The 57,671-nt window shown below is 39.2% G+C and carries 54 protein-coding genes (2 of these 54 only partly in view); 31 read left to right on the top strand and 23 right to left on the bottom strand.

Annotated features, from left to right (window positions below):
- Both SOI76_RS10690 and SOI76_RS10685 read right to left on the bottom strand, forming a co-directional pair.
- Positions 1–845, bottom strand: partial view of an MFS transporter gene (locus tag SOI76_RS10690; protein ID WP_104080516.1) — the 5' portion only. Its footprint begins 343 nt before the window's first position; the window shows 845 of its 1,188 coding nt (coding positions 1–845); it begins with the start codon at positions 843–845; its stop codon lies beyond the left edge, outside the window.
- A gap of 9 nt (positions 846–854) precedes the next feature.
- A complete protein-coding gene (locus tag SOI76_RS10685) occupies positions 855–1,529 on the bottom strand; it encodes a cupin domain-containing protein (RefSeq protein ID WP_104080515.1) in 675 nt (224 codons plus the stop codon).
- A 185-nt stretch (positions 1,530–1,714) separates the two neighbouring features.
- Between SOI76_RS10685 and gcvA the strand changes: the two genes are divergently transcribed.
- From gcvA to madM, 10 genes are all read left to right on the top strand, one after another.
- A complete protein-coding gene (gene gcvA / locus SOI76_RS10680; protein ID WP_001087996.1) occupies positions 1,715–2,629 on the top strand; it encodes a transcriptional regulator GcvA in 915 nt (304 codons plus the stop codon).
- A gap of 109 nt (positions 2,630–2,738) precedes the next feature.
- On the top strand, positions 2,739–4,418 hold the full coding sequence (gene mdcA / locus SOI76_RS10675) for a malonate decarboxylase subunit alpha (protein ID WP_104080514.1): 1,680 nt from the start codon (positions 2,739–2,741) through the stop codon (positions 4,416–4,418).
- Positions 4,418–5,302, top strand: a complete 885-nt coding sequence (mdcB, locus tag SOI76_RS10670) for a triphosphoribosyl-dephospho-CoA synthase (RefSeq protein ID WP_104080513.1) — start codon at positions 4,418–4,420, stop codon at positions 5,300–5,302. The genes mdcA and mdcB overlap by 1 nt, the downstream gene beginning before the upstream one ends.
- Positions 5,303–5,304: 2 nt before the next feature.
- Complete coding sequence (gene mdcC / locus SOI76_RS10665; protein WP_032011867.1) at positions 5,305–5,604, top strand: malonate decarboxylase subunit delta; 300 nt, start codon at positions 5,305–5,307, stop codon at positions 5,602–5,604.
- Positions 5,597–6,448, top strand: coding sequence for a biotin-independent malonate decarboxylase subunit beta (gene mdcD, locus SOI76_RS10660; RefSeq protein ID WP_104080512.1), 852 nt, complete (start codon positions 5,597–5,599; stop codon positions 6,446–6,448). Before mdcC ends, mdcD begins: the two co-directional genes overlap by 8 nt.
- The gene (gene mdcE / locus SOI76_RS10655; RefSeq protein ID WP_104080511.1) at positions 6,445–7,272 is read left to right on the top strand and encodes a biotin-independent malonate decarboxylase subunit gamma; all 828 of its coding nucleotides are present in this window, start codon (positions 6,445–6,447) and stop codon (positions 7,270–7,272) included. Before mdcD ends, mdcE begins: the two co-directional genes overlap by 4 nt.
- Positions 7,263–7,871: a malonate decarboxylase holo-ACP synthase gene (gene mdcG / locus SOI76_RS10650; protein ID WP_104080510.1), complete on the top strand. Its 609-nt coding sequence runs from the start codon at positions 7,263–7,265 to the stop codon at positions 7,869–7,871. Before mdcE ends, mdcG begins: the two co-directional genes overlap by 10 nt.
- 12 nt (positions 7,872–7,883) lie before the next feature.
- Positions 7,884–8,816 (top strand): malonate decarboxylase subunit epsilon, encoded by a 933-nt coding sequence (gene mdcH, locus SOI76_RS10645; RefSeq protein ID WP_104080509.1) that lies wholly within the window; start codon positions 7,884–7,886, stop codon positions 8,814–8,816.
- A gap of 53 nt (positions 8,817–8,869) precedes the next feature.
- Positions 8,870–9,271: a malonate transporter subunit MadL gene (gene madL, locus SOI76_RS10640; protein ID WP_000587901.1), complete on the top strand. Its 402-nt coding sequence runs from the start codon at positions 8,870–8,872 to the stop codon at positions 9,269–9,271.
- Between the two features lie 44 nt (positions 9,272–9,315).
- Positions 9,316–10,077 (top strand): malonate transporter subunit MadM, encoded by a 762-nt coding sequence (madM, locus tag SOI76_RS10635; protein WP_032053681.1) that lies wholly within the window; start codon positions 9,316–9,318, stop codon positions 10,075–10,077.
- 54 nt (positions 10,078–10,131) lie between these two features.
- Here the strand turns inward: madM and mdcR are convergent, their stop codons facing one another.
- From mdcR to cioA, 5 genes are all read right to left on the bottom strand, one after another.
- Positions 10,132–11,049, bottom strand: a complete 918-nt coding sequence (gene mdcR / locus SOI76_RS10630; RefSeq protein WP_019458888.1) for a LysR family transcriptional regulator — start codon at positions 11,047–11,049, stop codon at positions 10,132–10,134.
- Positions 11,050–11,149: 100 nt separating this feature from the next.
- Entirely contained in the window at positions 11,150–12,568 is a 1,419-nt protein-coding gene (locus SOI76_RS10625) for a PLP-dependent aminotransferase family protein (protein ID WP_104080508.1), read from the bottom strand.
- 98 nt (positions 12,569–12,666) lie between these two features.
- Positions 12,667–12,801 (bottom strand): hypothetical protein, encoded by a 135-nt coding sequence (locus tag SOI76_RS10620; protein ID WP_000749813.1) that lies wholly within the window; start codon positions 12,799–12,801, stop codon positions 12,667–12,669.
- Positions 12,802–12,815: 14 nt separating this feature from the next.
- A complete protein-coding gene (cydB, locus tag SOI76_RS10615; protein ID WP_005076463.1) occupies positions 12,816–13,823 on the bottom strand; it encodes a cytochrome d ubiquinol oxidase subunit II in 1,008 nt (335 codons plus the stop codon).
- The gene (gene cioA, locus SOI76_RS10610; protein ID WP_104080507.1) at positions 13,816–15,261 is read right to left on the bottom strand and encodes a cytochrome ubiquinol oxidase subunit I; all 1,446 of its coding nucleotides are present in this window, start codon (positions 15,259–15,261) and stop codon (positions 13,816–13,818) included. The genes cydB and cioA overlap by 8 nt, the downstream gene beginning before the upstream one ends.
- Positions 15,262–15,904: 643 nt before the next feature.
- On the opposite strand from cioA, the gene SOI76_RS10605 reads away from it, so the two are divergent.
- The 4 genes from SOI76_RS10605 (at position 15,905) to yaaU (ending at position 21,382) form a co-directional block, all read left to right on the top strand.
- Positions 15,905–16,723 carry a hypothetical protein gene (locus SOI76_RS10605; RefSeq protein WP_104080505.1) on the top strand — a complete coding sequence of 273 codons (819 nt, stop codon included), beginning with the start codon at positions 15,905–15,907 and terminating at the stop codon, positions 16,721–16,723.
- A gap of 134 nt (positions 16,724–16,857) precedes the next feature.
- The gene (locus SOI76_RS10600; protein ID WP_104080504.1) at positions 16,858–18,153 is read left to right on the top strand and encodes an acyl-CoA dehydrogenase family protein; all 1,296 of its coding nucleotides are present in this window, start codon (positions 16,858–16,860) and stop codon (positions 18,151–18,153) included.
- Positions 18,154–18,329: 176 nt separating this feature from the next.
- Positions 18,330–19,721, top strand: coding sequence for an LLM class flavin-dependent oxidoreductase (locus SOI76_RS10595; RefSeq protein WP_104080503.1), 1,392 nt, complete (start codon positions 18,330–18,332; stop codon positions 19,719–19,721).
- A gap of 194 nt (positions 19,722–19,915) precedes the next feature.
- Positions 19,916–21,382, top strand: a complete 1,467-nt coding sequence (yaaU, locus tag SOI76_RS10590; RefSeq protein ID WP_104080502.1) for an MFS transporter — start codon at positions 19,916–19,918, stop codon at positions 21,380–21,382.
- 61 nt (positions 21,383–21,443) lie between these two features.
- Here the strand turns inward: yaaU and SOI76_RS10585 are convergent, their stop codons facing one another.
- Positions 21,444–22,628 carry a hypothetical protein gene (locus SOI76_RS10585; protein ID WP_104080501.1) on the bottom strand — a complete coding sequence of 395 codons (1,185 nt, stop codon included), beginning with the start codon at positions 22,626–22,628 and terminating at the stop codon, positions 21,444–21,446.
- A gap of 440 nt (positions 22,629–23,068) precedes the next feature.
- Between SOI76_RS10585 and tauA the strand changes: the two genes are divergently transcribed.
- The 4 genes from tauA to tauD are packed head-to-tail and all read left to right on the top strand — an operon-like array spanning position 23,069 to position 26,669.
- Positions 23,069–24,109 carry a taurine ABC transporter substrate-binding protein gene (gene tauA / locus SOI76_RS10580; RefSeq protein ID WP_104080500.1) on the top strand — a complete coding sequence of 347 codons (1,041 nt, stop codon included), beginning with the start codon at positions 23,069–23,071 and terminating at the stop codon, positions 24,107–24,109.
- A gap of 9 nt (positions 24,110–24,118) precedes the next feature.
- A complete protein-coding gene (tauB, locus tag SOI76_RS10575; protein ID WP_104080499.1) occupies positions 24,119–24,913 on the top strand; it encodes a taurine ABC transporter ATP-binding protein in 795 nt (264 codons plus the stop codon).
- Positions 24,910–25,779, top strand: coding sequence for a taurine ABC transporter permease TauC (gene tauC, locus SOI76_RS10570; RefSeq protein ID WP_104080498.1), 870 nt, complete (start codon positions 24,910–24,912; stop codon positions 25,777–25,779). The genes tauB and tauC overlap by 4 nt, the downstream gene beginning before the upstream one ends.
- Before the next feature lie 8 nt (positions 25,780–25,787).
- Positions 25,788–26,669: a taurine dioxygenase gene (gene tauD / locus SOI76_RS10565; RefSeq protein ID WP_104080497.1), complete on the top strand. Its 882-nt coding sequence runs from the start codon at positions 25,788–25,790 to the stop codon at positions 26,667–26,669.
- Between the two features lie 67 nt (positions 26,670–26,736).
- Here tauD and hyuR read toward each other — a convergent pair whose 3' ends face one another.
- On the bottom strand, positions 26,737–27,471 hold the full coding sequence (gene hyuR, locus SOI76_RS10560; protein ID WP_104080496.1) for an aspartate/glutamate racemase family protein: 735 nt from the start codon (positions 27,469–27,471) through the stop codon (positions 26,737–26,739).
- Positions 27,468–28,937: an NCS1 family nucleobase:cation symporter-1 gene (pucI, locus tag SOI76_RS10555; protein WP_104080495.1), complete on the bottom strand. Its 1,470-nt coding sequence runs from the start codon at positions 28,935–28,937 to the stop codon at positions 27,468–27,470. The genes hyuR and pucI overlap by 4 nt, the downstream gene beginning before the upstream one ends.
- 401 nt (positions 28,938–29,338) lie before the next feature.
- Between pucI and SOI76_RS10550 the strand changes: the two genes are divergently transcribed.
- A complete protein-coding gene (locus tag SOI76_RS10550) occupies positions 29,339–30,079 on the top strand; it encodes a GntR family transcriptional regulator (RefSeq protein ID WP_104080494.1) in 741 nt (246 codons plus the stop codon).
- A gap of 49 nt (positions 30,080–30,128) precedes the next feature.
- Here SOI76_RS10550 and ttdR read toward each other — a convergent pair whose 3' ends face one another.
- The gene (ttdR, locus tag SOI76_RS10545; RefSeq protein WP_104080493.1) at positions 30,129–31,019 is read right to left on the bottom strand and encodes a LysR family transcriptional regulator; all 891 of its coding nucleotides are present in this window, start codon (positions 31,017–31,019) and stop codon (positions 30,129–30,131) included.
- Positions 31,020–31,215: 196 nt separating this feature from the next.
- Between ttdR and SOI76_RS10540 the strand changes: the two genes are divergently transcribed.
- The 3 genes from SOI76_RS10540 to SOI76_RS10530 all read left to right on the top strand — a co-directional run bounded on the left by SOI76_RS10540 (position 31,216) and on the right by SOI76_RS10530 (position 34,104).
- On the top strand, positions 31,216–31,902 hold the full coding sequence (locus SOI76_RS10540; protein WP_104080492.1) for a hydrolase: 687 nt from the start codon (positions 31,216–31,218) through the stop codon (positions 31,900–31,902).
- Between the two features lie 109 nt (positions 31,903–32,011).
- Positions 32,012–33,886 carry an amidohydrolase gene (gene aepA, locus SOI76_RS10535; protein WP_104080491.1) on the top strand — a complete coding sequence of 625 codons (1,875 nt, stop codon included), beginning with the start codon at positions 32,012–32,014 and terminating at the stop codon, positions 33,884–33,886.
- Between the two features lie 56 nt (positions 33,887–33,942).
- The gene (locus SOI76_RS10530) at positions 33,943–34,104 is read left to right on the top strand and encodes a DUF1427 family protein (protein WP_104080490.1); all 162 of its coding nucleotides are present in this window, start codon (positions 33,943–33,945) and stop codon (positions 34,102–34,104) included.
- Positions 34,105–34,173: 69 nt separating this feature from the next.
- Here the strand turns inward: SOI76_RS10530 and arsC are convergent, their stop codons facing one another.
- Positions 34,174–34,602, bottom strand: a complete 429-nt coding sequence (gene arsC, locus SOI76_RS10525; protein ID WP_104080489.1) for an arsenate reductase (glutaredoxin) — start codon at positions 34,600–34,602, stop codon at positions 34,174–34,176.
- An 84-nt stretch (positions 34,603–34,686) separates the two neighbouring features.
- Between arsC and SOI76_RS10520 the strand changes: the two genes are divergently transcribed.
- Entirely contained in the window at positions 34,687–35,016 is a 330-nt protein-coding gene (locus SOI76_RS10520) for an ArsR/SmtB family transcription factor (RefSeq protein ID WP_104080488.1), read from the top strand.
- A 104-nt stretch (positions 35,017–35,120) separates the two neighbouring features.
- Positions 35,121–36,155: an ACR3 family arsenite efflux transporter gene (gene arsB, locus SOI76_RS10515; RefSeq protein ID WP_104080487.1), complete on the top strand. Its 1,035-nt coding sequence runs from the start codon at positions 35,121–35,123 to the stop codon at positions 36,153–36,155.
- Positions 36,156–36,235: 80 nt separating this feature from the next.
- Here the strand turns inward: arsB and alsR are convergent, their stop codons facing one another.
- Positions 36,236–37,138: a LysR family transcriptional regulator gene (alsR, locus tag SOI76_RS10510; RefSeq protein ID WP_104080486.1), complete on the bottom strand. Its 903-nt coding sequence runs from the start codon at positions 37,136–37,138 to the stop codon at positions 36,236–36,238.
- Positions 37,139–37,239: 101 nt separating this feature from the next.
- Between alsR and SOI76_RS10505 the strand changes: the two genes are divergently transcribed.
- From SOI76_RS10505 to ahpF, 3 genes are all read left to right on the top strand, one after another.
- Positions 37,240–37,800, top strand: coding sequence for a chromate transporter (locus SOI76_RS10505; RefSeq protein WP_104080597.1), 561 nt, complete (start codon positions 37,240–37,242; stop codon positions 37,798–37,800).
- Positions 37,800–38,321, top strand: a complete 522-nt coding sequence (locus SOI76_RS10500) for a chromate transporter (RefSeq protein ID WP_104080485.1) — start codon at positions 37,800–37,802, stop codon at positions 38,319–38,321. The genes SOI76_RS10505 and SOI76_RS10500 overlap by 1 nt, the downstream gene beginning before the upstream one ends.
- Before the next feature lie 175 nt (positions 38,322–38,496).
- Positions 38,497–40,062 carry an alkyl hydroperoxide reductase subunit F gene (ahpF, locus tag SOI76_RS10495; protein ID WP_320541593.1) on the top strand — a complete coding sequence of 522 codons (1,566 nt, stop codon included), beginning with the start codon at positions 38,497–38,499 and terminating at the stop codon, positions 40,060–40,062.
- A 51-nt stretch (positions 40,063–40,113) separates the two neighbouring features.
- Here ahpF and SOI76_RS10490 read toward each other — a convergent pair whose 3' ends face one another.
- The 8 genes from SOI76_RS10490 to SOI76_RS10455 all read right to left on the bottom strand — a co-directional run bounded on the left by SOI76_RS10490 (position 40,114) and on the right by SOI76_RS10455 (position 53,652).
- A complete protein-coding gene (locus SOI76_RS10490) occupies positions 40,114–42,120 on the bottom strand; it encodes an esterase/lipase family protein (RefSeq protein WP_104079481.1) in 2,007 nt (668 codons plus the stop codon).
- 115 nt (positions 42,121–42,235) lie between these two features.
- Positions 42,236–43,177, bottom strand: a complete 942-nt coding sequence (locus SOI76_RS10485; RefSeq protein WP_205668400.1) for an ABUW_2363 family tetratricopeptide repeat lipoprotein — start codon at positions 43,175–43,177, stop codon at positions 42,236–42,238.
- A 105-nt stretch (positions 43,178–43,282) separates the two neighbouring features.
- On the bottom strand, positions 43,283–44,095 hold the full coding sequence (gene cysE, locus SOI76_RS10480) for a serine O-acetyltransferase (RefSeq protein WP_017399897.1): 813 nt from the start codon (positions 44,093–44,095) through the stop codon (positions 43,283–43,285).
- Positions 44,088–44,927, bottom strand: a complete 840-nt coding sequence (gene trmJ / locus SOI76_RS10475) for an RNA methyltransferase (protein WP_016145007.1) — start codon at positions 44,925–44,927, stop codon at positions 44,088–44,090. The genes cysE and trmJ overlap by 8 nt, the downstream gene beginning before the upstream one ends.
- Before the next feature lie 14 nt (positions 44,928–44,941).
- Positions 44,942–48,505 carry a DNA polymerase III subunit alpha gene (gene dnaE, locus SOI76_RS10470; protein ID WP_104079482.1) on the bottom strand — a complete coding sequence of 1,188 codons (3,564 nt, stop codon included), beginning with the start codon at positions 48,503–48,505 and terminating at the stop codon, positions 44,942–44,944.
- A 198-nt stretch (positions 48,506–48,703) separates the two neighbouring features.
- Positions 48,704–49,771: a type II asparaginase gene (gene aspQ / locus SOI76_RS10465; protein ID WP_014206524.1), complete on the bottom strand. Its 1,068-nt coding sequence runs from the start codon at positions 49,769–49,771 to the stop codon at positions 48,704–48,706.
- A 670-nt stretch (positions 49,772–50,441) separates the two neighbouring features.
- On the bottom strand, positions 50,442–51,749 hold the full coding sequence (locus SOI76_RS10460; protein WP_057076075.1) for a dicarboxylate/amino acid:cation symporter: 1,308 nt from the start codon (positions 51,747–51,749) through the stop codon (positions 50,442–50,444).
- A gap of 472 nt (positions 51,750–52,221) precedes the next feature.
- Positions 52,222–53,652: a pyridoxal phosphate-dependent aminotransferase gene (locus SOI76_RS10455; RefSeq protein ID WP_104079483.1), complete on the bottom strand. Its 1,431-nt coding sequence runs from the start codon at positions 53,650–53,652 to the stop codon at positions 52,222–52,224.
- A 240-nt stretch (positions 53,653–53,892) separates the two neighbouring features.
- On the opposite strand from SOI76_RS10455, the gene msrB reads away from it, so the two are divergent.
- From msrB to SOI76_RS10435, 4 genes are all read left to right on the top strand, one after another.
- Positions 53,893–54,312 (top strand): peptide-methionine (R)-S-oxide reductase MsrB, encoded by a 420-nt coding sequence (gene msrB / locus SOI76_RS10450; protein WP_016141284.1) that lies wholly within the window; start codon positions 53,893–53,895, stop codon positions 54,310–54,312.
- A complete protein-coding gene (gene gpo / locus SOI76_RS10445; protein WP_104079484.1) occupies positions 54,309–54,794 on the top strand; it encodes a glutathione peroxidase in 486 nt (161 codons plus the stop codon). Before msrB ends, gpo begins: the two co-directional genes overlap by 4 nt.
- 8 nt (positions 54,795–54,802) lie before the next feature.
- Positions 54,803–55,639: an AraC family transcriptional regulator gene (locus tag SOI76_RS10440; protein WP_104079485.1), complete on the top strand. Its 837-nt coding sequence runs from the start codon at positions 54,803–54,805 to the stop codon at positions 55,637–55,639.
- Between the two features lie 64 nt (positions 55,640–55,703).
- Entirely contained in the window at positions 55,704–56,336 is a 633-nt protein-coding gene (locus SOI76_RS10435) for a LysE family translocator (RefSeq protein WP_104079486.1), read from the top strand.
- 57 nt (positions 56,337–56,393) lie between these two features.
- Here SOI76_RS10435 and dapC read toward each other — a convergent pair whose 3' ends face one another.
- Positions 56,394–57,563: a succinyldiaminopimelate transaminase gene (gene dapC, locus SOI76_RS10430; RefSeq protein ID WP_104079666.1), complete on the bottom strand. Its 1,170-nt coding sequence runs from the start codon at positions 57,561–57,563 to the stop codon at positions 56,394–56,396.
- A gap of 25 nt (positions 57,564–57,588) precedes the next feature.
- Positions 57,589–57,671: the end of a [protein-PII] uridylyltransferase gene (gene glnD / locus SOI76_RS10425; RefSeq protein WP_104079487.1), read on the bottom strand. Its footprint extends 2,581 nt past the window's final position; 83 of the gene's 2,664 nt are visible here — the last part of the coding sequence; its start codon lies off the right edge, out of view — the gene reads right to left on this strand; it ends in the stop codon at positions 57,589–57,591.

Raw genomic sequence — 57,671 nt, 5'->3', positions numbered from 1 at the left:
GCAAACATGATTTTCAGCACACCAAAGCGAGCAATTAAGTTTCCAGTAAAGAATGAAGGCAGAAACATACCAAGCACATGTAGCTGAATGACTGTCGTAATTGACCCAAGTTCATGGTGTGAATGCCGCATAGCAATTGGTGTTGCGGTCATACCTAAAATCATAATGCCATAACCTGTGACGGCACCAAACAGAGCAACTAAATAGGTCGGTTGAAAGACAATCTGTTGCCACGGACGACCAGCAGTAAAGTCAGACTTTTGCTCAACTGTATCAGCTATATGTAAGCTAGATAAAATGCCCATTGCCACAAGTGAGATGATACTAATAATTAAAAATGAACCGATATATTCTAAATGCTGGAATAAGGGTCCACCAAAACGGGCTAAAGTCGGACCAATCAGTGCTGCAACAATTCCACCTGCCATCACCCAAGAAATAGCGCGTGAGCGGAACGCATCATTTGCCACTTCACTGGCAGCAAAACGGTAAAACTGAGCAAAGGATTGATAGGCCCCGACACATAGCGTACCCAGAGCCAGAAGCATGAGTGAACTATAAAAAATACCAATTGATGCGATAATGCCGCCGAGCACACCTAAAAAAGCACCGAATAGAAAACCATTACGCCGTCCAATATGTGCCATTAATATTGAGGCAGGGAACATCATTAAAGCCGTACCCAAAAACATAGATGCGATGGGCAGCGTTGCAAGTGTTGGGGTATTTGCAATATTTGCCCCAGCCAAGCCACCAATGGTCATGACCATGACAGAAACGGTTTGGAAAAGGGATTGGGAACTCGCCAAAATTAATACTTGGCGGTGCATAGTATTTTGAAGCATAAAGAGCCTTTAATTATATTCCGCAATGGCTGAGGCTAGGTGTCCAGTTTTTACATAAAGAGAAGTGCCAGACAAACCAGCTTGAAAATATGCATGTGTTTTCGGTGGTAAGCGTATCCATGTGCCAGTTTCATAAACTATTTCTTTATCAACTAATTGACCTTGGGTAATCAAAATTTCGATTCCACCCTCAGCTTCTTCAATAAAAAGTTGCTGCGGCTTGAGTTTTTCTAAATAAGTGTGTTCATAACTTGCATCAATCAATGTGCAAATTAAACGCGAACCTTTTTCTTGCCATTTTGCTGGGTCGTTGGTATTGATCCGTAAGGTTTGCGTTTCTGACGTAGGAATTTGCATAAGTTTGACAAAAATCAATGTACCTTCTTCACTCGATGGTTGATGTCCCGACTGATGGGGACTGCGTAAATACCATCCAGCAGGGTAGTGCTGATTTTGATTTTCAGTAAATACGCCTGAAAGTACGAGGATTTCTTCACCATGATGATGTCGATGTTCAGGGAAGGTTGTATGGGGCGCATATTTCACCAAACTGGTTGCACGGGCTACTTCATCGCCAATACGATCGAGCATGACACGATCAACTTCCCCACGGGGAGATTTCACCCAGTGATAGTCTTCAGGTTTGATAATCACAGCCTGTGAAAAATCGGCATGGATCAACATGAATACTTTCCTCCTAAACGCAATTCTCTTTATTCAATAACAAAATAAATAAAGTGAGTGAGCAAGCCTACTCAAGATGTAAAAATTTAATCGTTATGAATAGATTACAGAGCATTTTAGAAATAAAGATTTATAAGTACAAATGAGATAATCTACTTATCCAATAAAGAAAATCTTTAGTGCCTATGAATTCACCAGTTTATTTGAATGCCCTTCGTGCTTTTGAAGCCAGTGCACGCCACAAAAGTTTTTCTGCTGCGGCAAAAGAGTTAAATGTGACTCCGGCCGCAGTGGGGCAATTGGTACGTACACTTGAAGATTGGTTAGGCTTTCCGTTGTTTCATCGGCAAACTAACGGTAAAAATCGACTGGTCGCTACTGAACTGGCTGAATCGGTTTTACCGGATATTCGGGCGGGTTTTGATAAGCTCACTTTGGCTTTGGAGAAATTAAAACAAGATTCTCTATCAGGTGTGCTTAATATTGCGGTAAGTCCAGCATTTGCTGAAAAATGGCTATTACCAAGAATTGATCATTTTCAAAAACAGTATCCAGATATTGATATTCGTTTAGACATTAACTTGAAAACCGTAGATTTTTTAGAACAAAAAGTCGATGTGGGGGTCAGATATGGTCAAGGACAATGGCAAGGTTTAGAAGCCGTTAAACTTATGGATGAAGAGGTTTATCCCGTATGTTCGCCCGCATTTTTAAATGAACATTCATTTCTCTTAACCCCAAATGATCTGAAAAATATCACTTTAATTCATGATCTTTCTATGGAAAAACATCAACAATTTCCGGGGTGGCAATCTTGGCTAAAAAGTGTAGGTTTGAATGACATCAATATTAGCCGTGGTATGCAAATCAACAGTTCATCTGCAGTTTTACAGGCTGCAATGGAAGGACATGGTGTTGCATTAGCGCGTAGTGTTATGGTGCAAAAAGATATACAAACCGGGCGTTTGATACGATTATTTCCTCAAATTCACTTCTCATCGCCCTTTTCTTATTATTTGGTGTACCGACCACAATACGCAAATTTGCCTAAAGTCAAAATCTGTCTAGATTGGTTTTTTGAAGAAATTCATCGAATATAAAATTAATCATTAACCTGAGGTTAATAACGACTCATCTAGGTTGATTGATCGAAAGTCCATAAAGCGTTTTTATAGATTCAGAACAAAACTGCGATCTATAGGTAAGTACATGGAAGGATCAGTTCAGAATAAAGAACGATTATGGACAAAGCGGCGTTATGCCAAACAACTAAAACTAGAGATGGCAAACCAATATACCGATGGTGTGGTCATTCCAACTCAAGACATTATTAAAGTTTTAGAAACCTTAATTACACCGGGTGACAAGGTTGTACTCGAAGGGAATAACCAAAAACAGGCAGATTTCCTTTCGCGTTCTTTGGCACAAACCAATCCAGATGTTTTGCATGATTTACATATGATCATGCCAAGTGTAGGGCGTTCAGAACATCTTGATCTGTTTGAAAAAGGCATTGCGCGTAAGCTCGATTTTTCTTTTGCTGGCCCACAAAGTTTGCGTATTAGCCAGTTAATTGAAGATGGTTTACTAGAGATTGGTGCGATTCATACCTATATCGAACTATATTCACGTTTGGTAGTCGACCTCATTCCAAATGTGGTGCTCTCAGCGGGCTTTATGGCAGACCGTCAGGGCAATATCTATACAGGCCCAAGTACCGAAGACTCTCCAGCACTCATTGAACCTGCTGCTTTTAGTGACGGTATCGTGATTGTTCAGGTCAATGAACTGGTCGATGACGTCTCAGAGTTACCCCGTGTCGATATTCCTGCTTCTTGGGTGGATTATGTGGTGGTCGCAGATCAGCCATTTTATATCGAACCGTTATTTACTCGAGACCCGAAACATATCAAGCCAGTGCATGTGCTCATGGCGATGATGGCAATTCGCGGAATTTATGAAAAGCATAATGTGCAATCATTAAACCATGGTATTGGTTTTAACACTGCGGCAATTGAACTGATTTTACCGACCTATGGTGAGTCTTTAGGTTTAAAAGGAAAAATCTGCCGAAACTGGACACTAAATCCGCATCCAACCTTAATTCCAGCGATTGAAACGGGATGGGTTGAAAGCGTGCATTGTTTTGGTACCGAACTCGGTATGGAAAAATATGTTGCAGCTCGTCCCGACGTATTCTTTACAGGTCGTGATGGTGCGCTACGTTCTAACCGCATGATGTGTCAGCTCGCAGGTCAGTACGCCGTTGATCTATTTATTGGCGCAACGTTGCAAGTTGATGGCATGGGCCATTCTTCGACTGTTACCAAAGGCCGTTTAGCTGGTTTCGGTGGTGCACCAAACATGGGGCATGATCCACGGGGACGTCGTCACGATACGCCAGCATGGCTAGATATGCGTTTACAAGGTGCCAGTGAAACCGAAACTTATTTGGCACGTGGTAAAAAGTTAGTTGTTCAAATGGTGGAAACCTTCCAAGAGGGTGGCAAGCCAACTTTTGTAGATCGTCTCGATGCGATTGATGTTGCTAAAACCGCAGGTTTGCCTTTAGCCCCGATCATGATTTATGGCGATGATGTGACCCATTTACTGACCGAAGAAGGCATTGCTTATCTATATAAAGCAAGCAGCCAAGAAGAACGTCAAGCCATGATTGCTGCGGTGGCAGGTGTGACCAGTATTGGTTTAACTCAAGACCCGAAAACAACAGCACGTTTAAGACATGAAGGTCTGGTGGTATTCCCTGAAGATTTAGGTATTCGTCGCACCGATGCAACACGTGAACTTTTAGCTGCAAAAAATATTGCCGACTTGGTGACATGGTCAGATGGTTTATATCAACCCCCTGCAAAATTCAGGAGTTGGTAATGATGGCACAAGTTAAATATCAAACACTGAGCGATAGTCAGCTTTTGGCAGATATGGCAGTCGAAGCGTTAATTGATGAAGTTAATTTAACACCAAAGCCTGCCTTGGTCGATCGCCGTGGAAGTGGTGCGCATGATGACCTGACTTTGGAGTTAATGGAACGCTCTGCGAAAAGTTTAGGACCCATGTTTGAAGCGATGGTTCAAGTTGCAAAGCATCACGGGAAAGTCTGTTTAGCTTTGCGTGAAGACATTGGAGAAATTGGCCGCCAAGGTGAAAAGGCCATGATGTTGGCGACAAATGGCGTCAATACACATCGCGGTGCAATTTGGGCATTAGGGTTAATGATTACGGCAGCAGCATTGGCGCGCAGTAATCAGCAATATTTATCGGCTGTTGAGCTATGCCAGTTAGCAGGCCAGATTGCTCAGCTTGAAGATCGTTTTATTCCAAAGCAGGCTTTAAGTCATGGTCAGCAAGTACAAAATAAATTAGGCATCCTAGGTGCCAAAGAACAGGCTCAACAAGGTTTTCCAACTATTGTGAAATTTGGCTTAAAGCAGCTTTACCAAAGTCGTAGTAAACCCATGAAAGAAGAGTTCGCTCGTTTAGATGCTTTACTTGCCATGATGACCGATCTGACCGATACCTGTGTGCTTTATCGATCTGGAACATCTGGCTTAAAGCGTATGCAACAAGGTGCTCAGCAAGTACTTGATTTGGGCGGCAGCTCAAGCTTGGAAGGTCGACGTGCTTTGCATCTTTTAGAGATTGATTTGCTTCGGATGAAAGCTTCCGCTGGTGGTGCCGCAGATTTATTGGCAGCCACATTGTTTATAGATCGTGTTGAGCAGTCATCTGCGAAAAATAAAAAGGGATTTTGATTATGGAAACACTTCATTTTGAATTTGTGGCCACAAAGCCACCTGTAAAAAAAGCACTAGTAGGATGTGTTGGCTCTGGCGATTTAGAAATTTTGATGGAACCTGGTGAAACTGGAAAAGCTTCTATTCAAGTGGTGACTTCGGTAGATGGCAGTGCAGCACGTTGGCACAATCTTTTTGAACGGATTTTTACTGCGCAAATACCGCCAGCGGTCAATATTGATATTCATGACTTTGGTGCAACTCCTGGTGTCGTTCGCTTACGTCTGGAACAAGCATTGGAGGAGATTGCTCATGACTGATATTCAGAGTTTATTAAATAAACAAGATTTTATTGAACTTAGTGCAAGAGAACGCGCCAAAGCGCTATTAGATGAAGGGACTTTTCGAGAGTTACTCGACCCATTTGCACGTGTTATGTCGCCTTGGCTCGTTAAACAGAATATTGTGCCGCAAGCCGATGATGGCGTGGTGGTTGCAAAAGGAACTATTCAAGAACAGCCAGTAGTTTTAATTTCTATTGAAGGTTTATTTCAAGGTGGCAGTTTAGGCGAGGTGGGCGGTGCCAAAATTGCGGGTGCCTTAGAACTTGCGGTTGAAGACAATCTAAAAGGTATTCCAACAGCTGCAATTTTATTGTTGGAAACGGGTGGCGTTCGTTTACAAGAAGCAAATCTGGGCTTGGCTGCAATTGCTGAGATTCAAGCTGCAATTGTGAACTTACGTCAGTATCAACCTGTGATTGCAGTTGTTGCTGGCAGTGTAGGGTGCTTCGGCGGTATGTCAATTGCAGCTGGACTATGTAGCTATATCGTAATGACACAAGAAGGACGTTTAGGTTTAAATGGCCCGCAAGTGATTGAACAAGAAGCTGGTGTACAAGAATATAACGCCAAAGATCGTCCATTTATATGGAGTATTACTGGCGGGAACCAACGGTTTGCTAGTGGTTTGGTAGATGCTTATGTTGACGATGATCGCCAGAAAATTCGTCTGCAAGTCATCGATTATTTAACTCAAGGCGTACCTCATCAGCATCGTAGTTCAAATTACACATTCTATTTAGAAAAGCTGCAACAAGTTGATACTGCTGAGCAGATTACCCCAGCACAAGTTCAAGCTTTGTATCAAGGAGAGCAAGCATGAATATCGCCGTTGATACATTAAAAGCATCTATTCGTGGTGCACATTGGTTTAAAGCACTCACGCAAGGCTTTAAGACAGTTGAAGGTTTTCTAGCTTCGGTTTGGGTGTCTGATGGTCAGATTGACCAGCAAGCGGTACGTGTGATTGCCGTTGTTCAAGACAGCAATAATCTGTTCCCTCGGGCAAAACAAGGTGAAGTTGGACTCTTGGAAGGCTGGAATTTAGCAAAAGCAGTCGATGAGGTGATTCAAGCCGATGCACAGGCTGAAACTAAACGCGGCATTTTATGTTTGGTTGACGTCCCAAGTCAGGCCTATGGGCGCCGTGAAGAATTATTAGGGATTCATCAAGCTTTAGCGGGTGCAGTAGATAGCTATGCTAGAGCCAGATTGGCAGGCCATCCTATTGTCAGTTTATTGGTAGGTAAGTCGATGTCGGGTGCTTTCTTGGCGCATGGATACCAAGCCAATCGTATTATTGCCTTAAAAGATTCAGGTGTTATGGTGCATGCGATGGGTAAGGAATCTGCTGCACGCGTTACCTTAAGATCGGTTGATGAGTTAGAGCAATTGGCCTCAAGCATTCCGCCAATGGCTTATGACATTGAAAGTTATGCAACGCTGGGTTTGTTATCTGAACTGTTATCTGTCGAAAACCCTGAACAACCGACAAATGATGATCTTTTGTTAGCGAAGCAGGTAGTTGCTCGAGCATTTAAAGAAATTAATGCTGGACAATCGAGAGGACTGGAACAAAGACTTCACGGCCAAAACCGTCAAATGTCTAAAAAGGTCCGTGAATTATTGCGTGAGCAATGGTCATGAAACTTAAGCTCGAAGCCCATGATTTGTTGTGGGGTATGACGGTCGATTGCTTGGCTGATGATGCTCCACATTGGGTGAGAGAGGTATTGCAACGAGGTGATCCTGTTGTGGTTCGACGGGAAATTACTCCTGAAAATCAGGTGGCTGTAGGTGTTAGAGGGCAATTTCGTCATCAACGATATGCAGCTCAAATGCCACGATCAGCGATTAGCAAACAGCTTAAGCCAGAAGCGCTGACTCGCGTAGATATGCAACAGTTTGAGCACTTAGCAGAACGTTTACAGAGCATTTCCAGCATTATGAAAAACTTTTCAGGATGTTGGGGATATACGGGAAGTTTCGGCTTTGAACTAGCAACGGGCATTAAAACAGTAAATCAGCAAAGTGACATAGATTTGTTGATTCGAGCTGAACAGCCTTTTGCCAAAAAGCAGGCAGTTGAGCTACTCGAAAATTTTCAGCAAGCAGGGCTGAATGTGGATATACAGCTACAACTTCCACAAGGTGGTTTGGCGTTAAAAGAATGGGCTGGGAATAGCGGAAAAGTTCTATTAAAACGTCCTGATGGTGCTGTTTTAGTAGAAAACCCATGGAATTAGGGAATAGATATCATGGCTTCAATTTGGGTATATCCGGGACAAGGTGTGCAAAGAAGCAATATGTTGAACGATTTACCTCAAACCGCACTGGTTAAAGAATACCTTGAGCGTGCATCGGATGCACTCAAAGAAGATGTCTTGATGTTAGATAGTCCGGCTGAATTGCAATCGACACGTGCAGTACAGCTTTGTTTACTGATTTCAGGTGTGGTGAGTTCAGCCTTATTAACAGCGGAAAACTTAACACCTGATTATGTAGCAGGTTTATCAATTGGTGCATGGTCGGCTGCGGTTGTAGCGGGAGTTTTAGCCTTTGAGGATGCCGTTCGATTGGTTGCCTATCGAGGTGAACTCATGCAAAACGCTTATCCCACTGGATATGGCATGACGGCCCTAATTGGTACAGACCGTGCAGCTGTTGAAACATGGGTCAAACAAATTTATGAAATAACGCCAGAGGTGTTTGTTGCAAATATTAATGCACATAACCAGATCGTTATTTCAGGAAGCTTTGAAGCCATGAATCAAGTTGTTGTTTTGGCAAAGCAACAAGGCGTGGTGGCAAAAAAATTAGATGTATCGGTGCCATCGCACTGTGAATTATTAAGTCAGCAAGCAAAGCAACTTGCAGCGTCTATGGAGGGAGTGACTTTAAAGCAGCCTAAAATACGTTATTTAAGTGGTACAACAGCTCGTACGCTTGGCAGGCCAGAACAGATTGGTGATGATTTGGCTTTTAATATGAGTCGAACTGTAGATTGGGAAAGTACTATCCAAGCTGCATGGGAGCGAGGTGTAAGGTTGCAGATAGAAGCTTTGCCGGGAACGGTACTTACTACACTTGCACGTCGAACATTTAAAGAAGGAACTGTATTGTCATTTCAGGGAACACGTTTAGACAGCATTCAATTGGCAATGCAAAACGAAAATAATGCTTCTTTGTAATTACAATACAAATTAAAAATTGAGTAATAACCCAAGGATATGAGGGATTTACAATGATTATTTATGGAACAGCAATATTAGCGATCTGCCATTTATTAGGTGACTATCTTGGTAACACCTTAGGCATGGTATTAGGCGTTAAAGCCAATGTCGGTGGAGTGGCTATTTCGATGATTCTGTTAATCTTATCTAAAGAATTATTGGCAAAAAAAGGTTACTTACCTCAAGTCACACAATTTGGCGTCTTGTATTGGTCAGGTATGTATATTCCGATCGTAGTTGCGATGTCAGCAGGTCAAAATGTCGTTGCCGCTTTATCAGGTGGCATGTTAGGGCTGATTGTCTCTATTGCATCGTTGATCGGTACGGTTTTAGTCATCCGTTATTTAAATAGAATTAGTGGTGACTATGAAACTTATGAATGGACAATAGAAACCAAAGAAAAAATAGCCTAAGCAAACATAAACTACAAAAAGTTCAATCAAAAAGGATTTAAATGATGGACGCTATAATTGCTGTGTTATCAAAAAATGCATTAGTTACTGCTCTTGCCGTAACGGGTTTAATGATGTTCGTTTCCCATCTACTCTCAAAATATTTGACCAAGGGAAAACTACAAAGTTCTGCAATCGCGATTACTTTAGGTTTGGTTGTTGCTTACTTTGCAGGAGTTTATACGCAAGGAACCAAAGGTGTTTCGGACATCGCTATTTTTTCTGGTTTTGCGTTGTTGGGCGGAGCCATGATTCGTGATTTGGCTATCGCTTCAACTGCATTTGAAGTTGATGTGAAAGAAGTGAAGAAAGCAGGCAAAATTGGTCTAATTGCATTAATGCTTGGTTGTGTTGTGCCTTTTGCAATTGGGGTTTTGGTTGCATGGAGCATGGGCTATCGAGATCCAATTTCGATGACAACGATCGGTGCAGGGGCAATGACTTATATTGTTGGCCCGATTACAGGAACCGCAATTGGTGCGAGCTCTGATGTGATCGCACTTTCTATTGCAATTGGTTTAATCAAGTCAGTTTTCTTTATGGTAGGGACGCCGCTGCTTGCTAAATTCATGTACTTAAAAAGTCCACGCTCTGCCATGGTATTTGGCGGCTTAGCAGGAACAACCAGTGGCACTGCAGCAGGCCTAGCTGGTACTGATGTACGACTTGTACCTTATGGAGCTTTGGTTGCAACCTTCTATACAGGACTTGGCTGTTTACTTGGACCTTCTTTATTTTTCTTAACGGTTAATGCAATTTTTGGATAAATTTTTGAAAATCGCACAACGGCAACTCATTATTCTTTAATAAGTTGCCGATATTTATCTTTTAAAATTAGTGGCGAACATTCGACATTCAGCAATCAGAGCAAGTAAGTTAGGGTCGCGTTCTTTACTTTTTAAAAAGACCAGTCCAATTTCTTGTTGCATGTGATATTGCTGTTTTAGCGGAATAAGTTTTACTGAACTTTCATAAACAGCAGAAATACGACCGGGTAGTAGAGCAAAACCGACGCCTGAACTGACCATACTAATTAAGGTGAAAATATCATTGACCTGTAAAGCAACTTTAGGCGAAAAGCCTGCTTTTTTAAAAATAATATCGCTGTCGTTATGGGTTGCAAAACCCTTGGTTAAAGTTAAAAAAGTTTCTTCTTTTAAAAGGCTTAAATCAATGTCTTTAAAATCGGCATATTTTGAATCTTTATTGACGGCCAAAAAAATGTCGTCTGAAAACATTGGCAAAATTTCAAAGTCATCATCTTGGGTGGTTTCATTTAAAGCTACAATGATTGCATCCAGCTCAGTGGCTTTCAGCTTTTTTACCAAATCCTGATTTGAACTCAGCAACAGCTGAATATCAAGCTCACTACGTCTGAGCTTAAGACCGCTAATCACATTTGGAATCGTATTTACCGTCAAAGAATAAAGAGAACCTAAATGTAAAACCTTAGCCGCAAAACCCGCAGCCTCTCTGGTTTTATTTACGGTAATAAAAATGTCTTGTACGATTTTTTGTGCTCGTTCTTCAAAGACATAAGCACTTTTTAAAGGAATGAGGTTACGGCCTTCATTTTTAAAAAGAGGACAACGTAAAGCGCTTTCTAAGGAGTGCAGTGCTTTGTGAACACTGACATTACTTAGCTGCATTTCTGTGGCTGTTTTAGACAAATTTCCACAGCGCATAAAAGCTAAAAAAATCTGTATTTTTTTCAGGGTGAGTTCTTCATCAATTTCCATATTAAGCCTTTGAACCTGTTTCCCTTAAAACTATAGATTTGAGCTATAAAGTTACCACAAAATAAAGGCCATAAAATTGTGCTTAGGTCGAAGCATTTCTTTAGAGACTTGCTTCAACTCTTTGTTGTATAGTTTTAATCACTTGATCTAATGCACTTTGAATTTTAGTGTTCCATTCAAAAGAACAGTTAATTCGTAAATAATGCTGTTGTGCGGGTAAAACACTAAACAAAGGGCTTGGCGCAACGCCAATGTCTTGCTGAATCAATTCTTCATAAACTTGCATACTGTCTAGCGTACTAGGAAGTTTGACCCATAGAAAATAGCCACTTGGGTAGTAATACACTTCGCAAGAGCTTGGTAAATGCTGCTTTAAATAGTGATAAAACTGCTTTTTATAACGTTCAAGTGAAAGTCTAAGTGTACGCAAGTGCTTTTCATAATGATGATGAGACAAAAACTCAACCAATGCATTTTGAATGAGTGCATTGACTGAAATGGTACTCATGAGTTGCAAGTGTTGAATATGGTCCGAAAATTTACCCGCATAAACCCAACCGACCCGAAAACCTGCACCTAATGTTTTAGAAAAAGACGAGCAGTGTAGCACCAGATTTTGTTGGTCAAAATACTTCATCGAAAGTGGTTTTTGCCCACCATAATAAAGCTCTTCATACACATCATCTTCAATCAAATAAATTTGGTGTTCATGAAGTAGTTTGGCAATTTTATATTTAATGTCATCACTAACTGTAAAACCAATCGGGTTATGGGCGTTGAGCATGAGCCAGCACACCTTGATTGGATATGTTTGAATGACCTGTTCAAAAGCCTCTAAGTCAAAACCGTGTTGTGGATGCTCAGGAATGGTAATCACTTTAAGTCCTAAACGCTCGGCGGCTTGCCAAGCCCCATAAAACACAGTTTGCTGTAATAAAATATAATCGCCGGGTTGAGCGACAGCTTGTAGCGAAAGGTTCAGTGCATCTAAACCTCCAGATGTAATGACAATGTCATCTGGATCGGTCTGTATGCCTTGCATACAGTAGCGCTGAGCAATCAGTTTTCTTAACGCTAAATTACCGGGAGGTAGGCTTGCTGTCTGGTCATAGCTTTGCCTTTGCCGTGCAAATTGCCCCATAATTTGAATAAGTTTGGGAGCAGCTAAAAGTTGACTATCAGGGAAAGCTGAACCAAAAGGCACGACAGATTCATGTTGAATCGATTTAAGATATTTAAAAACTAAAGAATTAATTTCAATTTTAGAATTAAGTGAAACAACCGAATACTGTTCTAAAGGTTTAAGAGCAATTTGCTCGGCAACGAAATAACCCGATTTTTCTTTTGAATAAATGAGCCCTTGAGATTCAAGTTCTTGGTAAGCATTCATGACAGTCATTAAGCTAAAACCAGAACGTTGTACCTGATCTCTTAAAGACGGGAGTTTCTCATGCGCATTTAAATTTCCGCTCTCAATGAGTCGGCGAATACTATGGGCAAGTTGTTCAGATTTATACATGTGTTGGCTGCCAAAAATGACAAAATAAAAGAAGCGCTTACTCAATAATAAATGCCGTTTGCAGAATCTACAAACGGCATTTATATACAACTATCGGTTTATTTTAAGTACGGGGCGGCATAAATCAATATCACTTTAAACAAACCAGCAATCACAGCTAAGGCTAAAAAACCGCCCAGCCATAACAGAATAAACCATTGAGTTTGATTGAGTTTAACGGATGACTTTTTCATAAAACCCTCCATACTTAATGATAACCTTCGTCACCTACACGCACTTTGTCACGGAATACCCAATAAGAAACAATGGTGTAAGCAATAATAATTGGAATCAAAATAAGTGCGCCGACCAAAGCAAACATCTGGCTTGAATGAGGCGCTGCTGCCTGCCAAATGGTAACTGATGGCGGAATAATATATGGCCATAAACTAATTACAAAACCAGTAAATGCAAGGAAAACGAGAGCCAATGTATATGCAAATGGTTTAAGGTCATGATCCTGCTTTTTACATGCCGATAAAATCAGGCCAACAAACAATAAGACCAAAATAGGTACAGGGCTAAAATAGAACAGATTTGGTAAAGAGAACCAGCGATCTGCAATTTCAGGATGAGTCAGAGGCGTATATAAACTTACGCCACCAAAAATAATGAGCAATGCAATAATCAGCTTTGGCATAAGCTCATACATACGTTGCTGCAAACCTTTTTCGGTTTTTAAGATCAGCCATCCACATCCTAAAGTGGCATACATCGCAACTACGCCAATACCTGTAAAGATCGTAAATGGGGAAAGCCAATCAAAAGACCCACCAGCAAAAATACCATTTTCGGTTTTAATCCCTTGGATATAGGCACCTAAAATAATCCCTTGTAGGAAACTGGTTAAAACTGAACCCCAAATAAAGGCTAAGTCCCACAGATGCTTAGTACGGTGAGCTTTAAAACGGAATTCAAACGCAACACCGCGGAAAATCAGGGCAATGACCATGAAAATAATAGGTAGGTAGAGTGCTGATAAAACTGTCGAATAAACCAGCGGAAATGCTGCATATAGACCAGCACCACCGAGAACCATCCACGTTTCGTTACCATCCCAGACAGGAGCCACAGTATTCATCATGACGTCACGTTCTTGGCTGTTCTTAATGAAAGGGAACATAATTCCGATTCCTAAGTCAAAACCATCCATGACCACATAAATTAAAACACCTAAACCAATAATACCGACCCATATTAAAGAAAGATCAATCATGATGTTTCTCCCCAGATTTTTGATTATCGTCAATGTTTTCATCGACAGCACTGAGTGGACGCATTGGTGTTTTAAAGTGTCCAACGCCACCAGATTCAATAGTTGGTGTATCGATAAATACAGGGCCTTTATTAATGAGTTTTAAGGTGTAGTAAATACCGCTACCAAAAACGATGGTGTATACCACCACAAAAATAAAGAGACTCAGACCCACCTGATCTGCAGAAACTGTATGTGAAAGCCCGTCTTTAGTGCGCATAATGCCGTATACAACCCATGGTTGACGGCCTACTTCAGTAGTAATCCAGCCAGCCAGCATTGCCACATAACCCGCAGGCCCCATCACTACAGCAAATTTATGAAACCATGATGTTTCATAGAGTTTTCCACGTTTACGTAACCAAAGCGCAATTAAAGACAGAGTGACCATGAGCACACCAAGACCCACCATCACACGGAAGCTCCAGAAAACGATGGTTGAATTTGGACGGTCTTCAGGTGCGAAATCTTTTAAACCAGTCACTTGACCATCTAAACTGTGCGTTAAAATTAAACTGCCTAAATATGGAACGCCCACTTCAAAGTGGTTACGCTCTTCTATCATATCTGGAATGGCAAATAACAATAATGGCATCGGCTCATTGTGATTGGTTTCCCAGTGACCTTCCATTGCTGCAAGTTTGGCAGGTTGATGTTCACGAGTATTTAAACCGTGGTTATCGCCAATCACCACTTGCAAACAAGAAGTTACAAGCACCATCCATAAACCCATCGAGAACGATTTTTTTACCAATTCATCACGACGGCCTTTTACTAAATGCCATGCAGATGTTCCAACGACCAATAATGATGAAACTAAGAAAGCCGCTGCACCCATGTGGGCAAAGCGGTAAGGGAAGGACGGATTAAACACAATTGCAAACCAGTCTTTTGGCACAATAATGCCATTTTCGATGGCAAAGCCTTGAGGGGTCTGCATCCAGCTATTGGAAGATAAGATCCAGAACATGGAAATACATGTTCCGATGGCAACCATAAGTGTTGCAAAGAAATGGGCCCTAGGACCAACGCGTCCCCAACCAAATAACATAATGCCCAAGAAACCTGCTTCTAAGAAGAAGGCACTCAAGACTTCATAGGTAAGTAAAGGGCCAGTAATACTTCCGGCGACACGTGAAAATTCACTCCAGTTGGTACCAAACTGGTAACTCATAACCACGCCCGAGACCACACCCATACCAAAGGCAACGGCAAAGATCTTAATCCAGTATTTAAAGAGATCTTTATAAATCGGGTTTTGGGTTCTTAACCATTTCCACTCTAATACTGCTAAAAAGCAGGCAAGACCGATGGAAGTGGCCGGAAAAATAATATGGAACGATACTGTAAAAGCAAATTGTATTCGCGCTAATTCTAAAGCGGTTAGACCGAGGCTCATAAACTTTCCCCCTGTGAACTAGCTGATGATGGTTGAATGTGTTAAATACTTATTTTCAGGCAACAAAGTATTTTGGCGATTAAACTTACTTCTGTGATAGATCTTCTTAGCAAGTAAAATGCCAACAGGGTTAAGCAATATAATTGCTTGATATTTCAAGAGAATAGACTGATTAATTGTTCTCAGTCTGTTAACAAAGTTTATGCTTGATGTTGCATTTGTAAAAATGCATGTTGCATTGAAACATTGATGAAATATCTGGCGATATGCAATAGATCGTCTCATGAAAACTACCTACCTTAAGAAGTTTCCTTAATCATGCACTTACTATTTTTGTATATGTAGATACAGAAATTTTTTATAAAACTATAACAGTCTGAAGCACTCATGAGGTGTGCTATAGTTTTTTTTCAAATATCTGTAGCTATGTATCCATTCTTCAAAAGTCCAAAATAAATGAACAAGATTTACGAATGGCCAAAATCACTTTCCAAAACAAAGTGAATGCGACTTTGGGGAATAAGCGCAGAATAGTTTCTTCTCTTTTATTCCTTTGTTGTTTTGCGAGAGGTCTGGTTGTTACGTAGGTTATTAAAGACCTGATTTAAGTGTAGCTCTTCTAAAATAGCTTGGATGTTAAAAAATGTTTATTACTTCTCAACTCAATGTCCTGCATAAAATTATTAAAAATCAGCCTATTCCTGTATCTATATTGGCTCAGTTAGAGCAAACCTACGTTAATTTTGAAGCTACTTTATTAAGAGCGAAAGTACTCAGAGACTTTTCTAAATCTGAAACAGTATATTTGATCCAATCTCATATTGAGGCACAGCAAAGTAGTGTGGCTTATCTATTTTCACCATTTATTTTTGCCAACTTAAACAAGGCAGCTATTTATACAACGCCTGCAACTGCGCCTGTGCTTTCTATTCTTAATAAATATTACCAAGCTGAGAAGAAAGTACTCTTTAAAGTAGATGACGTTTTAGAAAGTCTAAAAATTTATATAGATTTGGTACTTGCAGAGCTTAATGAAGTTGAGTTTATTTATTTAAGCTTAATCAAGGCACTATGCCGAAGTGATCTCTCAACAGTTTTTTTAATTACGAGTTTAGACGTAGATATCGAGCATTTAAAAGCACTGGAGCAATTTTTAAAGGTCAAAATTTATTGGATTAAAACCACAGAAGATGATGACTTAAAAAACCTAAATGGCTTAGAAATGCGGAAATTATTATTCAAAAATAAAGATGAGACTTATATCAAATTATGCGCGAAATTCGCTCAAATGAACGCAGCGCTGGTTGGTTTATGCGACACCTTTACTGCTGGTCAAATGACACATTTAATTGATGATATGTTTTATTCAGAGCATATTTTTGAAAAATTATCTGTCTATTCAGAATATATACAAACACTTCTACAAAGCCAGCAGAGCATTAGACAAAAAGAACTATCTTAGGGCTTGGGAGATGAGCTTTTTATGTTTGTGTTTGGGTTCTTATATAAAGAATGAATACAGTTATAAAAAAATAATCGTTTTCATGTGAAATAAATATTTTATGGTAAAAGCAAAGCAATATTGGTTTTACTTACATGACAAATTTAAATTTTGAGCATCATCTCGGTTCACTAACGCATGCAGCACTTAGTCAGGCCTCAATTATTTCTCGTGTGTGGGGTGAAGGGCCAACTGAGCGTTATGATGAATTGGCAAAAAATTTCAGACCGACTTTTGCCCGTATTAAAGAAGGGGCTTTAATTCGTGAGCAACAGCATATTTTGCCCTATGAACAACTTCAGTGGCTTAAAGATATTGGTTTTACACGGTTAAGACTTCCCAAAGCTCATGGGGGCTTTGATGCAACCATTCCTGAACTATTTGCATTGCTCATTGAACTTGCCGAGGCCGATTCAAACTTACCGCAAGCTTTGCGTGTGCATTTTGGTTTCACTGAAGATGTCTTAGTAAGTAAAGACAAAGCGTTTCAACAGCGTTGGATTAGCCGAATTGCAAATGGCGAAACAGTGGGTAGTGCATGGTCTGAAGGCGGGAAAGAGTCAATCGATCAGTTTGAAACTCACTTATATCGAGACAGTGACGGAAAAATTCGCGTTAAAGGCAAAAAATATTACACCACTGGTAGCCTATATGCAGACTGGGTGGATGTTGGGGTAACAGATTTAAAAGGAGAGTCTGGCTCAGTTGTTGTTCGCCGTGAAGATGAAGGCGTTGAAATTGTCGATGACTGGAATGGTTTTGGTCAGCAGCTTACTGCAAGTGGTACGGCATATTTCCACGATGTATTGGTCGATGAAACTGAAATTTTACCTGATGATGATCGTTTTAAATATTCAGCGGCTTACTATCAACTGGTCCAACTGGCAACCATTACAGGTCTAGGACGTGCTGCAACCTATGATGTTTCTCAAGCTGTGGCGAAACGTACCCGAAACTATACGCATGCGAATGCTCAATTTGTAAAACAGGATCCGCAAATTTTACAAGTCGTAGGCCAAATTCGTGGTGCAGCTTACAGTGCAGGGGCGATTGTTGAAAAAGTTGCACAAAGCTTGCAGCGTGCTTACTTGGCTGCATTTCAAAATAATGAGCAGCTTGAAGAAGAACAAAATGCGCTTGCCGAACTTGAAAGTGCGCAGTCTCAAACGGTCATTACTGATCTAATCTTAAATGCTTCTACGATTTTATTTGACGCTTTAGGTGCTTCCGCAACAGACAAAGATTTAGGCCTAGATCGATACTGGCGTAATGTACGAACTTTATCTTCACATAACCCGAGAGTATTTAAAAATCGAATTATTGGTGATTTTAGTGTAAACGGTACATTACCACCGTATCAATGGCGAATAGGGAATGTTGCTAAACAATAAATTATATTTTTAAATATTAAGCTGCTATTTTAGTAGCTTAATATTATTTATGTTTTTAGAAATAAATTATAAAAATCTATTAGAATAAAATCATATTTTGTTTGGGGTTTATATTATAAAGAAAACCTAAAAATTGCTTTAGTATAAAAATTAAATAAAATGCTGGCGAATATTTTATGACTAAGAAAATTAGTTTTAATGCTTTTGAAATGAATTGTATTGCCCACCAATCTCCTGGATTATGGCGACATCCTCAAGATCGATCTGTTGAATATAAAGATTTAGAATATTGGACAGATTTAGCGCAAATTCTTGAGCGTGGTTTTTTTGACGGTATTTTTATTGCAGATGTGCTTGGTATTTATGACGTTTATCATCAAAGTGCTGAACATGCCTTAACAGGTGCAGTACAAGTTCCAGTCAATGATCCTTTGCAGATTGTACCAGCGATGGCCGCAGTCACAAAGCATTTGGGCTTTGGTGTCACAACTTCGATTTCCTTTGAACATCCTTATCCTTTTGCTAGACGTATTAGTACGCTAGACCATTTAACCAAAGGGCGAGTTGGATGGAATATCGTGACGTCTTATTTGGAAAGCGGTTCAAAAAACTTGGGCCTAGAAACTCAGGTTAACCATGACAATCGTTATGATATTGCTGATGAATATTTAGAAGTCCTTTACAAACTTTGGGAAGGGTCTTGGGAAGAAGGATCGGTACTGCGTGACCGTAAAAATGGTATCTTTGCTGACCATAAAAAAGTGCATCCAATTCAGCACGAAGGTAAATACTTTACTGTACCGGGCATCCATATTTGTGAACCATCACCGCAGCGAACGCCAGTACTTTATCAAGCAGGCGCATCTTCACGCGGCCAGAAGTTTGCGAGTCAAAATGCCGAGTGCGTATTCATCGCAGCGCCGTCTAAAATTGCCACTAAAAAAGTGGTACAGGGTATTCGCCAAAAATTGGCTCAAGAAGGCCGCGACCCGTACTCAGTCAAAATTTATGCACTTTTGTCGATTGTCACTGATGAAACCGATGCAAAAGCTCAGGCTAAATTTAAAGAATATCAAAGCTATGGAAGCTATGACGGCGCTTTAACCTTGCTGTCTGGCTGGTCGGGTGTTGATTTTTCGCAATACCAACCGACCGACAAAGTTGAATATATTCAAACCAACGCGATTCAATCTTTATTAGATTCTTATGTAAATGCGGACCCAGAACGTGTTTGGACCATTGAAGAAATTGCAAACTGGAACAGCTTAGGCGGTAATGGGCCAGTATTGGTGGGTTCGGCAGAAACCGTTTCAGATGCTCTACAGCAATGGGTTGAAGATACAGATGTCGATGGCTTTAACCTTGCCTATATTTTGGCGCATCAAACCTTTGCCGATGTGGTTGAATTTATTGTGCCAGAGTTGCAAAAACGAGGGGTATATCAAACCTCATATGCACAAGGAACATTAAGAGAAAAATTATTTGGTGCTGGGCCATATTTACCTGAAAATCACCGCGGTGCAAAATATCGTAATCTAAAAGAGTTAAAACTTGCTGAGGCGAGTTAATATTTTGGAAAACCTTTAAATAAATAGCTGGTTAAATACCAGCTTTTATTTTGCCTTTTTATATCGGTTTTACTGCTGAGTTAATAACGAAAAGATAATTCTATAATTTAGATTAAAACATCAGATTAATTTGTTTTTGTATTATGTGAATAATCATTATTTTGTTTCTGTTATTAAAATTCAGGAATTATTAAGTGAGCACACAAGAACTCGATCATAACCATCGTTATGAAATTAAATCTCCCGATGATGTTTCACAATTAATTTCAAAATTTGCAGGGAAGGGTAAATCGAATAAAGTTATTTGGTTGGCACTAATTGGGGTGTTTATTGATGCCTATGATTTAACAACGCTGTCCTTTGGTATTGAGCAAGTTATCTCAGAGTTTTCTTTAAGCCCTGTGATGACTGGTGTGGTGGCTTCAGCAATTGTCTGCGGAACTATTGTTGGTAACCTGATTGGTGGTTGGCTGACAGATAAAATTGGCCGTTATCGGGTCTTCATGGCGGACATGGTGCTGTTTGTCATTGCGGCAATTGTCGCTGGTTTTGCACCGAATGTCTGGATTTTGATTTTAGCCCGATTTATTATGGGAATTAGTGTTGGTATTGATTTGCCGGTGGCAATGTCATACTTATCTGAGTTTTCCAAGTTTAACGGTAGTAGCAACAAGGCAGCGCGTTTAGCCGCATGGTGCCCAATGTGGTATGCCGCTTCTTCGGTTTGTTTTGGTCTAGTTTTGGCGCTTTATTTTCTTTTACCCCCTGAGCATAGCAACTGGTTATGGAGAGCATCTTTAATTTTCGGCGCAGTGCCAGCGTTACTCATTATTTTTATTCGCGGTAAATATTTAACTGAATCACCAATCTGGCTTGCAAACCAAGGTGATTTAAAAGGTGCAGCTAAAGTTCTACAAGAATCCTATGCAATTAATGCAGTCGCTACAGTTGAAAAAGTGGAAAGAACTGCTGAAAAGAAAAAGCGCGAGGGGTTTGCGGTTTTATTTAATAAAACCTATTTGCCAAGAACGATTGTGGCAATTGTGATTCACATTTCGGTGGCATTTCAGTACACGACCATTGCCTTCTTTTTACCTTCTATTTTAACGCGATTCTTTCATACCGATGTCTTGACGACCATTACTACAACACTTGGGCTTAATTTATTGTTTGCATTTACGGGCGGGCTGTTAGGTGTATTTGTTGCTAGCAGATTTAAATCTCGTCATGTGTTGCTTACAGGCTTTTTACTCCAGTTTATAGCCCTCATTGCCTTAGCATTAATTGGTGAACCCGGTAATAGCTTTTTACTTTACACCGCGATTGGAATGTTAGGTTTATGGCTTTTTGCCGAAGGCTTTGGGCCAGGGGCACAAATGATGGTTTATCCAACTATGGCTTATCCAGCTTCGATTCGTGGCGTTGGTGTTGGCTTTAACCGTGCGGTAACGGGTGTTGCTCAAGCAATCGCTTTGTTTGTTTTACCGATCTGGATGGCGGGATATAAAACTGATGTTTACCTGATTATTTCTATCTTTGCGTTTATTCCTTTAATTGTGATTGGGCTACTGATTAAGTTTGAGCCTACTGCTCAAGATGTCGATGTTGTCGATGAAGATAAAACAGAACTTTCTCTCAATAATTCACCAGTAATCGATTAGAGTAAAAATAAATATCTAGATAAAAACAAAGGCCAACATCTGTTGGCCTTTGTTTTTGGAGTTAGAAGTAATAAGCAAAAATCACAAACGCTTTTTTATTCCATTTATCATTGCTTCCACCAGCCGCTAGACCTTCGCTATCTCCTAGATATGGATCGTGTTTACCCATCAGCAACTCGGCTTGTACTGTCAATTTTTGATAGTTAAAGGCAATGCCGGGAATAAAACGGGTAGAGTCTTTAAAGCCATCTTGCTCTTTTCGATAAGAACTATAGTTTAAATACGGGCGAACAGAGGTAATTGGGCCAAACTGCTGAGGAAATAAATAGCTTAGTTCTGCTGAATAAATCTGACCTTTGGTTGCAGAGTTAAATGAATAATCGAAACCGCCCAAAGTCAGATGATCTTTATATTGGGTGTCGGCATTATCAATGTCTTGATAACCAGCCAAAAGCTGTAAATTCCATTGGTTGTAATTGGTATTGCTAAAAACCGAATAAACTTGGCGATCGCCATCTTGCCCTGAACGTTTATTTTCAATGGTGGAATACCATGCAGAAGCACCCAGTTGGGTAGAGAAATTTTCTTGGCCTAAGATATTCTTAAAGGTATGAGCACCGCGAACAACAATGGAGTTCTTTTCTTGGGTATTAGTGCCTTGCGGTACAGTGTCATCTGCATTGACAGGGTTGATACTAAATCGACTCGAGTCTTTGCTTTTACCTCTATAAGTGCCACCATCGGTAGGATAAAAGGCGAGTTGTGCTTCATTGGTTCCATCATTGAAATCATATTTCACCCCAAGGTTGTGTACATCTTCCCAACCTGCACTATTGGCAATGCCTAAATAATAAGTATTTCCCCAAAAGCGACCCAAGCCAAAAGGAACTGGGTTTAAGCCTGCAATAATTTTACTGTTGTCATTAATTTTATAACCCAACCACGCATCGGTGAGCCAATTGGTATCGCCTAAACGTCCATAATATTCATAAACCCGATAATCTAGGCGACCAATCCATTTCGGGGAGTTGTAGTCCAGCCATAAGACCGCATCATTAAAAGAAAATTTACTGGTAGTGGGATCTGAGTCAAAATCATAAACATATTTAGCTCGAACAGTACCGCTTACTTTAAGTTGACCTTCTTCAGCATTGCCAAAGGTAAGGGCTGCATGACTTGAGAGGCTGAATGTAAGCAAAGACGTTGTAATTAATGTTTTTGTCAAAATTTGAGAATGTTTAAACAAAAGAATTTTTCTCCTCTTAAAAATAAAAATTAAATTTGCCTCATGTATAAACCAGAAAAAGATTTGTCCAAATCTTAATATTTGCAGAAGATTTAAGATAAAAAGATAATAAAATCTGTACTTTATATAAAAGAATGAAAATTAATGAGATGCAAAACTCTGGGTGCGATAAGCAAAAATAAAAATGTTGAAATGAGTAGGATAAAATACTTAGAAGATGTGTGTCAGCCTTTTCACATCTTATCTTTTGTGAATATCGTTTTTAATTATTGATATATAAGTATTTTAATTTTACCGCTAATCTATATGATTGCTTAAAATTTGCTTTTTACCAAAAGATAAAAACTTATAAGTAAAAGTTATTTATAAAAATTAGATAAGCAACTCATATTTTTTTATTTTTCATTATAAAGCCGGCTGAATACCATGAGCTTATATTATTGAAAGATCATGAAATTATGAGCACGAAGACCAAACCGTTGATTATCACGGCAATTGTAGTAGTCGCAATTGTTGCATTTATCGTATGGCAAAATAAAAAAGACAATAATACAAGTGCTTCAGTTCGTGACAACAAACCTGTCGTGATTGCTTATCAAACTGGGGTTGACCCAAGCAAAGTGGCGCAGGCCAATGGGGAATATGAAAAACATAGTCAACGAACCATTCAATGGAAAAAATTTGATGCGGGTTCAGATGTTGTAAACGCACTTGCTTCAGGTGATGTCGTACTTGGCAATATTGGTTCAAGCCCACTTGCTGCGGCGGCAAGTCGTGATTTACCGATTGAAGTATTCTTAATTACTTCAAAACTTGGTGCGTCTGAAGCGCTCGTAGTGAGTAATAAATCAGGCATTAAAACTCCTCAAGATTTAATTGGCAAAACCATTGCTGTACCGTTTGTTTCAACAACCCATTACAGTCTTTTATCTGCACTTAAACATTGGAACATTCCAGAAGACAAAGTAAAAATTATTAACTTGCGCCCACCTGAAATTTCAGCTGCATGGGAGCGTGGTGATATTGATGCAGCTTATGTGTGGGAACCTGCTTTAAGTAAAGCTAAAGCATCTGGTACGGTTTTAACTGACTCAAAACAAGTGGGTGAATGGGGCGCTCCAACTTATGACTTATGGGTTGTGCGTAAAGATTTTGCAGAGAAAAATCCTGACTTCTTAAAAGCTTTTGTTAAAACTACGCTTGAGCAGCTTGAAAAATATAATCAAGACCCAGCCGCTTACGTTAAAGATGCCGATAACGTGCAAAAAATTGCGCAGCTCACAGGTTCTGATCCAAAAGATATCTCGCTTTTATTAAGTGGAAACATTTACCTTGACCACGCTCAGCAAAAACAAACGTTAGATGGTGAATTTGCGCAAAATATTTTTGATACAGCGAAGTTCTTAAAAGGTCAGGGCAAAGTCGATCAACTTAAAGCCGATTATAAAGGCAATGTGAATTCTTCATTTTTGCAGCCTTAAGGAGTTGTCATGAGTGTACTAGAAGCCAAACATATTCATCTGACTTTTCCTAAACAGCAAAAGCCAGTTTTACAAGACATTAACCTAACGATTGAAGAAGGTTCTTTAACCGTCATTTTAGGCGAGTCAGGTTGTGGCAAAACAACTTTGCTTAATATCTTGGCGGGGTTTCAAAAGCCGAGTTCAGGTGATGTGCTTGTAAATCATGAAGTGGTAAATGGACCAGATGTAACCCGCGCTGTCGTGTTTCAGGATCATGCACTCCTTCCTTGGTTGAATGTTGCAGATAATGTTGGCTTCGCTTTGCAGTTAAAAGGTTTAAAGCGCACGGATATCGAAGCACAAGTGAACGTAATTTTAAAAATTGTAGGTTTAAGTCACGTTGAAAAAGCCAATATTTGGGAACTTTCCGGTGGTATGAAACAACGTGTTGGTATTGCCAGAGCTTTGATCAGCCACGCGCCGTTTATTCTATTAGATGAACCTTTTGCTGCATTAGATGCTTTTACACGTGAAAACATGCAGCAGTTAGTGCTCGATTTATGGATTCAACAAAATAAAAGCTTCTTTTTAATTACTCATGACATTGAAGAGGCATTATTGCTCAGCAATCAGTTAGTTCTAATGACAGCGCATCCAGGCAAAATTGTAGAAACTCTATATCTCGATTTTGCTAATCGATATCGTCAGGGTGAGTCTATTCGCTCGATTAAATCGGATCCTCAATTTATTCAGCTCAGAGAACAGTTATTTGAAAGTTTAAGGGCACAAAAACAAAGCGGTAAGGAGGCGTTACCTACATGAACACTAAAGATAACGTCTATGAATATGACAAAGCAGAGCTTAAATCTGAGTTAAATGTGCAAACAGAAAATGCTTCATTTCTATCGTCATTCTTTGAGAAACATCGCACTTTGGCGGTCAGCATAATCAGTGTGGGAAGTGTAGTTGCACTCTGGTTCCTCATTACTGCTTTGCATGTTGTACCTGAACTGTTTTTACCGAGTCCACAGGCAGTCTGGCAAAAATTTATATCGGTCAGCCAAGAAGGCTTTATGAAGGCTACTTTGTGGCAACATTTGGCAGCCAGTATCTCACGTGTATTTTTGGCTTTGATTGCTGCCGTGGTGATTGGTGTTCCGCTAGGCTTATGGATGGGGCTGAACAAATGGGTTCGTGCTGTTCTAGATCCTTTGGTTGAATTATTACGTCCAATTCCACCGTTAGCTTATTTGCCGTTACTTGTAATTTGGTTCGGTATTGGCGAAACCACAAAAGTACTTTTGATTTTTTTCTCGATTTTGGCGCCTGTCATTATTAGTAGTGCGCATGGTGTGTTAAGCCATCAGCTTAATCGTGAACGTGCGGCATTGTCGCTAGGGGCAAGTCAGTCACAAGTCTTTTGGTATGTCATTTTACCAACCGCTTTGCCTCATATTATTACCGGTATTCGTATTGGTCTTGGGGTGGGCTGGTCAACATTAGTTGCAGCAGAGTTGGTTGCAGCGGACCGTGGTATTGGTTTTATGGTGCAATCGGCAGCACAGTTCTTAATTACCGATACGGTGATTCTAGGCATTATTGTGATTGCGATTGTCGCAGTTAGTTTTGAGCTGTTTTTACGTTGGTTACAAAAACAGTTTTCTCCTTGGTATGGTCAGCAGTTGTAGTAAAGAAGATGAATACAGTAGTAGCAAACTTAAATATTGAAGTGATCAAGCCTAGCATTGGCGCAATTATTCACGATATTGATTTGAATGCGTTAAATGAACAGACAACGCAACAAATCCAGCAGGCTTTGCTTGATCATCAGGTCATTTTTTTTCGAAAGCAACAATTAGCACCGCAAGCACAAGCAGACTTGGCACGCAGTTTTGGTAGCTTACATGTGCACCCGATTTATCCTTCAATTGAAGATGTACCTGAAGTGATGGTGCTCGACAGTTGGAAACAGGATTTGCGTGACAATGAACTTTGGCACACAGATGTGACTTTTAGTAAAACCCCGCCTTTAGGTTGTGTGTTGCAAGCCATAAAAATTCCACTTGTAGGCGGTGACACGTTGTGGTCGAGTAACACAGCAGCTTTTAAAGGACTTCCGCTTGAGTTACAGCAAAAACTACGTGGCTTAACTGCAACCCACGATATTCGTAAGTCTTTTCCGCTTGAACGTTTTGCTCATAACGAAGAGGAACGTGAAAAGCTTTTACAAACATTTAAGCGTAACCCACCAGTGGTTCACCCAGTGGTGCGTACCCATCCTGTTACAGGTGAGCCTTTGTTGTTTGTAAGTGAGGGCTTTACCACTCGCATTAATGAGTTACCTGAACAAGAAAGTGAGCAATTACTTAATTTCTTGTTTGAACATGCGACCCAAGAGCAATTTCATTTACGCTGGAAATGGCAAGACGGTGATATCGCGATTTGGGATAACCGTTGCACACAACATAAAGCATTATTTGATTATGGCGATGCTCATCGCATCATGCACCGTGCAACTATTAATGGCGATGTGCCATTTTATAAAGAAGAACAACAGTCAGAGTTAGCAGAGGCTTAATTCCTTTAATTATTCTTTGTTTCAATTCCAACTCTGAGTTTTGAGCTGGAATTGAAACAGTAACTCTTTAGCGTACTCCAAAACCTGACAATATGCCTGTGTAGTTCTTTACAGGAGGTGGGGCCCAATCACCAACTTTGCTGGTTTTTAAATTTAATTGAACTAATATTTCAGCTTGTTTAACGGCTGCTGTAACGCCGTCAATAACGATTACACCCAACTCGTTTTGTAGCTTTAGGCATAAATCGCTCATACCTGCACAGCCCAAAACAATTGCATCGCTTTTATCTTCCGCGAGTGCTTTTTTGCACTCATCTCGTATTGTTCGATAAGCATCTGAGTCAGGAAGCTCCAACTTTTCAACTGTAATGTCACAAGCTCGAACATTTTTGCAAAATGGTGTAGCCCCATAGCGATGAGCTAAATGCCAGCTCATATTCACTGTGCGTTGTAAGGTGGTGATCACACTAAAACCAGTACTAACATAACTTGCAGTTCGCATAGCTGCTTCGGCAATCCCAATCACAGGTGCTGAAGTCATTTCACGGGCAGCATAAAGCGCAGGATCACCAAAACATGCAATGATATAGGCATCGACATTTAGCTGTACACCTTGGTGAATTTCTTCTAACACACCTACTGCACTTAGAGCTTCATCATAATAACTTTCAATTGTTGCAGGTCCCATTTGAGGACTCACAGCAATAATTTGAGTATCAGAATTTGCGACTATCTTTGCTGATGCAGCAATTTTGTCTGTCATGCTTTGGGTGGTATTAGGGTTAATAATTTTAATTTTCATTGTACTTTTACCTTCGTCATTGCCGATTTAGCATGGGCAAGCGGTTGATTAAGAAATCGGTAAATGACAAAACCAAATCCCATACCGATAAACCATGTGAAATTAGCAAGTGCAGAGAGTTGTGGTAAAAGCACACATAGAATAGGAATTAATGAAGCTGGAATTAAGGCATAAAAGGCAGAGTGGTTATAACCATTTTTGTACCAATACAAACCTTTGCTATCTAAGGTATATAAATCATCTACCACAATTTTTTGTTTTTTAACGAGGTAAAAATCGGCGAGCAATACACCGAAAAGTGGACCGATAAATGCACCTAAAATATCAATGGTGTAATGGATCACTTGAGGATTATTAAACAAATTCCATGGGGTAATGAAAATTGAACCTACTGCTGCAATCATTCCACCCATACGCCAGCTAATTTTGCTCGGTGAAACATTAGAAAAATCAAATGCAGGTGAAACAAAGTTAGCAACAATATTAATTCCGATAGTGGCAATCATTAAGGTTAAACTGCCTAAAATCACCACAAATGTGTTATCTAGTTTTCCAACCATCTCGACAGGGTCTGTAATGAGCTTGCCGTACACTGGAAGCGTTGCTGCAATACACACCACAGTAAGTAAAGAAAAGCCTAAGAAGTTAATCGGTAGCCCAAGAAAGTTCCCCATTTTAATAGCATTAAAGCTTTTGCCATAACGAGAAAAGTCACCAAAGTTCAGCATAGGCCCTGAAAAATATGAAACAACAAGCGCAATAGCACCAATCATGACAGGTACAACCGCAAAGCCGTCGTATTGAACACCGCTCAAGTTTAAATCAATATTTTGCCAGCCAGCTTTCCAGATGAGCCATACTGCCATCGCAAACATCACAACATAGACAGCTGGACCTGCCCAGTCAATAAATTTACGTATGCTTTCCATGCCAGACCAAAAAACAATCGCTTGTAGTAGCCAAAGCAGCATGAAGCCAACCCATCCTAAATAGGAAAGCCCAAGAAAGCCGTAAGTTGAAACATCAGCATAGGGTGACCATTCTGGAAAGAACTTTAAAATGACTAATAAGAATGCACTTGAGGCCAAATAGGTTTGAATGCCATACCACGCGACAGCGATAAGACCCCGAATAACAGCAGGAATATTTGCACCAAGCACACCGAAAGTGGCACGACAAATAACAGGATAGGGCGTGCCTGTTTGTTGGCTAGACTTGGCAATCAGATTTGTAAAAAACTGAACTATGGCAATGCCGATGAGTAAAGATAAAAGTACCTGCCAGCTGTTCAGCCCGAGTGCAAAAAGGCTCCCAGCCATGACATAACCGCCGACACTATGAACATCAGACATCCAGAAAGCAAAAATATTATAAGCGCCCCATGTTTGCTTTTTTAAAGGAGCTAAGTCTTGATTTGTCAGTTTTGCATCATAAGAAGGTTTAATTATTGATTCGGTATTATTCATCTTGAACACTCACTTCCCTTATGTTGGGCTGGCACGTTCTTCAGCAGCTTGAAATTCTGGCTAAAAGAATGAAATTAAAATTGTGCACAATGTGATATTTATATTGTGCACAATTTTAATTGAGCAAAAGTTATGCCAAATTTAAGAAGTAGCGCTTATGAGTTATTTAAACTGGTATGAATTTTGGATATGAAGAGACAAATTTATAAAATGAGAAGTGCTTAATTTTTTATAAAAAGTAAGTAAAGTTAGGTGTATAAGTGGATATTTAGAAGTCTAATATTGAATTGTTTAGCTCAACATTAGTGTTTTGGAAATGAGAGCAATATTCCAAAACGCTTAAGTTAAACTTACACTACAGTTATTAGATAAAGTTTTAGAAAGAGGAGGCGTTAATAAAAATGGAGAAATCAATGCCATCAAATGCACCAAAAAAAGCCGTAGAAATGAGCAATGATGAAATTGATGACCATATATATAACGCTATTGTAGATGCTATTTTAAATCGACAACTCGTTCCTGGCGCACGTTTAGTTGAAGCACCTTTGTGTGAGGCATTTGGTGTAACGAGGGGAGTGTTAAGACGTGTTTTCGTAAAACTTGCCCATGATAAGGTCATCGAAATTCAGCCCAATCGTGGAGCACTCATCGCAAAACATAGTGCTCATGAAACAAAAGAGGTCTTTGAAGCACGCAGCATGCTTGAAATCGCTACTGTAAAAAAGCTAGCTCAAAAGTCACATAGCCTAGATTTTAGTGAGCTTAGAAGCTTAGTAGATCAAGAGTCTCATGAGCGTTTAGCTGGCAATTGGGCCGAGTGGATTAAGCTATCAGGGCAATTTCATTTAAAGCTAATTGAAGCAAATCAAAATACGATTATGATCAGTTATTTGCAGACGCTTATTGCAAGGACTTCGTTATTAATTGGCTTATATGAAATTCCAAAACATAATAATTGTTCGGCTGATGAACACCGTGCAATTTTAGATGCAATTGAGCAGGGTGAAGAAAAACGAGCAACTCAATTGATGGAAGAGCATTTAGAACACTACGCGACGACATTTGTTGAACAAGACAGTACAGCAACAGCAGAGCAAAATTTATTAAATTTATTTAAAAATAAGAAGATTGAAACCATTTAAACTAACTAAAAAATAATGGGCCATTCCTTCTGGAAAAGGCCCAAATTGGTTATTTTATGGGAACGATTTGACGTGTTAGAAAATCAATAAATAATTTTACTTTCTTCGATAAAATCTTACGGTTTGGCCATGTAACATATAAGTGAAGCGGCTGACTGGTGTAGTCTTCCAAACATTTCTGTAATTTACCTTCTTTGTAGTAAGGCTCTGCAATAAACTCTGGAAGAAAGACGATACCATGATCTTTCAAGCACATATCTAATAATAATTCACCATTATTACAGGTCATCACAGGGAAGCAATTAAAAGACACTTCTTTTTGATCTTTTTGGAAAATCAATTTCTTATGTCGGCTATCCTGATAATAAATTAGAAACTTATGTTCTTTAAGTTCTTCTAATGAATCTGGTAATCCATGCTGATTAAAATACTCAGGTGTTGCATACAAATATCGTTGATAGGTATTTAATATTTTACTATTTGCCAAATTAGGAGGAGAGCCATCTACACGAATGGTTAAATCAAATTTATTATTATTCATGTCTAATAGCTGATCAGTCATGAATAAATCAATTTTGATGCTGGGATATTTCTCTATAAAGTCCGAAATGATATGTTGAAGAAAAATGTTGCTAAAAGACATTGGTGTATTGAGCTTGAGTTCGCCTTCAGGGTACTGCTGATTATAGCTAATTTCGTATGCAGCCCATTCGAACTCACTTAAAATGACTTTGCTATGTTGATAAAACTTTTCCCCACAAGAGGTGAGGTTCATCTGTCTTGTTGTTCGAGTTAAAAGTGTGGTTCTGAGGTCGTTTTCGAGGTGGCAAACACGTTTGGCAACTAAGTCACGAGAAATATCGAGTGCTCTGGCTGCGCTACTAAAATTCCCATGTTCTACAACACTTACAAAAGTGGAAATACAGTCTAATCGATCCATGGATAAGCGAAAGGTAAAAAATATATATCAATGATTAAACTATAAAAATTAAAAAGCAATCATTGTTTTGATTGTATTCGTACAGAATACAGATTCGTGCTGATTTGCTGTCTATGCTTTTACATTTTTATCTGTTTTCATAATAACCAGTAAGCAATTTTAATGCATTACTCATAAGGAATAATGGAGTTTACCCATGAATAAATCACTTTTAGAACAACTATCACCAACCAATTGTCAGGTTATTTTTATTGATCATCAGCCACAAATGGCTTTTGGGGTACAGTCAATAGATCGCCAAGTATTAAAGAATAATACTGTAGGATTAGCAAAAGCAGCTAAAACATTCAATATTCCTGTCACCATTACCACGGTTGAAACTGAAAGCTTCTCTGGTCATACCTATCCAGAACTTTTAGATGTATTTCCAGATGCTCCATTACTAGAACGTACTTCAATGAATTCGTGGGATGACCAAAAAGTACGTGATTCGCTTGCAAAAAATAATCGTAAAAAAGTGATTGTTTCAGGTTTGTGGACTGAAGTGTGTAATAACACCTTCGCTTTTGGTGCGATGCTTGAAGGGGATTATGAGATTTATATGGTCGCGGATGCTTCAGGTGGTACATCGAAAGAGGCACATGACTATGCCATGCAACGTATGATTCAAGCTGGTGTTGTTCCGGTAACTTGGCAACAAGTATTACTTGAATGGCAGCGTGATTGGGCACACCGTGATACGTATGATGCAGTTATGGCGATTGTCCGTGAACACTCTGGTGCTTACGGTATGGGTGTGGATTATGCTTATACGATGGTACATAAGGCACCTGAGCGTACAACATCAGAACATGAAGTACTTGCACCAGTTCCTGCAAAATAAAACACTACTGATTTAGGTAAAGGCATGTCTAGTATTCAATATTTAAGTGATATTAATACAGATATGCCTTTATTTTTTAGAACGATAACTCACAAGAATGGAGTTCAGAATGACCGAAATAAACCTCATACTCATAAACGGTAAAATCACAACATTAGACCCCAAAAGTCCAGAAGTACAAGCAATTGCGATTGCAGATGGTAAAGTGTTACGCACGGGTACAAATGATGAGGTTATGAAGCTCGCAACACCAACAAGCAAAGTTGTAGATTTAAATGGCCGTCGCGTTATACCGGGTCTAAATGACAGTCATCTGCATATTATTCGTGGTGGCCTAAATTACAATATGGAACTGCGCTGGGAAGGTGTGCCATCCGTTGCTGATGCATTACGCTTACTCAAAGAACAAGCAGACAATACTCCAGCTCCACAATGGGTTCGTGTCGTAGGCGGTTGGACTGAATTCCAGTTTGCCGAAAAGCGTTTACCGACTTTAGAAGAAATTAATAAAGCTGCACCAGATACTCCAGTATTTATTTTACATCTATACGCTAGTGCCTTGTTGAACCGAGCTGCACTTGATGTATTGGGCTTTAACAAAGACACACCAGACCCACCGGGTGGTAAGATTGTACGTGATGAAAAAGGTGAACCAACAGGTCTGTTGCTCGCAACTCCATCCGCTATGATTTTATATTCGACCTTAGGGAAAGCACCAAAATTGCCAGTTGAAGACCAAGTCAATTCAACTCGACATTTCATGCGTGAGTTGAACCGATTAGGCATTACTTCAGCAATTGATGCAGGTGGCGGTGGGCAAAACTACCCTGAAGATTATGATGTGATTAAGCAATTGCACGATCAAAATCAAATGACGGTTCGAATTGCTTATAACCTATTTGCTCAAAAGGCAGGCCAAGAGCTTGATGATTATCGTCGCTGGACAGAAATGACATTTCCGGGTGATGGTGATGAGCTATTTAGAATGAATGGAGCAGGTGAGAACCTGACGTGGTCAGCGGGTGACTTTGAAGATTTCTATGAGCCACGTCCAGATTTACCAGAAAAAATGGAAGGCGAACTCGAAGCCATTGTAGAACACTTGGCTGAAAAGAAATGGCCATTCCGTATTCATGCAACTTATGATGAAAGTATTAATCGCTTACTGAATGTATTTGAAAAAGTAAATTCAAAACAGCCATTTGCGACACGATTTATTATTGACCATGCCGAAACTGTATCTGAGCGCAATATCGAACGTATTGGTGCGTTGGGTGGCGGTATCGCCATTCAACATCGTATGGCATATCAAGGTGAGATTTTCGTAAAGCGTTATGGTGCAGAGGCTGCTCAGGCAACGCCCCCAGTCAAGAAAATGTTAGAACTTGGTGTACCTGTCGGTGCGGGGACAGATGCGACTCGTGTTGCCTCTTATAACCCTTGGGTGTGTTTGTATTGGCTAAGTACAGGTAAAACAGTCGGCGGTTTACCTCTCTATGATGAAAAAAATCTATTAGACCGTCAAACAGCACTCAAACTCTGGACTAAAGGTTCAGCTTGGTTCTCAGGTGAAAAAGATATTAAGGGTTCACTCACAGCAGGGGAACTCGCCGACTTAGTTGTGTTGTCAGATGACTACTTCAAAGTTGAAGCAGAAGATATCCAGTGGATTGAGTCTGTACTCACTGTTTTAGGCGGCAAAGTGGTGTACGCAGGGGCAGAGTTTAAGCAAGACGATCCGCCATTACCGCCAGCATCTCCAACATGGTCACCAGTAAAACGCTTTGGTGGCCAGTGGCGTTTATCCGAAAATCGTAATGCACCTTCGAATCAATCATTACAGTCACAAAGTGCATTGTGTGCATGTGCTAGCAGCTGTGGCATGCATGGACATAGCCATGCTTGGATGCTTGATGTTCCTGTTAATGATAAGGACAAAAAATCTTTCTGGGGCGCACTTGGGTGCTCGTGTTTTGCATTTTAAATAAAACAGTATGGGAACCTGCTGATTAAATGGCTTGATTCTCTAAGGTATGTACGATGAAAATGTACTTGTTATCTTTGGCTGTAGGGTTGCTTGTTGGTGTCTTATATTATGTTTTCAATGTTAAGTCACCAGCTCCACCTCTTGTTGCATTAGTCGGTTTATTAGGCATGGTAATAGGAGAGCAACTGCTTCCTTTTATTAAATCCTATTTTTAATCCGTTTCATTCAGAAAAAGCTAAATGGTGCCATGTCATTTAGCTTTTTATATTAATAAGTATCTTCAATTACTTAATACGACGGCTTTGTTCATCAATGATCACTTCACCATCTTCTTTTGCAAAATAGCCTAAGTTTTTTGAATCTAAAATGTCGAGCACCACTTCAGAAGGGCGGCAAAGTCGTGTGCCTTTTGGTGTAACCACGAATGGGCGATTAATTAAAATTGGGTACTGAACCATAAACTCAATTAACTGCTCATCGGTCCAATCGGCTTGTTCCAACTCTAAATCTTTATATGGATCAACATTTTTACGGATTGCTTCACGTACTGTTAAATTTGAATTCTTAATGAGTTGGATTAGCTCATCTTTACTTGGTGGTGTTTTTAAATATTCGATAATTATAGGCTCAAGACCTGCATGACGAATGAGTGCCAAAGTATTGCGTGACGTGCCACATGCAGGGTTATGATAGATTTTTACTTGCTCAGTCATGGTAAATTTATTGTCAAATTAAGATATTGCATTTATATATGGATATCCGTATATTTGCAATAACGAATATATTCTGTTGAAGATATGATCAACCAAGTCGATTTCTTTAAATGTCTATCTGACCAAACTCGGTTAAATATTCTTAAATTAGTTCTAAATAAACAAAATATTTGTGTCTGTGAGCTAACAGAGCAGCTTGAGTTGAGCCAACCGAAAATCTCCAGACACTTGGCCTTATTAAGAACTCATGGCGTATTACTGGATGAAAGAAAAGGCCAGTGGGTCTATTACAGCTTAAATCCTGATTTACCTATCTGGGCTTTAGATATTTTAAAAGTGATCGGAAATGATGGGACTGGGACAAGAGTAAAACAACAGGATCAGCCTTTCATTACGACAACGTGCTGTGATTAATCTTCCTAGCTTTCCGTCTTTAAAATTCAGATTTTCTTAGCATAAGTGCATAAGTCATTTGTGTGTATTGAGAAAAATTAATCAATTCTTTCTTCGAGTAGAACATGACCAAACAAGGGCTTTCCTTTTTAGATCGAAACCTGACGCTATGGATTTTTATAGCAATGGCTTTAGGTTTAGCTATTGGAGTTTTCTTTCCTCAAGCATCTGTGTCTTTAAATGAATTAAGTGTAGATAACGTTAATATTCCGATCGCAATCGGCTTAATTTTGATGATGTATCCACCTTTAGCAAAGGTTGATTATGCTGCCTTACCAGAAGTATTTAAAGATAAGAAAACTTTAACTTTATCGCTGGTACAAAACTGGATTATTGCTCCAGTTTTAATGTTCATTCTTGCGATTGTTTTTTTACATAACTATCCGGAGTATATGACGGGCCTTATTTTAATTGGCTTAGCACGTTGTATTGCAATGGTTTTGGTTTGGAATGGCTTAGCTTGTGGTGACAACCAATATGTTGCAGCTTTGGTTGCCTTTAATAGTATTTTTCAGATTTTATTTTTTAGCACCTATGCATGGCTTTTCTTAAATTTCTTGCCGCCATATTTTGGTGTGGCAGGACAAGTCATTGATGTTAATTTCTGGACCATCACATATGCTGTTTTGGTGTATCTAGGTATTCCATTTTTAATGGGATTTTTAACTCGTTTGATTTTAGTTAAATCAAAAGGGTTAGATTGGTATCAAACAAAATTTTTACCAAAGATCAGTCCAATTAGTCTTATTGCTTTGCTATTTACCATTGTGGCGATGTTTAGTCTAAAAGGCGGCGATGTGGTGAGCTTACCTTTAGATGTATTACGTATTGCGATTCCACTTACGATTTACTTTGTGGTGATGTTCTTTATCAGCTTTTTTATGAGTAAACGGCTGGGGAATAATTATCCTCAAACCGCGGCAATTTCATTTACTGCGGCCGGTAATAACTTTGAGTTGGCTTTAGCTGTTGCCATTGCAACTTTGGGTTTAGCATCACCTGTGGCATTTACCACAGTGATTGGACCATTGGTTGAAGTCCCTGTTCTGATTTCATTGGTTTCGGTTTCGCTTTGGTTAAAGAAAAAATATTACGCTTAAGAAATATAACAAAATTTATTTGATCAAAATTTTATTAAAGTGTCTTTAGATAGGCACTTTTTATTACCCAGCTTTTAAACTCAAGTCATTGTCGGTAATAGTTTTTGCATGAGTTCAATAAAGTTTGAAACTTTAGCTGAATTTTCATTTTCTCTTGTAATCAAGTAAATAGGCGCATTTAGTTTTATTGAATCATCAAACTCGCGATACACAATTTCATGGTCCCAAAAGTTATGCATTGAGGCTGGCACAATAGTGATGCCAATTCCAGCAGCCACTAAATTTAATGTTGCGGTGGGACGAGGGGCTTCCTGAATAATGCGAGGACTAAAACCTGCCTGATAGCAGCTATATAAAATATTGTCATATAAACCTTGCCCAGAAGAACGACGGTATAAAACAAAATTCTCATCTGACAAATCACTTAAACTAATTTTCTCTTTTTGTGTAAGTGGATGTCCTATAGGTAATGCCACTACCATTGACTCATCTAATATATGAAGATGCTTTAACCCAATATCACGGCTGATCGGTGCTCTTAGAAAAGCAATATCTAACTTTTCCGAAATTAACCAGTCCAGTTGTTTTTGACTGCCTGCTTCCTCAAGTTTGGTTTGTACTGCAGGATATATTTCACGATATGAACGTAATACTAGTGAAATGAGGGGGTGTAAGCCTGCTGAACTTGTAAAACCAATATTAAGTTGTCCAGTTTTACCTTGGCTAACGTCTTGGACTAATTTTGGAATATGTCGAGCATGCTCTAATAAAATTTGTGCTTCTTTAAATAAGGCTAAGCCCGCTTCTGTAGGTTCAATGCCACGCGGTTGCCTTACAAGCAACTGTGTACCGAGTTCTTGTTCTAGTTTTTTGAGTAAACGTGTTAAAGGCGGCTGCTGAATAAATAATCGGTTTGCCGCATGTGTGATATTCCGTTCTTCTACTACTACCACAAAGGCATGAAGCTTATGTAAATCTAGCATAGGAATACCTTTAGGGTATGGTTAGTGAAAATAAAAGCATTTGTAGATATATCATAAAAGTAGCATTCTATGCTGGTCAGATAAAGTGAAAAGTAATGAAAATGAACCATGTTGAGATTGCCGTGCAGAAGGAGAGCGTACCGACCTGCACAGAGTTATTTTTAGGTTTTTTAACATTAGGTTTAATTGGATTTGGTGGTGTGTTGCCTTTGGCCCGTAAAGTTGTTGTAGAGCAAAGACAGTGGCTAAGTCCTGAAAAATTCACTGAGTTACTGGGTCTGTGTCAATTTTTACCGGGCGGCAATATCATTAATTTATCGGTTGCGATTGGCATGGAGTTTCGCGGTGTCCGTGGTGCAGTAAGCTCTCTGATTGGTTTAATCTTTGCTCCAACAGTCATTGTTGTACTTTTACATTATGTCTATGAGCAGTTTCAAGATAACTTGATGGTTAAGCACCTTTTCGAAGGTTTAGCAGCAGCAGCAGCAGGGCTTCTGGTGGCAACTGGCTTAAAAATGTTGAAACCATTATTACGTAACCCAATAGCAATGTGTGTTGTAGTGGCGGCAATTGTCAGTATTGCTTTTCTAAAAATCTCCTTGCTTTTGACCATGCTAATTTTGTTGACTCTTTATTCAACTATTATTTGGAGACGTGTGTAATGGGCGCAGTTCTACTTACTTTAGCGATCATTTTTACTCAATTGTCTCTTATCGCATTTGGTGGCGGAAATACGATTTTGCCTGAAATGCAACGCCAAGTGGTTGATATTCACCAGTGGATGACAGCACAAGAATTTAGTGCTCTGTTTGCTATGGCTCAAGCTGCACCTGGTCCGAACATGATGATTGTACCTTTGGTGGGATGGCATGTAGCAGGGTTGTCAGGTCTACTCGTGACCTCTACAGCTAAATTTTTACCTTCATCGATTATTACTGTGTTTGTAATGAGAGGTTGGTCGAAATTTAAAGATAAGAAATGGCGCCGTGTTTTACAGCTTGCTTTACAACCTGTCACTGTTGGAACGGTGCTTGCCAGTGCTTGGATTATCTCTGAGGCAGCGGCAATAAATACTTTACTCATTATTATGGTAGTCATTGCAACTTTATTATCTTTAATTAAAAAAGTTCATCCCTTGCATGTTTTGATTGCTGGGGCTGTATTTGGTGTGGTCTTACTCTAGTTTAATCAGTTTGCCGACCTGCGCTGGATGAGTTCAGGTCGGCTTTTTTTAATTGCGGAAATAATAAAATCTAAAAAACCGATCAAATCTATAAAAACATACTGTTTTACCTATTCTGTGTTTTAACGTACTATGCATCTATTGAAAGAATTTGGATGCATTGGAGTAAAAACAGATGTTAGATCAAAACATTAAAACTCAATTAAAAGCTTATTTAGAACGTTTAGAAAGTCCAATCGAATTAGTTGCTGCTTTAGATGAATCAGATAAAGCTGCTCAAATTAAAGAATTAGTTTCTGAAATCGCTGAGCTTTCTGACAAAGTAACTGCCCGTTTTGACGGTAACAATACACGTCGTCCAAGCTTTGGTGTAGCTAAAGCAGGTGAACAGCCTCGTGTGTTCTTTGCAGGCTTACCAATGGGCCATGAGTTTACGTCTTTGATCTTGGCACTGTTACAGGTATCTGGTTATGCACCTAAAGTGTCTGATGAAGTACTTAACCAGATTAAAGGTTTAAACCTCAAAGCAAACTTTGATGTATTCGTATCGCTTAGCTGTCATAACTGTCCGGACGTGGTACAGGCGCTTAACCTGATTGCGATTTATAACCCGAACACCACAGCAACCATGATTGACGGTTCATTCTTCCAAGATGAAGTGGAACAACGCAAAATCATGGCTGTGCCGATGGTATTCCAAGACAACGAACACATTGGTCAAGGTCGTATGACCCTTGAAGAGATTGTAGCGAAACTTGATACCAACTCGGCTGAAAAAGATGCAGCAGTACTCAATGCTAAAGATGCATTTGATGTATTGGTGATTGGTGGTGGACCTGCAGGTGCAACAGCTGCAATTTATGCGGCACGTAAAGGCATTAATACCGGTATCGTGGCTGAACGCTTTGGTGGTCAGGTCATGGATACCATGGATATTGAAAACTTCACGTCTGTGCAAAAGACTCAAGGTCCTAAGTTTGCTGCCGAGATGGAAGCACATGTTCGTGAATATGATGTCGATATCATGAACCTGCAGCGTGTCAGCAAAATCACGGGTGCCAACCAAACTGCAAATGGCTTGGTTGAAGTTGAACTTGATAACGGTGCGAAACTTGAATCGAAAACTGTGATCCTTTCAACAGGTGCACGTTGGAGAGAAATGAATGTACCGGGTGAACAAGAATACCGTACTCGTGGTGTTGCGTACTGCCCACACTGTGATGGTCCATTGTTCAAAGGCAAACGTGTTGCGGTGATTGGCGGTGGTAACTCTGGTGTTGAAGCTGCAATTGATCTTGCAGGGATTGTTGAGCATGTCACTCTGGTTGAGTTCGATACCAAACTTCGTGCTGACCAAGTGTTGCAAAACAAATTGCATAGCTTGCCAAACACCACTGTGATTATGAATGCCTTAAGTACAGAAGTGCTGGGTGATGGCTCACAAGTGACTGGTCTTAAATATAAAGACCGCGCCACTGATGAAGAGCATGTGGTAGAGCTTGCAGGGATCTTTGTACAGATTGGTTTACTGCCAAACACTGACTTCTTGAAAGACAGTGAAGTTGAGTTAACCAACCGTGGTGAGATCATTGTCAATGACCGCAACGAAACCAATGTTCAAGGTGTGTTTGCTGCGGGTGACTGTACGACTGTACCTTACAAGCAAATCATTATTGCCACAGGTGAAGGCGCTAAAGCATCACTCTCTGCGTTTGATTACATCATCCGTTCTGGGCAGTAAAATTTAATACTAAAAAGAAAGAGCCAAAGGTTATCCTTTGGCTCCTTCTTTTTATGGTTTATATAAACCATGTTCGACTAAATGCTCTCGTAAAATACGACGCAGTTCTAATACAGCTTGTGGTGTAAGCTGGATTGAGTGACCACCAGGAAGAACTTTTTCTGACTTTGCTCCGTCTAAGTGAGCACTTTTATACGGAACGATACCATCGGTAATTACATTTGGATCATCGCTCTTGGTTATATTTCCCATAATTGAATGGAAAACTAAGCCTTGGTGTGGATTAATATCTTTTGTGAGCTCCATAAATTTAGATTGATGACTTAAATCACTTGGTCCATTTTGAATCAAACCATTGTCAATATTACTCAAGAAATCTTTAACATCTAAATTTTCGGTTGTTAGTGACGTGGCAACAGCCGACAAAAATGCACCGGGTAAACGAATAATTTTACGCGCTGCTAAAGTAAACCAACGATCCGCATAATCTGTACCGCGATGAGGAGAAGCCAAGAAAATTGCACGATCAAAATTATTGATTGAATGCATTTGCAATCGTTCAGTAACCATTGGATGTTTTTTAAAGCGGTTTTGCTGACGAATCGTCATCAACTCTAAGGCAGGTTTAGTGATATCTCCATCACTGACCAGTAAACGGCTGATAATACCTCCCATACTATGGCCCACAAGAACAGCATCATGTGCAGCAGGGTCACTTGGGTTTAATGAACCAAAAGCTTGTTTCAAGAGTGCATAAATCTGAAAACGACTTTCCAAAATTGGCATGTTGGTCGAATAGAAAACTTGCCAAACTTGGTAATTGTCTCTTAAAACCGTATCGCCCATAACATCATTGGTCAGTGCAATCCATGCCTCGGGGCTACTTGCCAAGCCATGGACTAACACAATAATTTTCTTATTTGGATTGTACGGTTCAAGCATGTAGAGATGTGGCATAGTTAAATGCTGATCGCGATCAATCAGAGTTAAATAGGCTGCAACCCCCAAATTGTTTTCGGCTAACCATAGGCCATAAGGTGCTGAAAAGTTAGCTGCTAGAGGATATTGCTTACCCGCTACATTAATATTATCTGTTCGATATGGATCATAAACTCGGATTATGAATTCAGGATTATTAATAATTTCTTCAACAGTACTTGCGTGTTTGGGTTCAGCTACAATAGTCGCAGCTAAGTAGCGTGCATGATGAATATTTGGGTTCACACCATTTTTATAATTATATTTAAGTGGGTCTAGGATATATTCATTAATATCTTCGCTTCCTGAACTTGGGAAAACAGCCACAAATTCAGATCCAAAGCCATCACGGCGGTTAATAGTTCTTAAACCTGAAAAATTTAAGTTATAACTTGAAATTAGTTTTTCTAATTTTTGACCTGATAACTGTCTATGAAATTCAAAGTCAATTGAGTAAACACTTTTACCAATGTGAATTTGTGGTTCAACCACATTTTTCTTGGGGTGTCTTAAATCATAAACACTGACCATTTTGGCGATTGCTTGATTATAGAAATCGCGAATTTGAACCTGTCTATTATCAAAAATACGGTCATTAGGCTGACGTTTCGTTGAAAATAGATACGCATAGCTATAACGAATACTTTTATCTAATAGACTCAATTGCTGGTCTAAGCAATCATCATATCTATTCAGAATATTCTTTTGTTCTTCTTCAGATTTATGTTTAGTAAATCTACTTACTTTACAGTCAGAGGTATCTGATAAAGCTATTGCTTTTGCGAGATACATCTCGCTTGCTGCTGATAAGAACTGTTCATCTAAAATTTGAGGAAGGTTTTTGAGTTGATTTACACAGGTCTCAGGGGTGTCTGTACAAACTTTAGCTTCCTGACCAGACATAGATAGAACATTCAGGCTTGCTTCGCTGAGTTTATCTTGCGTGAGAATACTATTACGTTCATTTGCAATCGTTACATTCAAAGCTTGCTGCTTAACATTTACGACCTGACAACCACTCAGAATTGAACCGAGTAGCATGACCGTCAACAGTGTTTTGCTTATTTTTATTGAAAACATTAGGGTCAAAATATAGTGGCTCAATGGTAGGTAGATCATACAAATTTTAAAGTAATTTTCAAATGATCAAATATAAAAAAGGGCTGTCAAAACAGCCCTTTTTAAATCATTAAACTTACTTTTTAGATGTTTCAGTAGGAGTAGCAGGAGACATAGCTGGGTTAGTCAAAACTTGCCATACATTCCAACGACCTTGTTTTTCAATCTCTTGAATTAAACGATCAGCAACTTCCGCTTCATCTGGATATTTAACTTTATAATTCTTCAGCGTCTGAATCGCATTTTTCTTTTGCTCCATCGCAATATAGTTATTTGCTGCAGCTAGATATGCTTCTTGAACATTACCTTTAATGGCTTTGTCTAAATATGGAATGGCTTCACGTTGGCCGCCACCTTCAGATAAACCAAAACCAAACCAGAAATTTGTTTCCGCATCATCTGGATTAATTTTTAAAAGTCTTTGAGCATATTCTAAAGATTTAGTGGTATGAACAGTACCTAAATCAAGGTTACGTGCAAGAACACTTGCTTTAAAAGCACGAAGTAGAATATCAAATGATGCATTTTCATTTGCAGCAAGTGTATCGAGTTGCTGTGTTACTTCTTTTAGTTTACTTTCAAAGCCTTTACGTTCTTGGCGGTCAGTAAAGCGAGGTGGGTAGTGACGTGCTTTACCTTCTACTAACTGTAAGAAGTCATCAATAGATGTTACGTCAATTTCATTTTCACCCGCTAAAACTGCGTATTTCATTGAACGTTGTGAATTATTTACAGTCGGAACAATGAGTTTGTTGACGTCGAGTGTAAGCTGTTTGGTCGGATCATCTTGACGATTTACCACCATTTTCGTTACAGGCTGTGCAGCAGCATCTTTTAATGCAACTTCAAATACCGGTGGCTGATCATAGTTAAAAGGATTAAGTGCATAAAAAGGAGGAGTAAGCTCTGGTTCCTTGAAAACAAAAGGCTCAATTTTTTGTTCTTTTACTGGGGCCATTGTACAAGCGGTTAAACTTGAGGTCGCAAGGATAATATATGCCAAAGGCTTAAAATTCATAGGATCTTCCGTTCATTTTAGTAAAGTCAGATTTGGTACAGGTAAGTCTAGGAAAAGCTAAACAGACATGCAAGGGTAAGCGTGTTACATTATGAATCAAGAATATTACGTTTTTGATGTCTTATCTTGCGCACCGCATTCACGACGAACTTCTTCAATAATTTTCAATTCTTCATCACTAAAAGGCTGTTCATCCTGACTTTCTTTTTTGAAACTCGGATCTAGCTCTGATAAACGTTGGCATAAATTATTCATACGAGTTTCATTATGCTGAATACGATCAAGTAAAACGCGCATACCTTCTAAAATTGGGTCTGACTGATCAGCAGTTGTCGCGTAGGGAGCGAAACCGATACTTTGTGCATAATCACGGCGACGTTCTTCATCTTTATTCTTGTCGGGGGTATCTTTATAAATATAGCGAGCAGGGTTTCCTACAGCGGTCACGCCAGCAGGAACAGCTTTAGTCACCACAGCATTTGAACCGACTTTAGCGCCTTTGCCTATGGTAAATGGTCCTAAAATTTTTGCACCCGCACCAACAACAACGCCATCTTCTAAAGTTGGATGTCGCTTACCTTTATTCCATGTTGTGCCACCTAGGGTAACACCATGATAAAGTGTAACATCATCACCAATTTCAGCAGTTTCACCAATCACAACACCCATACCGTGATCAATAAAAAAACGTTTACCGATTTTGGCGCCAGGATGAATTTCGATGCCTGTTGCAAAACGGCTAAATGAAGAAAGAAGACGAGCAGCCCCTTTACAATCTTTTTGCCATAATTCATGTGCGACACGATGCATCATAATTGCATGGATGCCAGGGTAGGTGGTAAGAACTTCAAGTGTATTGCGTGCAGCAGGATCTCGCGCAAATACAGCCTTTATATCTTCTTTAAGCTGTTTAAGCATTGGGTTGATCCTCCTTGTCAGATAATGCTTTTTTCCATTTACCACTTGTTAGGGCTTGTACACGACTAAAAATACCGCGAAGTAAATGATATTCCATACGATCTAATTGTATACGACCAAATAAACGACGCAAGCGTAAAGGTAATAAACGTGGATTGTCTGGATCTAAAAATTCAATTTCAGTCAGCATCTTTTCTAGATGAGGATAAAACTCTTCCATTTGTTGCTGAGTAACCAAAGGCTCATCCCATTGCATGCTTTGACCTTGGACTAATGGCATTTCTTCTGCATCTTGGTCCACGTTTTGTTGCTCTAGAGCAGACATGCGAAGTTCGTAACATACGACTTGAATTGCTTGCGCAACATTTAATACGCCATAGTCCGGATTTACAGGAATTGTTAAATGATAATTGGCCAGTGCTAATTCTTCGTTTGTTAAACCACGATCTTCACGGCCAAAAACAATCGCAATTTGTTGTCCTTGAGTGGTGGCTTTAATGGCTTCTTTAGCTGCAGGTCGTACATCAAGTAGAGGCCAAGGAATGGTGCGGCTACGTGCACTTGTTCCAAACACTAAATGGCAATCTTTAATGGCATCTTCTAAAGTATCTACAATCTCAAGATGTTCAAATAAATCTTGAGCACCAGCAGCGAGCGCTTGTATATCTGGATGCGGATATGTTTTTGGGGCAACCAGAACTAATTTAATTAGTCCCATTGTTTTCATTGCACGTAAAGCGCTGCCAATATTAGCAGGCAAAGTGGTATTTACCATGACAATACGCACTTGTGCTAACTGTTTTGACACAGTGGTGTGATCAAACGAACTCATAAGATTTCCAGAAATTACGAATATTGAGAAACTTCGCTTTGGTATAAATCCAATGCATCGTCCATGGACATGCCTGAAGGAGGAGAGGCAACAGTTTGCGGACGGACAGGTTCTGCTGCTTTAGCTGCTTTCGACTTTACTTGATATTCAATGTAAATATTATCTTTTCCAAAATAATCTCTGAGTTTAGCAAGTAATTCATCTAGAGGAGCGACTTTCCATTGTGGACCAAGTTGAAGCTCTGCTTGAGCATAAGGTTGATCAATCAGGAGTTGTAAAGTGATATGTTGATGCATATCTACATTGCAAAATGGCAAGATGATATTTTGCAGATCTTTTGCCAAAGTAGCTTGCATAAACTCTTCTGCTAATTTGATCTGAATACTGTTAGCACGTTTTTGTCGTATTTCATTTAAAGTAAAAGCCTTGGTTAAACGACCCATTGGACGTTCAAAGCCTTCTCTCTCATAAATTTCGCCTTCAAAGACGACAACACGCTCAACTTGGATAATATCTTTAAAACGTTGGAAACGTTCATGGTTGCAACTTACTTCAATACGAGCTGTACCGTCATCTAGTACGATAACTACGCGATTTGGGAAGTTTGCCACGTCAATCACTAGTCCTGCATAGACTGTTGTAACGCCACGACGTGTAGCCGTAATTTCATTAAGTTTTACAGGAATAAAAGCTTTAAGTTCTTGGCGGTAAACATCAATTGGATGACCAGTGAGATATAGACCAAGCGTGTCTTTTTCGCCTTTTAGACGAACTTCATCACTCCACGGTTTAACGGGTTTAGCTGGCTTACGCTGAACTTCTTCAACCTCACCAAATAAATCCATAATACCGCTTTCACGGTTACTGCGCGCTTGTTCGGCAGCTTGAACAGCTTCAGGCAATTGCGCCATTAAGCTTGCGCGTTCAATTCCTAAGCAATCGAGTGCACCTGCACGAATTAAAGCTTCAAGAGTACGCTTATTGATTTTCTTCAAATCAATACGATGGCAAAAATCGAATAGATCTGTATAAGGACCAAATTGTCGACGAGAGTCAATAACTGACTGCATCGCTTGTTCGCCAACGCCTTTAATTGCACCTAAACCATACACAATCGTTTTATCATCGCTCGCATGGAAATGATAAGTCGACATATTGACGGATGGTGGTAAAACTTCTAGGCCATTATTTCGGCAGTCATCAATTAAAAATACAACACTGTCCGTGTTCTGCATTTCCGATGACATTACCGCTGCCATAAACTCAGCAGGATAATGAGCTTTTAACCATGCAGTATGGTAGGCAACGAGGGCATAAGCAGCGGCGTGAGATTTGTTGAAACCATAGCCTGCGAACTTTTCCATATAGTCAAAAATATGGTTGGCTGTACTTTCGTCAATCCCTTTTTCAGCAGCACCTGCTAAGAAAATTTGACGCTGCTTAACCATCTCCTCAGGTTTCTTTTTACCCATTGCACGACGTAGTAAGTCAGCGCCACCGAGCGTATAACCCGCACAGATCTGTGCTGTCTGCATTACCTGTTCTTGGTAAACCATAATCCCGTAAGTCGGTTCTAATACACCTTCAAGAAGGGGGTGAAGATATTCAAAATCCCCACCATGCATACGGTGAATAAAGTCAGGAATAAGATCCATTGGACCAGGACGGTACAATGATACGAACGCAATAATCTCTTCAAATTTACTTGGACGTGCTTCTTTAAGCATTCGTTTCATGCCGACGGATTCAAACTGGAATACCGCGGTTGTATTTGCATCGGCAAAGACAGAATATGCTTTAGCATCGTCAAGTGGAACATGCGAAATAATAAGCGGATCATTACTATCGCGATTTTTATTAATATTTTGAATTGCGTCTTCAATAACGGTTAAGTTACGTAAACCCAAGAAGTCGAATTTGACGAGACCGGCTGCCTCTACATCGTCTTTATCGTATTGAGCAACACGGCTGGTTCCGTCTTCATCACAAAGTACAGCCGAGAAATCGGTAATCTTACCTGGTGCAATAACAACACCACCGGCATGCTTACCTGTATTTCGGGTAATACCTTCTAGTTTTAATGCCATTTCCCAGATTTCACTCGCGTCATCATTATCTGGGTTAGATGGATTGGTAACAATATCTTTAAGCTGAGGTTCCATCTCAATAGCAGTGGCTAAGTCCACACCGAGTGGTTTAGTAGGAACCATTTTTGAGATACGATCAGCTAAACCGTAAGATTTACCCAATACACGGGCAACGTCACGAATAGCACCTTTTGCCGCCATCGTACCGAAAGTTGCAATTTGCGACACGGCTTCACGGCCATATGTACGGGAAACATAATCAATAACGCGGTCACGTCCGGCAATACAGAAGTCGACATCAAAGTCGGGCATCGAAACACGTTCTGGGTTTAAGAAACGTTCGAAAAGTAGATCGTAACGAAGAGGATCAAGATCAGTAATTTTTAAGCTATATGCAACGAGCGAACCCGCACCTGAACCACGGCCTGGTCCGACAGGAACGCCATTATTTTTTGCCCACTGGATGAAGTCCATAACGATAAGGAAGTAACCTGGGAATCCCATTTTGAGGATAATGCCGACTTCATAATCAATTCGTTCATCGTAAGGTTTACGAATCTCAGGCCAGTCTTCACCACGTTTTTCAACAGGGTAGAGATAATCTAAACGTTCTTCTAAACCTACTTTTGACAAATGCTCAAAGTAAGTGTCGATGGTAAAGCCATCTGGAATTGGGTAGTCAGGTAAAAAGTAGGTGCCAAGTTGTAGGCTAACATTACAGCGTTTTGCAATGTTATAGGTGTTTTCGATAGCACTTGGGATATCTGAAAACAACTCGATCATTTCATCGGAGGTTTTAAAGTGTTGCTCAGGACTATATAAGCGTGGACGACGATCATCTGCTAATACATAGCCATCAGCAATACAAACACGGGCTTCGTGTGCCTCAAAATCTTCTTTTTCTACAAAGTGCACATCATTATGCGCAACTACACCGACATTATATTGAGCAGCAAGTTTAGCGGCTTCTTGAATAAAATCTTCTTCACCAGGACGATCGGTACGTGTTAAAGCCAGATAAACACGGTTACCAAATTTTTCGATCCATGCTTCTAAAAGGGGAGCTGCTTTTTGAGGGTTAGATGAGCAAAGCATCTGACCCACATCACTATGCTGGCCAAGTAAAACAATAATATCTTGATGTTGTTCAAGTACCCATTCTTTTTTTACACATGGAATACTGAGTTGTTGACCTTCAATAAAACCGCGTGAAACGATTTCGGTAAGACTTTTCCAGCCTACATTACTCATTGCAAGTAAAGTTGCACGATGTTGAGCATCGTCAAGGCGAATTGTGCTACCTAAAAGCGGTTTAATTCCTTTTTTTAAACAAGAATTATAAAATTTTACTGCTGCATGGAGGTTTGATAGATCGGTTAATGCCAGCGCAGGCATTTGGTCTTTAACCGCAGCGTTGACCAAGTCAGGTATGCGAACTATCGACTCTGTAATCGAAAATTCTGTATAAATACCGAGATGAACAAACTGCATAAACCAATCCTTAATACGACTGCAGCATAGTTTAGCACGCAAAGTTAAAACGAAATGCTTAATATTTTGGCAAACTGTTAAGGATTTTATTATTTAAGAAGAATGATTTGAATATCTATTGTACAGATTGAATATAAAAGAGCTTATTTTTAAGAAATAGGACCAACCCAAACTTTATGTTTGGGCTGGTTGAAAAACTTAGTACTGCCAGAACATGCGCTGAATTTCTTTCGTGTCATTAGTCTTAGTAAGAGCTAAAGCTGCAAGAAGACGCGCTTTTTGAGGGTTTAAATCATGTGCTGCTACCCAACCATATTTAGAGTCAGGTTGTTCTGCATCACGTAATACGAAACCTTGTGCGACACGTGATGAACGGATAATTTGAATACCATTTTTGTCGTGAAGATTTTGTAAGGTTGGTACGATATATTTTGGTACAGAACCGTTACCAGTACCTGCATTAATGATCGCTTTAGCACCAGCTTTTGCATACGCTTCATATGCATCTGGAAGCATAGAGTCTGAACCATAAACGATCTGTACGGTTGGAAGTGCATCGCCTTTAATATTTTCAATATTAAATTCTGAAGCATTGGTATGACGTTTTACAGATTGTCTGAACCAATACGGCTTGCCTTCAACTAATGTACCTAAAGCACCCCATTGGCTAACAAAAGCATTTGTATGGATGTTAATTCCTTTAGTCACATCACGTGCAGCAAATATAGAGTCGTTCATGAGAACCATAACGCCTTTATTTTTTGCATCATCAGAAGCTGCCAAAGCAACTGCACTATAAAGGTTAAGTGGACCATCTGCTGAAAGAGCAGTTGAAGGACGCATTGAACCAACAAGTACAATTGGTTTATCAGTATGAACAACCAAATTTAAGAAAAATGCTGTTTCTTCTAAAGTATCTGTACCGTGTGTAATCACGACACCATTAACAGATGGCTTTTTAACAAGCTCATTCACTTGACGAGCAATTTCTAATAATTCCTTATCAGTAATACTCTCAGAAGCGATTTGTAATGCCTGAATACCAGTTACATTTGCTAAATCTTTGATTTGTGGAACTGCGTTGATTAGGGTATCAACAGGCACCTTTGCAGCAGTATAAGTTGCACTGTTTGCCGAGCTTGCGCCAGCACCGGCGATAGTACCGCCAGTTGCAACAACAACAACATTATTTTTTGCATAAAGTGGGAGAGAGCAGGCTAATAAGCCCATCGCTAAACCTAAAGATTTAACAGTTTTAGTCAACATCGAAAATATCCTTATGAAGTGACGAAGTAAAAGTTTGTTGAATATGACTGCTTTTCCTAAGCAAAATACATACCATGTAAAACATATTCATAACTTGTTTGAATAAGAAGCATCCCTGAATAGCATTTTGTTTCATCAACAATAGCTTAGTCATTGCTTTTATTTAGCGTTAATAAATAACATGAATAAAATAAAAAATCTATTAAGTTTTTCTAATTTATCTTGATTTGTTTATTTTTTAATATAAGTAAAACAAATGATTTTTTTATCTTTATAAAATTAAAAAATAATAGATATATTTAAGTAAATTTTTGCCATTTGATATTTTTATATTATTGATTTTTATTGTTATAATTTAAAATTAAGATATTTTTAAATTTTTCAGTATAAATTGAAAAATAATTCTATTAATTTAATATAATTTAATTGTTTTAAATTGAATTAAAATTTAATCACTTGGTATTTATTTTTAAAAATATAAAATTTGTTTGAGTGATTTTTATTCTATTTTTAAGGTTTGATTCATGAAAATTTAATAGCAGTTTAAAGTCATTATTTAATATAAAAATATAGGTGAATTTCTGCCATCAATTTTAAAATAAAAAAAGAGCAATTTTATAAGGTCATATAAAATTGCTCTTAAGTTGGGAGAGTGGGAGAAAAGAGAAACTTAAGCTGTCGTTTGTTCTTGAGTTGATTTAATTAATACTGGCTCTGGTAGTTCTTCAGCATCTGCCACTTTATCGCCTTCAAGCTTGGCAACAACTGCGGTCGCAATACTGTTACCTACTACGTTTGTTGCAGTACGGCCCATATCAAGGAACTGATCGATACCGAGTAATAAAAGGATGCCAGCTTCAGGTAAATGGAACATACTGAGCGTTGCTGAAATAACGACAATAGAAGCTCGTGAAACACCGGCAATACCTTTACTTGTTACCATTAGAGTTAACAAAATTAAGATTTGTTGAGTGAAACTAAGATCAATATTGTAGGCCTGAGCAATAAAGAGTACTGCAAACGTGGTGTACATCATTGAACCATCAAGGTTGAATGAATAACCTAAAGGTAATACAAAGCTCGTTACTTTTTTAGGCACACCAAATTTATTTAGGGCATCCATTACTTTAGGGTAGGCTGATTCACTTGAAGCTGTAGCAAAAGCGAGCGTTACAGGTTCACGAATTAATTTGCCTAAGCGAAAGATATCTTTTTTAAGTACGATTGCACCTACAGAGAATAAGATGATCCACAGTAATAAAAGACCGAAGTAGAACTCTGCGATTAAAATGCCATAATCAACAATCAAGCCTAAACCTTGTACTGTAATTGCCGAAGCGATTGCTGCAAATACTGCTACAGGTGCAAACATCATGACGTAATCAGTAATACGGAACATGATCTTGCTGAGTTCATCAGTCAAACGAATAATCACTGAATCTTTTTCTTTGCCTTGATTTACAAAAGCGAGAGCTGAACCAAAGAAAATAGAGAAAACAAGAACTTGTAAAATATCATTGTTTGCCATTGCTTCTGCAATGCTGCGAGGGAACACATGGCTGATGAATGATTGCAGGGTAAAACCACTAGTTGTTGGAAGAGAAGCGCCACTCAATTGCTGAGCTGTTGGTAGTGCTAAATCTAAAGCCGCACCAGGTTGGAAAAAGTTTGCTAAGCCCATGCCGATCGCAAGCGATACAAACGAAGCGGTAATGAACCAAGTCATCGACTTAACAGTAATACTGCCGATTGATGTTGATTTTCCCATTGAGACAATGCCCGAAACAATTGTGGCAAATACCAATGGGGCAATAATCATTTTGATAAGACGTAAAAAGATGTCTGTACCAATGTTGAAATAAGAAGCGATCTGTTTGAGTTGTTCACCTTCATTGAAGAAGTGGTGACAAATCCAACCTGTTAGTACGCCAAGTAAAATAGCAATAACAATATACTTGAGCAATTTCTTTTGCTTCATATGAACCTCTATCCATTTGATTCAATCATCCTTTGATGGGATTTGGATAATTGAAAGCTTTCCTTGTTAGTTCAGTCCGGTCGTTTTAACGATTTTATCTTCCTAGATCTGTATCTGTTTTAACCGAATCGAATATGGCGATGTTGTTATGGAGAGGGATTGTTGCTCGATTTTGAAGCAGTGTGAAATGCAAAAATATATTGAACCATGCATTTTTTGCATAATAAAAATTGGCTAAGTTAACAGAATATAAGTGATTTTGAACGTATGGTAAAAAATATATGAATAAAAACGTGAACTAATTTTTACAACTAAAAGAGTGAATGGTTTTATAAAAATATTTTAACTTCAATATCTTATTTTTGATGGGTACAGTTTGGTGAAGATCTGTGATTTTTCTTTTGCAAAAATGAATAAACTATAATAATAAAAAAGGCACCTAGTTTAAGATGCCTTTTTATTATGCATTTTTTTAACGACGATTGGCTAAGAAACGGCCTAGTCGTGTAATTGCTTCACGTAATTCATTTTCGGCAGGTAGGAATACCACACGGAAATGATCGGGTGTTGGCCAGTTAAAGCCTGTACCTTGCACCAATAAAACTTTTTCTGCGCGCAGCAAATCAAGCATTAATTTTTCATCATCTTCGATTGGGTAGATGTTTGGATCGAGGCGTGGGAAACAGTACATTGCTCCATCTGGTTTTACACAGCTCACCCCAGGAATCTCATTAAGCATTTCCCAGGCGATATTACGTTGCTCGTATAAACGACCGCCGGGACGAATCAAGTCATTAATAGATTGATAACCGCCTAGGGCAGTTTGGATCGCATATTGAGCTTGAACATTTGCACATAGACGCATTGATGCCAACATGTCTAATCCTTCGATATAGTCGGCAGCACGGCTTTTATCTCCAGTGATTGCCATCCAACCTGAGCGGAAACCTGCAATACGATAAGCTTTTGATAAGCCGTTAAAAGATACACAAAGCTGGTCGCCCGCTAATGAGGCTACTGAAACATGTTCAATACCGTCATAAATAATTTTGTCGTAAATTTCATCGGCAAATAAAATTAGATCGTATTTTTTCGCAATCGCTACAATCTGTTCAAGAATATGACGTGGGTAAACCGAACCAGTTGGGTTATTCGGGTTAATGATGACAATACCACGAGTATTCGGAGTAATTTTACTTTCAATATCAGCAATATCTGGATACCAGCTATTTTCTTCATCACATTTATAGTGAATTGCTGTACCGCCTGAAAGATTAACGGCTGCTGTCCAAAGTGGGTAATCCGGCATTGGAATAAGCATTTCATCTCCGTCATCTAATAGGCCTTGCATGGCCATTACGATGAGTTCAGATACACCGTTACCCACATACACGTCATTAACGTGCATATTTAAGATACCTTTTTGCTGGTAGTACTGGCAGATCGCTTTACGTGCCGGAAAGATACCTTTTGAATCTACATAACCAATCGCATTTGGCAGGTTTAAAGCAACGTCATTAATAATTTCTTGTGGTGCTTCAAAGCCAAATGGAGCAGGGTTGCCGATATTCAGCTTAATAATTTTATGTCCTTGCTCTTCCATTTCATTGGCGGCTCGCAATACTGGTCCGCGAATGTCATAGCAAACATGCTCAAGCTTCGATGATTTTTTAATTTCTCGAGAAGTTGGCATGGATTGGAGTGTAGCAGTATTTTTAGACATAGCTGGATTCACTTTTGCATATCGGTATAAATAACTTTTAAATGTTTTAACTGTTACCAAATTCAGATCATGTTGATCTTTCAATAGTTCAACAATTTTTTCATGGGTAAAACCCAATTGTTGATATTGTTTAATAACTGGTAGTAGTTGCTGGAAAAGCACACTTTTTTTCTGAGACATGTTTTGTCCTGTACAACCGTGCCACACAAGAATAGCACCATCTTTGCTTCCTTGAAAGAAAATAAAATGTAAATTTGCTTACTTTTGTTTTTGTATTTTGCTTACTTTTTGCTTCCTATGGCTTAGATGTTTAAATTCCAACAATTTTTACGTTCAGAGACTAGTGTTTTTTTGATGAATGGCGTAAATATAAAATACGTTTATCAATTTATGTTTACATCAGAATAAAAGGTGCAGGTCATGGGAAAAGTTAATAAAACAGACCGAGAATGGCAAAGAGAGTTATCACCTGAAGAATATAGGATAACGCGACAAAAGGGCACTGAACCAGCATTTACGGGGCAATACTGGAATACGAAGCAACATGGTACTTATGTGTGCCGTTGCTGCGGTGCAGAATTGTTCTCATCAGATACAAAATATGACAGTGGTTGCGGCTGGCCGAGTTTCTTCCGTCCTATCAATGGTGCTGTCATTGATGAACATGAAGATTTAACGCATGGTATGGTCAGAACGGAAATAGTTTGTCATGATTGCGAGGCTCATTTAGGGCATGTATTTGAAGATGGACCACAGCCGACTGGTTTGCGCTATTGTGTAAACTCGGCATCATTACAATTGAAAACACAAGAAAAAAATGATGAGGAAACCTATCCATGAGTAATATTTATCAGTTTGAAGCTGAGCTATTAGAGGGTGAAGTTAAGCAATTGGCTGATTACAAAGGTAAAGTTTTACTAATTGTAAACACTGCCAGTAAATGTGGTTTTACACCACAATTTGCTGGCCTCGAAAAACTTTATGAAAAATATAAAGATCAAGGATTAGAAGTTTTAGGTTTTCCCTGCAATCAGTTTGGCGGGCAAGATCCGGGAACTAATAAAGAAATCGGCAGTTTTTGCCAGCGTAACTATGGGGTGAAATTTCCCATGTTTGCTAAAGTTGATGTAAAAGGTCCGGAAGCCCACGTGATTTTTAGATATTTAACACGTGAAGCTAAAGGTATTTTAGGCAGTAGTAGCATTAAATGGAACTTCACCAAATTTTTGGTAGGTAAAGATGGTGCTGTTCTAAATCGCTATGCACCTACGACTAAACCAGAAGCTTTAGAAGCTGATATTGAAAAAGCATTGGCGAGTTAATCGTTTAAATGAACGCTATTCCTCCATTCTTTGAGTTTTGGCAAGATGGGCGAATGCCTTATGTTGAAACTCGAAGGTCTTGTTTTAGCCGAACATGTTATAAGGCACATAGCCACCCAACCTTTTCTATTGGGGCTATCGATGAGGGGAATAGCGTTTTTCAAAGCTCATTTTTTACGCCTCAAAAGATTAGTGCTGGTAATTTGGTTATTGTACCGGCACATATTGAGCATTCATGTAATCCTTTGCCAGATCAAGCTTGGAGTTACCAGATGCTACATTTGGATATTTCATGGCTTAAGCAATGGTTTACAGAGTTTCAAAAAGAGGGCTTTGATTTAAATTTACCCCAGCATAGACCCCTTATTATAAAAGATGAGTCTTTATATCAGGCTTTTTCTGATATGAATGAGACTTTATTTAACCCTCAAAAATTAATTATTGAAAAAGAACAATCACTGATTTATTGCCTTACTCAGTTGTTACTCCCTCATTTCATATTAGAAGAAATACAAAAAACTGAATATTTATATGAAGATTTTTTGGACTTAATTCATATTATTAAATCGTCAGAACAATTTATTTCTTTAGAAGCGCTTGCAGAGCAGGTAGGCCTGAGCCGATATGCAGTCATTCGTCTATTTAAAGCCAATGTTGGCCTAACACCACATGCATTTCAAATTAATTTAAAAATTAATCAAGCCAGAGCTCAATTAAAACAAGGGATTTCACTCGCAGAATTGGCAACAAATTTAGGTTTTAGTGATCAGAGCCATTTTCATAAAGCTTTCAAAGCGCATACAGGAATCACTCCTCGACAGTTTCAACTTGCAGCCGCGCAATAATTTACAAGAAATTAATTTTCTCTATTTTTAAGCTATTCCATACAGTTTTAAAGATGAAATCGTTATGGAAGTTTTTTTGGTTATTGCCTTTACCCACTTTTTAGCATTGTTATCTCCAGGTCCAGATTTTTTCCTTATACTCACTAGTCTTTTGCAAAAAGGTTCACGGTATACATATGGCATCATTGCAGGAATTACGTTGGGTAATGCCTTGATCTTAATGGTGTGTCTATTTGGATTTATGATGCTTGGTAATTTAAGTGCAACCATTCTTTTAGTACTTAAATGGCTGGGGGCTGGATATTTAGCTTATTTGAGTTTTCTTTGTTTTAGAGCCACTCAAGGAACAAATTTAAATATTACTGTTGCTGAAAATAGTTTGGTTGAACAAGAGTCCAGTTATAAAAATAAGATTAAAAGCTTAGCTTTGGGCTTGCAGTCCAGTCTCCTAAATCCTAAAAATATTATGTTCTACAGTAGTTTGATGCTGCTTATTCAAAATGATTTTAGTTTATTTCAAAAATTACTGATGAGTGGATGGATGGTCGGAGTGGTTTTAATCTGGAATATCTTATTAGTTAGACTACTTACTCAGGAACGAGTTTTAGACAAAATTAAGCGCTCTGCGACAGGTTTATACTATTGTTCTGGTATCGCTTTTATTCTTTTTGCTGTGCTTTTGATTACATATAAATAGTGTTATAGCCCAGTTGTACAACCTGAGTAAAAGGCTGTACAACTGCTAAGAAGAGGCTTACAGAATCATTTTTAAGCGTTTAACCACTTCTTCACATTGAGCTAAGTCTGCCACTAACGCCATACGTACATGGTTGGCTCCAGGGTTACCTTGTTCGGTATCACGAGATAAATAACGGCCCGGTAAAACTTTAATGTGGGCTTTTTCCATCAGCATCTTGGCAAAAGTTTCATCATTATCAACTTTTAACCAGTAATAAAATCCAGCATCAGGTTTTTGTAGTGGGAGCAAATGGCCTAGTTCAGATTGAAATAAGTCAAATTTTGCACGATATTGCTTACGGTTTTCTTCAACATGGTTTTCATCGTTCCACGCTGCGATTGAAGCAAGCTGGTGTTGTACTGGCATTGCAGCGCCGTGATAGGTGCGGTATTGCAAATATGGCTTTAACAGATCGGCATCACCTGCTACAAAACCTGAACGCAGACCCGGTAAGTTTGAACGTTTTGAAAGTGAATGAAATACGATACAGTTTTTGTAGTCATCACGGCCAAGCTCAGCACAAACTTCTAATAGACCAGTAGGTGCTTGGTCAAACCAAAGCTCTGAGTAGCATTCATCAGAAGCAATAACGAAATTATATTGATCAGATAAGGCGATTAGCTTTTTAAATTGTTCTTTAGAAAGCACAGTACCTGTTGGGTTACCCGGTGTACATACAAAAAGAAGGGCTGTCTTTTCCCAAACTTCAGCTGGTACAGCATCAAAGTCGCCTAAATAGCCATTTTCTTCCGTGCAATTAATGAAGTATGGCTTTGCACCTGCAAGTAAAGCTGCACCTTCATAAATTTGATAAAACGGGTTCGGCATCACCACATAAGGTGCATCTTCACGATTAATTAATGCCTGTACAAAAGAAAAAATACCTTCACGTGTACCTGAGACAGGCAAGATGTGGTTTTCAGCACTAATGCTGTTAAGTTTAAAGCGCTTAGTTAACCAATTTGCAATACTTTGGCGAAGCTCAGGTAAGCCTTTACTGTTTGGATAAGTTGATAAATGGTTAAAGTTATCAATAATAGCCTGTTTAACAAACTCTGGTGCTGGATGCTTAGGTTCGCCAATTGATAGAGGAATCAAGGGAAGGTTAGCAGGAGTAGTATCCTTAAAAAGTTGGTTTAACTTTTCAAATGGATACGGGTGTAATAACGACAAGCTAGAGTTCATTAAACAGTTACCAAGTAGTTGAGTTTCAGTGCTGACAAATTTGATTAGATGCTTCATCTAATGCAGCTTTCAGTTTTTCCGAGAAGAGTTTGACCTCTTCGTGATTCA

The sequence above is a fragment of the Acinetobacter pittii genome (assembly GCF_034064985.1).
Classification (GTDB): Bacteria; Pseudomonadota; Gammaproteobacteria; order Pseudomonadales; family Moraxellaceae; genus Acinetobacter; species Acinetobacter pittii_H.
This window is presented reverse-complemented; position numbering and strand designations above follow the sequence as displayed.

What these genes read in the sequence shown, in the direction of transcription:
- SOI76_RS10685 (WP_104080515.1), bottom strand. Translation starts at nt 1,529, where the DNA reads ATGTTGATCCATGCCGATTTTTCACAGGCTGTGATTATCAAACCTGAA.
- gcvA (WP_001087996.1), top strand. Translation starts at nt 1,715, where the DNA reads ATGAATTCACCAGTTTATTTGAATGCCCTTCGTGCTTTTGAAGCCAGT.
- mdcA (WP_104080514.1), top strand. Translation starts at nt 2,739, where the DNA reads ATGGAAGGATCAGTTCAGAATAAAGAACGATTATGGACAAAGCGGCGT.
- mdcB (WP_104080513.1), top strand. Translation starts at nt 4,418, where the DNA reads ATGATGGCACAAGTTAAATATCAAACACTGAGCGATAGTCAGCTTTTG.
- mdcC (WP_032011867.1), top strand. Translation starts at nt 5,305, where the DNA reads ATGGAAACACTTCATTTTGAATTTGTGGCCACAAAGCCACCTGTAAAA.
- mdcD (WP_104080512.1), top strand. Translation starts at nt 5,597, where the DNA reads ATGACTGATATTCAGAGTTTATTAAATAAACAAGATTTTATTGAACTT.
- mdcE (WP_104080511.1), top strand. Translation starts at nt 6,445, where the DNA reads ATGAATATCGCCGTTGATACATTAAAAGCATCTATTCGTGGTGCACAT.
- mdcG (WP_104080510.1), top strand. Translation starts at nt 7,263, where the DNA reads ATGGTCATGAAACTTAAGCTCGAAGCCCATGATTTGTTGTGGGGTATG.
- mdcH (WP_104080509.1), top strand. Translation starts at nt 7,884, where the DNA reads ATGGCTTCAATTTGGGTATATCCGGGACAAGGTGTGCAAAGAAGCAAT.
- madL (WP_000587901.1), top strand. Translation starts at nt 8,870, where the DNA reads ATGATTATTTATGGAACAGCAATATTAGCGATCTGCCATTTATTAGGT.
- madM (WP_032053681.1), top strand. Translation starts at nt 9,316, where the DNA reads ATGGACGCTATAATTGCTGTGTTATCAAAAAATGCATTAGTTACTGCT.
- mdcR (WP_019458888.1), bottom strand. Translation starts at nt 11,049, where the DNA reads ATGGAAATTGATGAAGAACTCACCCTGAAAAAAATACAGATTTTTTTA.
- SOI76_RS10625 (WP_104080508.1), bottom strand. Translation starts at nt 12,568, where the DNA reads ATGTATAAATCTGAACAACTTGCCCATAGTATTCGCCGACTCATTGAG.
- SOI76_RS10620 (WP_000749813.1), bottom strand. Translation starts at nt 12,801, where the DNA reads ATGAAAAAGTCATCCGTTAAACTCAATCAAACTCAATGGTTTATTCTG.
- cydB (WP_005076463.1), bottom strand. Translation starts at nt 13,823, where the DNA reads ATGATTGATCTTTCTTTAATATGGGTCGGTATTATTGGTTTAGGTGTT.
- cioA (WP_104080507.1), bottom strand. Translation starts at nt 15,261, where the DNA reads ATGAGCCTCGGTCTAACCGCTTTAGAATTAGCGCGAATACAATTTGCT.
- SOI76_RS10605 (WP_104080505.1), top strand. Translation starts at nt 15,905, where the DNA reads ATGTTTATTACTTCTCAACTCAATGTCCTGCATAAAATTATTAAAAAT.
- SOI76_RS10600 (WP_104080504.1), top strand. Translation starts at nt 16,858, where the DNA reads ATGACAAATTTAAATTTTGAGCATCATCTCGGTTCACTAACGCATGCA.
- SOI76_RS10595 (WP_104080503.1), top strand. Translation starts at nt 18,330, where the DNA reads ATGACTAAGAAAATTAGTTTTAATGCTTTTGAAATGAATTGTATTGCC.
- tauB (WP_104080499.1), top strand. Translation starts at nt 24,119, where the DNA reads ATGAGTGTACTAGAAGCCAAACATATTCATCTGACTTTTCCTAAACAG.
- tauC (WP_104080498.1), top strand. Translation starts at nt 24,910, where the DNA reads ATGAACACTAAAGATAACGTCTATGAATATGACAAAGCAGAGCTTAAA.
- tauD (WP_104080497.1), top strand. Translation starts at nt 25,788, where the DNA reads ATGAATACAGTAGTAGCAAACTTAAATATTGAAGTGATCAAGCCTAGC.
- hyuR (WP_104080496.1), bottom strand. Translation starts at nt 27,471, where the DNA reads ATGAAAATTAAAATTATTAACCCTAATACCACCCAAAGCATGACAGAC.
- pucI (WP_104080495.1), bottom strand. Translation starts at nt 28,937, where the DNA reads ATGAATAATACCGAATCAATAATTAAACCTTCTTATGATGCAAAACTG.
- SOI76_RS10550 (WP_104080494.1), top strand. Translation starts at nt 29,339, where the DNA reads ATGGAGAAATCAATGCCATCAAATGCACCAAAAAAAGCCGTAGAAATG.
- ttdR (WP_104080493.1), bottom strand. Translation starts at nt 31,019, where the DNA reads ATGGATCGATTAGACTGTATTTCCACTTTTGTAAGTGTTGTAGAACAT.
- SOI76_RS10540 (WP_104080492.1), top strand. Translation starts at nt 31,216, where the DNA reads ATGAATAAATCACTTTTAGAACAACTATCACCAACCAATTGTCAGGTT.
- aepA (WP_104080491.1), top strand. Translation starts at nt 32,012, where the DNA reads ATGACCGAAATAAACCTCATACTCATAAACGGTAAAATCACAACATTA.
- SOI76_RS10530 (WP_104080490.1), top strand. Translation starts at nt 33,943, where the DNA reads ATGAAAATGTACTTGTTATCTTTGGCTGTAGGGTTGCTTGTTGGTGTC.
- arsC (WP_104080489.1), bottom strand. Translation starts at nt 34,602, where the DNA reads ATGACTGAGCAAGTAAAAATCTATCATAACCCTGCATGTGGCACGTCA.
- SOI76_RS10520 (WP_104080488.1), top strand. Translation starts at nt 34,687, where the DNA reads ATGATCAACCAAGTCGATTTCTTTAAATGTCTATCTGACCAAACTCGG.
- arsB (WP_104080487.1), top strand. Translation starts at nt 35,121, where the DNA reads ATGACCAAACAAGGGCTTTCCTTTTTAGATCGAAACCTGACGCTATGG.
- alsR (WP_104080486.1), bottom strand. Translation starts at nt 37,138, where the DNA reads ATGCTAGATTTACATAAGCTTCATGCCTTTGTGGTAGTAGTAGAAGAA.
- SOI76_RS10505 (WP_104080597.1), top strand. Translation starts at nt 37,240, where the DNA reads ATGAACCATGTTGAGATTGCCGTGCAGAAGGAGAGCGTACCGACCTGC.
- SOI76_RS10500 (WP_104080485.1), top strand. Translation starts at nt 37,800, where the DNA reads ATGGGCGCAGTTCTACTTACTTTAGCGATCATTTTTACTCAATTGTCT.
- ahpF (WP_320541593.1), top strand. Translation starts at nt 38,497, where the DNA reads ATGTTAGATCAAAACATTAAAACTCAATTAAAAGCTTATTTAGAACGT.
- SOI76_RS10490 (WP_104079481.1), bottom strand. Translation starts at nt 42,120, where the DNA reads ATGTTTTCAATAAAAATAAGCAAAACACTGTTGACGGTCATGCTACTC.
- SOI76_RS10485 (WP_205668400.1), bottom strand. Translation starts at nt 43,177, where the DNA reads ATGAATTTTAAGCCTTTGGCATATATTATCCTTGCGACCTCAAGTTTA.
- cysE (WP_017399897.1), bottom strand. Translation starts at nt 44,095, where the DNA reads ATGCTTAAACAGCTTAAAGAAGATATAAAGGCTGTATTTGCGCGAGAT.
- trmJ (WP_016145007.1), bottom strand. Translation starts at nt 44,927, where the DNA reads ATGAGTTCGTTTGATCACACCACTGTGTCAAAACAGTTAGCACAAGTG.
- dnaE (WP_104079482.1), bottom strand. Translation starts at nt 48,505, where the DNA reads ATGCAGTTTGTTCATCTCGGTATTTATACAGAATTTTCGATTACAGAG.
- aspQ (WP_014206524.1), bottom strand. Translation starts at nt 49,771, where the DNA reads ATGTTGACTAAAACTGTTAAATCTTTAGGTTTAGCGATGGGCTTATTA.
- SOI76_RS10460 (WP_057076075.1), bottom strand. Translation starts at nt 51,749, where the DNA reads ATGAAGCAAAAGAAATTGCTCAAGTATATTGTTATTGCTATTTTACTT.
- SOI76_RS10455 (WP_104079483.1), bottom strand. Translation starts at nt 53,652, where the DNA reads ATGTCTCAGAAAAAAAGTGTGCTTTTCCAGCAACTACTACCAGTTATT.
- msrB (WP_016141284.1), top strand. Translation starts at nt 53,893, where the DNA reads ATGGGAAAAGTTAATAAAACAGACCGAGAATGGCAAAGAGAGTTATCA.
- gpo (WP_104079484.1), top strand. Translation starts at nt 54,309, where the DNA reads ATGAGTAATATTTATCAGTTTGAAGCTGAGCTATTAGAGGGTGAAGTT.
- SOI76_RS10440 (WP_104079485.1), top strand. Translation starts at nt 54,803, where the DNA reads ATGAACGCTATTCCTCCATTCTTTGAGTTTTGGCAAGATGGGCGAATG.
- SOI76_RS10435 (WP_104079486.1), top strand. Translation starts at nt 55,704, where the DNA reads ATGGAAGTTTTTTTGGTTATTGCCTTTACCCACTTTTTAGCATTGTTA.
- dapC (WP_104079666.1), bottom strand. Translation starts at nt 57,563, where the DNA reads ATGAACTCTAGCTTGTCGTTATTACACCCGTATCCATTTGAAAAGTTA.